At 72.4% G+C, this 44967-nt stretch carries 34 protein-coding genes and 1 tRNA gene; 18 read left to right on the top strand and 17 right to left on the bottom strand.

Translation table 11 applies throughout. The features are described from left to right. The coding region (locus BCD48_RS09695; protein ID WP_116271467.1) for an SDR family NAD(P)-dependent oxidoreductase at window positions 1-239 on the bottom strand (239 nt) is incomplete at its 3' end. A 149-nt stretch (window positions 240-388) separates the two neighbouring features. Between BCD48_RS09695 and BCD48_RS56455 the strand changes: the two genes are divergently transcribed. Further along, entirely contained in the window at window positions 389-739 is a 351-nt protein-coding gene (locus tag BCD48_RS56455; protein ID WP_083418399.1) for a helix-turn-helix domain-containing protein, read from the top strand. 506 nt (window positions 740-1245) lie between these two features. Here the strand turns inward: BCD48_RS56455 and BCD48_RS09690 are convergent. Further along, window positions 1246-2460, bottom strand: a complete 1215-nt coding sequence (locus BCD48_RS09690) for an acyl-CoA dehydrogenase family protein (RefSeq protein ID WP_071048012.1) — start codon at window positions 2458-2460, stop codon at window positions 1246-1248. A 237-nt stretch (window positions 2461-2697) separates the two neighbouring features. Between BCD48_RS09690 and BCD48_RS09685 the strand changes: the two genes are divergently transcribed. Further along, window positions 2698-3216 carry a TIGR03668 family PPOX class F420-dependent oxidoreductase gene (locus BCD48_RS09685; RefSeq protein WP_071048011.1) on the top strand — a complete coding sequence of 173 codons (519 nt, stop codon included), beginning with the start codon at window positions 2698-2700 and terminating at the stop codon, window positions 3214-3216. 149 nt (window positions 3217-3365) lie between these two features. On the opposite strand, the gene BCD48_RS09680 is transcribed toward BCD48_RS09685, so the two are convergent. The 7 genes from BCD48_RS09680 to BCD48_RS09650 all read right to left on the bottom strand — a co-directional run bounded on the left by BCD48_RS09680 (window position 3366) and on the right by BCD48_RS09650 (window position 12816). After that, entirely contained in the window at window positions 3366-4400 is a 1035-nt protein-coding gene (locus BCD48_RS09680; RefSeq protein WP_071048010.1) for an ABC-2 membrane transporter-related protein, read from the bottom strand. Then, window positions 4397-5287, bottom strand: coding sequence for an ABC transporter ATP-binding protein (locus tag BCD48_RS09675; protein WP_071048009.1), 891 nt, complete (start codon window positions 5285-5287; stop codon window positions 4397-4399). Before BCD48_RS09675 ends, BCD48_RS09680 begins: the two co-directional genes overlap by 4 nt. Beyond that, a complete protein-coding gene (locus BCD48_RS09670) occupies window positions 5284-5676 on the bottom strand; it encodes a GntR family transcriptional regulator (RefSeq protein WP_071048008.1) in 393 nt (130 codons plus the stop codon). Before BCD48_RS09670 ends, BCD48_RS09675 begins: the two co-directional genes overlap by 4 nt. A 447-nt stretch (window positions 5677-6123) precedes the next feature. Next, the gene (locus tag BCD48_RS09665) at window positions 6124-6345 is read right to left on the bottom strand and encodes a hypothetical protein (RefSeq protein ID WP_071048007.1); all 222 of its coding nucleotides are present in this window, start codon (window positions 6343-6345) and stop codon (window positions 6124-6126) included. A gap of 54 nt (window positions 6346-6399) precedes the next feature. After that, window positions 6400-7482 carry an Acg family FMN-binding oxidoreductase gene (locus BCD48_RS09660; RefSeq protein WP_071048017.1) on the bottom strand — a complete coding sequence of 361 codons (1083 nt, stop codon included), beginning with the start codon at window positions 7480-7482 and terminating at the stop codon, window positions 6400-6402. Between the two features lie 418 nt (window positions 7483-7900). Further along, window positions 7901-10072: a serine/threonine-protein kinase gene (locus tag BCD48_RS54795; RefSeq protein WP_131803877.1), complete on the bottom strand. Its 2172-nt coding sequence runs from the start codon at window positions 10070-10072 to the stop codon at window positions 7901-7903. A gap of 221 nt (window positions 10073-10293) precedes the next feature. After that, the gene (locus BCD48_RS09650; RefSeq protein ID WP_083418398.1) at window positions 10294-12816 is read right to left on the bottom strand and encodes a serine/threonine protein kinase; all 2523 of its coding nucleotides are present in this window, start codon (window positions 12814-12816) and stop codon (window positions 10294-10296) included. A gap of 119 nt (window positions 12817-12935) precedes the next feature. Here BCD48_RS09650 and BCD48_RS09645 point away from each other — a divergent pair, with 119 nt between their 5' ends. The 10 genes from BCD48_RS09645 (at window position 12936) to BCD48_RS09600 (ending at window position 29329) form a co-directional block, all read left to right on the top strand. Beyond that, window positions 12936-13577, top strand: a complete 642-nt coding sequence (locus BCD48_RS09645; RefSeq protein WP_083418397.1) for an HhH-GDP family DNA glycosylase — start codon at window positions 12936-12938, stop codon at window positions 13575-13577. A 359-nt stretch (window positions 13578-13936) separates the two neighbouring features. Next, on the top strand, window positions 13937-16360 hold the full coding sequence (locus BCD48_RS09640; RefSeq protein WP_071048002.1) for a HelD family protein: 2424 nt from the start codon (window positions 13937-13939) through the stop codon (window positions 16358-16360). A 372-nt stretch (window positions 16361-16732) separates the two neighbouring features. Next, complete coding sequence (locus BCD48_RS09635) at window positions 16733-18604, top strand: GmrSD restriction endonuclease domain-containing protein (protein WP_241841619.1); 1872 nt, start codon at window positions 16733-16735, stop codon at window positions 18602-18604. Between the two features lie 13 nt (window positions 18605-18617). Continuing rightward, window positions 18618-20108, top strand: a complete 1491-nt coding sequence (locus BCD48_RS50560; RefSeq protein WP_071048000.1) for a CBS domain-containing protein — start codon at window positions 18618-18620, stop codon at window positions 20106-20108. Window positions 20109-20266: 158 nt separating this feature from the next. Next, window positions 20267-21196, top strand: coding sequence for a DUF459 domain-containing protein (locus BCD48_RS09625; RefSeq protein WP_083418396.1), 930 nt, complete (start codon window positions 20267-20269; stop codon window positions 21194-21196). Between the two features lie 1129 nt (window positions 21197-22325). Then, entirely contained in the window at window positions 22326-23018 is a 693-nt protein-coding gene (locus tag BCD48_RS09620; RefSeq protein ID WP_071047999.1) for an alpha/beta hydrolase, read from the top strand. Between the two features lie 379 nt (window positions 23019-23397). After that, on the top strand, window positions 23398-24666 hold the full coding sequence (locus BCD48_RS09615) for an acetyl-CoA C-acyltransferase (protein ID WP_241841618.1): 1269 nt from the start codon (window positions 23398-23400) through the stop codon (window positions 24664-24666). A gap of 403 nt (window positions 24667-25069) precedes the next feature. Further along, complete coding sequence (locus tag BCD48_RS09610; protein ID WP_241841617.1) at window positions 25070-26920, top strand: enoyl-CoA hydratase-related protein; 1851 nt, start codon at window positions 25070-25072, stop codon at window positions 26918-26920. A gap of 289 nt (window positions 26921-27209) precedes the next feature. Next, window positions 27210-28385, top strand: a complete 1176-nt coding sequence (locus BCD48_RS09605) for a CaiB/BaiF CoA transferase family protein (protein ID WP_083418394.1) — start codon at window positions 27210-27212, stop codon at window positions 28383-28385. A gap of 179 nt (window positions 28386-28564) precedes the next feature. Beyond that, window positions 28565-29329: a 3-hydroxyacyl-CoA dehydrogenase gene (locus tag BCD48_RS09600; RefSeq protein WP_071047996.1), complete on the top strand. Its 765-nt coding sequence runs from the start codon at window positions 28565-28567 to the stop codon at window positions 29327-29329. A gap of 97 nt (window positions 29330-29426) precedes the next feature. Here the strand turns inward: BCD48_RS09600 and BCD48_RS09595 are convergent, their stop codons facing one another. Beyond that, complete coding sequence (locus tag BCD48_RS09595; protein WP_083418393.1) at window positions 29427-31163, bottom strand: DHA2 family efflux MFS transporter permease subunit; 1737 nt, start codon at window positions 31161-31163, stop codon at window positions 29427-29429. 630 nt (window positions 31164-31793) lie between these two features. Between BCD48_RS09595 and BCD48_RS09590 the strand changes: the two genes are divergently transcribed. Continuing rightward, entirely contained in the window at window positions 31794-32678 is an 885-nt protein-coding gene (locus BCD48_RS09590) for a TetR/AcrR family transcriptional regulator C-terminal domain-containing protein (protein WP_071047994.1), read from the top strand. 93 nt (window positions 32679-32771) lie between these two features. Here the strand turns inward: BCD48_RS09590 and BCD48_RS56450 are convergent, their stop codons facing one another. The 3 genes from BCD48_RS56450 to BCD48_RS56445 form a co-directional block, all read right to left on the bottom strand. Continuing rightward, window positions 32772-34088, bottom strand: coding sequence for a glycerophosphodiester phosphodiesterase family protein (locus BCD48_RS56450; RefSeq protein ID WP_071047992.1), 1317 nt, complete (start codon window positions 34086-34088; stop codon window positions 32772-32774). Window positions 34089-34192: 104 nt separating this feature from the next. Next, window positions 34193-34906 (bottom strand): Clp protease N-terminal domain-containing protein, encoded by a 714-nt coding sequence (locus BCD48_RS09580; protein ID WP_071047991.1) that lies wholly within the window; start codon window positions 34904-34906, stop codon window positions 34193-34195. Between the two features lie 9 nt (window positions 34907-34915). Beyond that, on the bottom strand, window positions 34916-34984 hold the full coding sequence (locus BCD48_RS56445) for a hypothetical protein (protein WP_491677125.1): 69 nt from the start codon (window positions 34982-34984) through the stop codon (window positions 34916-34918). A gap of 541 nt (window positions 34985-35525) precedes the next feature. Here BCD48_RS56445 and BCD48_RS09570 point away from each other — a divergent pair. Beyond that, window positions 35526-35598: transfer RNA gene (locus tag BCD48_RS09570), tRNA-Lys, on the top strand. Window positions 35599-35610: 12 nt separating this feature from the next. Here BCD48_RS09570 and BCD48_RS45800 read toward each other — a convergent pair. Continuing rightward, window positions 35611-35895, bottom strand: a complete 285-nt coding sequence (locus tag BCD48_RS45800; RefSeq protein ID WP_241841616.1) for a tyrosine-type recombinase/integrase — start codon at window positions 35893-35895, stop codon at window positions 35611-35613. Between the two features lie 156 nt (window positions 35896-36051). Here BCD48_RS45800 and BCD48_RS09560 point away from each other — a divergent pair, with 156 nt between their 5' ends. The 3 genes from BCD48_RS09560 to BCD48_RS09550 are packed head-to-tail and all read left to right on the top strand — an operon-like array spanning window position 36052 to window position 39193. Next, the gene (locus BCD48_RS09560) at window positions 36052-37278 is read left to right on the top strand and encodes a site-specific integrase (RefSeq protein WP_083418389.1); all 1227 of its coding nucleotides are present in this window, start codon (window positions 36052-36054) and stop codon (window positions 37276-37278) included. After that, entirely contained in the window at window positions 37275-38207 is a 933-nt protein-coding gene (locus tag BCD48_RS09555; RefSeq protein WP_071047986.1) for a tyrosine-type recombinase/integrase, read from the top strand. Before BCD48_RS09560 ends, BCD48_RS09555 begins: the two co-directional genes overlap by 4 nt. After that, complete coding sequence (locus tag BCD48_RS09550) at window positions 38204-39193, top strand: tyrosine-type recombinase/integrase (protein ID WP_071047985.1); 990 nt, start codon at window positions 38204-38206, stop codon at window positions 39191-39193. The genes BCD48_RS09555 and BCD48_RS09550 overlap by 4 nt, the downstream gene beginning before the upstream one ends. On the opposite strand, the gene BCD48_RS09545 is transcribed toward BCD48_RS09550, so the two are convergent. Continuing rightward, entirely contained in the window at window positions 39194-40573 is a 1380-nt protein-coding gene (locus BCD48_RS09545; protein WP_071047983.1) for a site-specific integrase, read from the bottom strand. 485 nt (window positions 40574-41058) lie between these two features. After that, the gene (locus BCD48_RS09540; protein ID WP_131803875.1) at window positions 41059-42900 is read right to left on the bottom strand and encodes a hypothetical protein; all 1842 of its coding nucleotides are present in this window, start codon (window positions 42898-42900) and stop codon (window positions 41059-41061) included. 515 nt (window positions 42901-43415) lie between these two features. Here BCD48_RS09540 and BCD48_RS09535 point away from each other — a divergent pair. After that, window positions 43416-44141, top strand: coding sequence for a hypothetical protein (locus tag BCD48_RS09535; RefSeq protein WP_071047981.1), 726 nt, complete (start codon window positions 43416-43418; stop codon window positions 44139-44141). A 7-nt stretch (window positions 44142-44148) separates the two neighbouring features. On the opposite strand, the gene BCD48_RS09530 is transcribed toward BCD48_RS09535, so the two are convergent. Continuing rightward, entirely contained in the window at window positions 44149-44871 is a 723-nt protein-coding gene (locus tag BCD48_RS09530) for a hypothetical protein (protein WP_071047980.1), read from the bottom strand. Between the last annotated feature and the right edge of the window lie 96 nt (window positions 44872-44967).

Here is a 44967-nt window from a genome sequence, read left to right as displayed (position 1 = left end):
ACGTCGATCGTGCCGAAGGCGGCGAATGCCGCGTCGACGACCGTGCGAATCTTGGGGGTGTCTGTGACGTCCAGGTGGGCGGACCAGAAGCGGTCGCCGTACTTGTCGGTGAGGTCGCGCACCGAGTCGAGGTTGCGGACCGTTCCGGCTACCCGGTCGCCACACTCGAGTAGCTGTTCGGTCATCTCGCGGCCGAATCCGCTGTTGACGCCCGTGATGAACCATGCGCGCTGTGCCATGAGTTGTCTCCYTGYCGAATGGAGGCGCGTTCGCCTTCTCATCCGGCAGCATCGGCCTGGTTCAGCGGGGGTAGCCATACTCCCGCCGAGGGGTGCCCCGCTGGGGGCAGGCTAGGACGTGCGCGCGGGCCTACCGTGGTGGTGTGAGCGTGAACAGCATCGGTGAGTACCTGCGGGCCCGCCGGGAACTGGTCCGACCGGACGAGGTCGGTATCCCCGACAGCGGGCGGCGCCGCGTTGCCGGCCTCCGGCGTGACGAACTCGCTCTGCTCGCCGGCATCAGCACCGAGTACTACACCCGACTGGAACAGGGCACCGATCACCACCCGTCCGCGCAGGTCCTCGACGCGATCGCCCGCGCGCTGCGAGACCGGGCTGGGACAACCGTCGTATGGGTGCGGGTCATCGGCGTGCCCCGGTCTCGCCAGCCAGGAGCGCGAGGTCGAAAACCTCACATGGACCGATCATGTAGGAATGGGTTGAATCCCCCCGGGCTTTGAGGCACCTGCTTGGGTTGCAACGCGACTGTCTCGCCAATGGCGAGACACCTCGCCCGGCACCGCAACCGACATCGTCAGCGACATCGGGGGTCCGGTACCGGACGTACTGGCCGCGAGTGCCCGCGCGAGGGCCGCCACGTCGTCGGCGAGGGTGTCCACGCGGCGCAGGGTCGGGCACGCGGCTCCGGGGAAGCCTCGACATGCCCGGGTGATCATCCCGCCGGTTGGTGACCGGCGACTCGGGCAGCCCTGAATGAGGCGGTCGAGCATGCGGGGGATCGGACTCTTGACCTCGTAGGCGGTACGGCACACGCCCGCCGCCGAGCAGCAGCGACCTTCGCGTGATGCGGGCTCGAAGGCCGACGGCCGTTCGGCGCTGTTGGCCACGGGATCCGCGGCTGCCCTCTGTCGGATCATGCCCGCAGACCGTTCAAGATCCTCGTGCACAATGTGTGCACAGGATCTTGAACTGGTCGTCGCCGCGGCGAGTGCCCGCTAACCGCGGCTCAGCGAATGTGCACGCCAGAGATGGCGCGGGCGATCACCAGACGCTGGATCTCACTCGTCCCCTCGAAGATCGTATAAATCTTGGAGTCGCGGTACATGCGCTCTACGGGGTGGTCGCGGCTGTAGCCGGCGCCGCCGAGGATCTGGACGGCCTTCTCGGTGACCGCGACGGCGACCTCGCCGGCCTTGAGCTTCGACATCGAACCCTCGCCGGCCTCGAACGTCCTGCCCTGCTTTCCCATCCAGGCGGCCCGCCAGATCAGCAGCCGGGCGGCGTCAATCTCCATGCGCATGTCGGCCAGGGCGAAGGCGATCGCCTGGTTCTCGATGATCGGGCGGCCGAACGCCTCCCGGGTCTTGGCGTAGTCCAGGGCGTACTCGTAGGCGGCGCGGGCGATGCCGATCGCCTGGGCGCCGACGGTCGGCCTGGTCCGCTCGAACGTCGCCATCGCGGCCTGGCCCTTGGAGCTGGTGCCCTCCCGAGCCCCGGCGAGCCGGGCGTCGAGCTTCTCCTTGCCGCCGAGCAGGCAGCTGCCGGGGACCCGCACGTCGTCGAGGAAGACGTCTGCGGTGTGCGAGGCGCGCAGGCCGAGCTTCTTGATCTTCTTGTTGGCCTCGAGGCCGGGGGTGTTCGGTGGGATGACGAAGGTGGCCTGGCCGCGGGCCTTCAGTGCCGGGTCGACGGAGGCGACGACGACGTGGATGTTCGCGATGCCGCCGTTGGTGATCCAGGCCTTCTGGCCGTTGATCACCCACTCGTCCGTGGCCTCGTCGTAGCGGGCGCGGGTGCGCAGCGAGGAGACATCGGAGCCCGCGGCCGGCTCCGAGACGCAGAACGCGCCGAGCTTCGGGTCGGCGGCGTCGCCGTAGCACTGCGGCGCCCATTCGAGCAACTGCTCCAGGGAACCGGTCGACGAGATGGCGGCGGCGGCGAGACCGGTGCCCATCAACGCCATGCCGATCCCGGCATCGCCCCAGAACAGCTCCTCGCAGACCACCGGCAACGACAGGCCGGTCTCGTCGGCGAACATCGTCGCGGTCGACTCGAAGCCGTAGAGGCCGATCTTGGCGGCCTCCTGGATGACGGGCCAGGGGGTTTCCTCGCGTTCGTCCCATTCGGACGCTGCCGGCCGTACCACGTCCGCGGCGAATCCGCGCACCCAGTCGCGCAGCTCGCGCTGCTCGTCGGAGAGGTCGAGGCTGAAGCCAGTCATCTCGATCGATCCCCCAGCCGGTTTCGGTCGGTCGGAACTGATACCGCCCGGTAAGTATACCGACCGGTAACTTTTGGCGAAAGCCGCCCGCGTAGCGCCTGTTGGGTGCCGATCGCCGTTTTAGCCCTGCGCTGGCGCCGACGGGGCCGGATCGCGGCCACGGGAGGGCACAGACGGCGATCAACGCTCGGTGGGGGCGCGATCGCCGAGCAGGTGGAATGGCGAGGACGTGTGAAGATGGCGTCGGTTCTGGCCGAGGATGAGCGGGGGAGGGTCGTGAACCTCTCCGAGGACGAGGCGTGGGCACGGTTCGCCGCGGCCAGAGTCGCCCGGCTGGCCACCATCGCCGCCGACGGCACCCCCCGACTCGTCCCGGTGACGTTCGCCGTGCTTGCCAGGCCGCCGACAGGTGACGGTTCCGCCGCGCCTGACCTCCGTTCCGTGGCGGGTGGCCTCGGGACGGTCGTCACCGCCGTCGACCACAAGCCGAAGCGGACAACCCGGCTACGCCGGCTGGACGACATCGCCCGCGACGGGCGCGTCAGCCTGCTCGCCGACGAGTACGACGACGACTGGAGCCGGCTGTGGTGGGCACGCGCCGACGGGGTGGCCCGCGTCGCCGAACCGCCCGATCCCGCGCACGAGGTGGCGGCCCGCGCGCTCGCCGAGCGTTACCACCAGTACCGCGATCACCCGCCCGCGGGCCCGGCCATCGTGGTCACCGTGACCCGCTGGACCGGCTGGTCGTACTGCTAACGCCACTCCAGCGAATGCTCACCGTCGCTGGCACCGTCCAAATCAAGATCAGTCAGACGTTGTGGCTACGTGATGCACTGTGCACGCTGCCTGTACCGTCGTGTCCTGACTTGGCTCAAATTAGTGCGCACCTCTGCGGTTCGGGTCGGTCAGGACAGGCGGCGCCGGATCCACCAGAAGCAGAAGCCTGCGAGGCCGAGGGCGAGGGCGGTGTAGATCCCGGTCTCGTACCACTGGAAGGGCCAGAAACGGCTGGCGGGCTGGTAGGTCACCTGCTGCCGGTAACCGAGCTGCTTCATCTCGGCGAAGCACGCCGTAAGCCCATCCTCGGGGCGACCTTGCCGGGGCGGCGCGCAGGCCCCTGAGGAGGACAGGAGGATCTCGCGGACGGTTTGCCCCGAGGCGTCGACGCCCCGACTGGACAGCACCCAGGCACCCGGGAGCTCCGGCGTCTGCAGGACCGCCCGTATCGGTCCGCCGTCCCGCGGTGCCGAAATTCCGTCCAGGTTCGAGTCTGTGATCTCGAGGGTGGAGCGGGTCGGGGGGAGCAGGTGCGGCCGGACCACCAGCGGCATGGCGATCTGGACGGCGACGAAGACGGCCAGGGTGATGGCCATGGCGGGAAGGGTGCGGCGGACCAGCATCCCGACAGTCACGCCGAGGGCGAAGGCGAAGGCCGAGTAGCCGATGGGGACGATGCCTCGTGCGTCGAACAGCACCGGCCCCGGCCGCGGGAATTCAAAGGCGGCGGCCTTGTCGATAGGGCTGGACCACCAGGTCACCGCAAGGCTGGCCAGTCCCGCGGCGGTCACGGCGGCCAGGCCGGTGAGCCCGAGTTTGACGGCCAGCCAGCGGGTGCGGGTGATCGTCTGGTTCCACACCAGCCGGTGCGTGCCGGCCTCGAGCTCACGGGCGATCAGCGGCGCTCCCCAGAAGAGCCCGACAACGGCGGGCAGGAGCAGCACGACGGCGGTGAGACCGAGGAAGAAGCCCTGGTTGTCGTGGCGGAACTGCTGGACGAAGTTCGAGCAGCCGCCGCTCTGGGTGGCGCAGGCCGCGATCCCGGTGGAGTAGTCATCGGCCAGACCCGGGCCGGTCAGGGCAAGGATGAGGGCGAGCACGGCGAGCGCGGCGGACATCATCGCGGCCCCGGCACGGAACTGACGCCAGGTCAGCCACATCATCGCTGTACCTCCAGGGCGGGTCGGCGGCCGGCCGCCGCGGGCTGGCTCATATAGGCCAGGACGAGGTCTTCCAGGCCGAGCTGGCTGACGGTCCAGGCGGGGTCGTGGATCGGGGTGTCGGTGCGGATGATGAGCGTGGTCTGCCGGTCGGTGTGGCTTGCGGAGATGACCTGCTGGTCCGCGGGGAGCCGGTCGGGGTCGCGTCGCGGGCCGGTGAGCCGGTGGTGGGTGGCCAGCAGGTGGTCGACCTCTCCCGACAAGCGGACGCGGGAGTCGACGAGCACGATCAGGTAGTCGCAGACCCGTTCCAGGTCGGAGACCAGGTGGGAGGACAGCACCACGCTGAGCTCGTGCTCGGCGGCGGCCTCCATCAGGCCCTGCAGGAACTCGCGGCGGGCGAGCGGGTCGAGTGCGGCGACCGGCTCGTCCAGGATCAGCAGCTCGGGCCGTTTGGCGATGCCCAGGGTGAGGGCGAGCTGGGCGCGCTGCCCGCCCGACAGCTTTCCCGCCCGCCTGGCGGGATCAAGACCGAGCCGACTGATCCGTTCCCGCGCCAGCGCATCGTCCCACCCGGGGTTGAGCCGGGCGCCCAGCTTCAGGTGGTCGGCGATGCTCAGCCCGGCGTAGGTCGGGGTGTCCTGGGCGACGTAGCCGACCGTGGCCAGCTGCGCCGGGCTGGCTGGGGGGCGGCCGCCGAGCACCGTGATGCTGCCCGAGGTCGGTGCGATCTGGCCGCTGGCCAGGTTGAGCAGCGTGGTCTTGCCAGCTCCGTTGGGGCCGACCAGTCCCACGACGTGCCCGGCCGGGATGTCGAGGGTGCAGTCGGTCAACGCCCAGCGCCGGCCGTACCGCTTGCCCAGGTCCTGGGCCTGCAAAACGGCGGTCACGCTATTTCCTCCTGAGCGGCGGTCCGAAAGGTCGTCATGAACAGTGCCTCGATGCTCTCGTCGTCGAGACCGGCTCTGCGGGCCTTGGCCAGCCACCGTCGCAGCTCCTGACGCAGCGGGCCGTGCGCGGCGAGCGAGGCGTCGGCGAGCGTCGCGGTCACGAACGTCCCCACCCCCGGCCGGGCGGCGACCAGGCCCTCGTGCTCGAGCTCCCGGTAGGCCTTGAGCACCGTGTTGGGGTTGATCGCCAGCCCCGCCACCACCTCCTTGACCGTCGGGAGCTGGTCACCCTCGCGCAGCAGGCCCAGCCGCAGGGCCTGCCGCACCTGGCGGACCAGCTGCAGGTACGGCGAGACCCCGGATCGGTCGTCCAGGTGGAACTCGATCATCCCGAGTTGCTCCATTCATCTATGTGCCTAGCACTTTAAGATGCTAGCTAGATGGACTGTCAACCGGGACCAAATACCGCCTTCCGCGGCAAGACCTCCGCGCTCCCCGCGGCCGCGGCGCAACCGGCCATCGGCTTGCCCGACCACCCCGCCGGCTCGCCTCCGCACTATGGCCGCCGCTGGACCGGGTGTGGCCCGAACCCGCCCCTGGCCACACCCGGCCCGCCAGGCGCCGGTGCTCACATGGACCGGAAGCCGCCGCTTGACCGTCGCTTTTGCGAGCGATCCGCTTGCAAAATCCAGCACTGTGGCTACGTGATGCGCTGTGCACGCTGCCTGTGCCGTCGTGTCCCCTGCCGCATGTGGGACGCGGGGCCGAGCCCGAGACACGGCGACGGCCGGCAGCCCCCGCGCGAGGGCTGCCGGCCGCCGTGGGACCGGGAGGCGTCAGGTCCGGCAGGAGCAGCGCGCCGGCCGCCGCACCCGCGGCATGTCCGCCAGGTGCATGACTTCCTCGGGCCGTAGCCGCATCACCAGGCCGACCATCCGGGCACCCGCCGCGCCGTCACCGGCCGCCGTGATGACCTCCCACACCGCGAGCTGATACGGGGTCAGCCCAGGATGGGAGCTGGCGTCCGGGCCACCGACAGCCGCCCCCGCGAGATCCACAGGAAATGCTTTGGAGGCCGCGGGCCGCCGCGGCGGCCGTCATGGGCCCAGCTCTCAGGTGCCGGAGAGGTGCTCGAGGACGTCTGACACGGGGCGGCGTCTGGTCGGCGTGTGCGGGGGAGCGGATGTGTCGGGGTAGCCGACGCGCATGATCATCTGGGTGTGGCCGGTGCCGCCGGTCGCCGAGCGGACCAGCGCGCGGGTCGCCTCGATGTCGACGGCCTGGCCGAGGGGGGACGTCGCGAGGCCTTCCGCGGTGGCTGTCAGGAGCACCCGGCCGAGGGCGCGGCCGGCGCGCAGCCGGTCCGCCGGGCCGTCCGCGTCGGTACCGAGCACCAGCACGCCGGGGTGCTCGACCCGGGCGGTCCGTACTCGTTCCCCGGCCTCGTCGGCGCTGGCAAGCTCGCCACCGGTGCCGTCGGCGTCGCGTGACTCGTCGATGACGCCGATTTCGCCCGTGCCGCCGGTGAAGTCGCGCGTCGTGAACTCGGTGGGCCGCTGCTCGGCGCTCGACAGCGCCGCCGGGCGTGGGATGCCGTCGGTGGCCTCGGCGTCGTCGCGGACCCAGGAGGCGAGCTCGGCCTGGTAGTCCGGGTCGTTGCGCTCGATCCAGTCGGCCCTGGCCAGCAGCACCGACAGCTCGAGGCGGGCGTCCTCGCCGGTCAGCGACGCGAGCCAGCAGCCCTCCGCCTCGGCCGCCCGGCGCAGCTTGCGCATCTCGTCGGCGGGCAGCGCCGCCGGGGTGAACGGGCGGCGGTCGGTGTGCCGGCGGGAGATGGCCTCGGCGAGCCGGGACTCGTCCTCGGTCGGCGGGCGGTGACCGATGATCATCAGTGTGGCCAGCCGCCCGGTGCTGAGATCGGGGCCGTCGGGGAACTCACCTACCTCGACGTCCAGGCCAGCGGCTCGCAGCGCGAGCCAGCCGTTCAGCAGCGCCGCGCCACAGCTGACCAGCAGCTGGCGGTGGTCCGGGTCGACGACCGGCACGGCCCGGGAGAGGTCGGCGGACAGCGCCAGCGTCTCGTCGCGGAACCGCCACCTCCAGGGCTGGGTGTTGTGGATCGACGGCGCCAGGCCCGCGGCCTCGACGGCCGCGTGCACCTGCTCGACCGAGAACGTCGTGCTTTGCGTGACCATGGTCGTCTCCTCGTCCCGCCGCCGCCAACCGAAACACGCCCCCGGCCCGGACCGGAGCAGCGCCGCCATCGACACGGACCCAGGCCTCACGGACCCAGGCCTCCCAGGTTTCGGCGTTCCCGGGGTTGCCGGCGCGGATCGGCGGGCCCGATCCGCGAGGCCTGCCGGGAGCTCCAGGCCTGGCGCGAAGCTTCCGGCGACGGCATACCGTGTTCCGTCCCCATCCTTCCGGCCCTCTACCCCGCCTCGGCCCGGTAGTTCCGATCAAGGGCCGAAGTCACCGTGACGGTCACTCCGACTGGCCTGCCGACCTGGGCCAACACGCCACTCCCCAGAGCCGGGTGGCGAGACGCGACCATCAGACAAGGCGCGCGGCCGGGTGGCTGAGCGGCTGGGTGGCGAGGCGGGTTCCGGGCGGTCAGCAGGCGGGGGCCGGGGACCCGGAGGTGCCGCTGTAGACGTAGGCATGCTGGATCCAGCCGCCGGAGACCAGCTGGTCCCAGACCTCGCCCGTGTCCGCCGCGCGGGCCTGGCAGCGCAGCACGACGAGGTCGCCGCCGAGCAGCCTGCCGACCGGGTCGGCCTGGCCCAGCAGCGCCCCGGTCAGACCGGACACCAGCTGCCCGACGACCCCCAGCACAGACACCTCCTGGGTGAGCGGGAAAGGCCCGGTGTCCGGCTGCGGGGCGCCCGACCCCAGCTTGGGCGAGCTGACCGTCCCGACGCAGGCCGGCGGGCTGACGGGCTCGGCGCTGCCGGTCTGGATGTAGCCGGCCGGGATCCAGCCGGAGTCGGTGTAGACCCACAGCCGCGAGGTGCTCGTGGTCCCGCTGACCTGCTGGGCGTACAGGCCGCAGTAGACGTCGACGGGCGAGCCGCTGGGCACGGTGCCGCGCTGGCCGCCGAACAGCCCGCCCGTCGACGGGCCCCGGTAGGCCGGCACCGCGGCGCCGTCGGCGCCCAGAACCGTGGTCCTGCTGGCCGCGGCCTCGTCGAGCGGTCGCCCGCTGGTGGTGGCGCGCGGCAACGTCGTCGCGGCGGGGCCGGCCGACGGCCCGGCCGTCGCGGGAACGGCCGAGCCGGAGACGGTGACGCCCGGCCCTGCCGAGGCGGACGGCCCCCCGGTCTGGTTGCCGGCCCCAGCTCCCGCCCCCTTCCCGGCCCCGGGCATCGCGCCAGCGCCAGCGCCGTCGGTCGCCTGGCCCTCGTCGTCCCCGGCGCGGGCGTCGGCGCCAGCCGGGTGGGACGAGCCGCCCGCGGTGTCGCCCCGGTCGGTGCCGCGCAGCAGGGAGTGGACGAGTGCGGCGCCGGCCAGCAGCAGGACCACGAGCAGCGCCATCAGGACCAGCAGCCGTCGCCGGCGGCGGGGCCGGTGGCGCCCGGTGGCGCCCGGCCCGACGGCGCCCGGCCCGTCCTCGGTCGGGCCGTTCAGCGGGACGAGGTCGTGCTCGCCGCCCCGCCCAGCCGCCGCCGGCTCGCCGGCCGGCCGGCGAGGGCCAGGGGCCTCGTCGTCCCTGTCCGCGACTGCGACCAGCGCGGCCGTGCCGACGTCGGCCGTGCCGACGTCCGCCGTGCTCATGGCCCTCGCGACCGGCGCGGTTGACCCGCCGGAGACCGCCGTACCAGCCGTACCGCCGGTACCAGCCGCCCGGCCAGCACCAGTGGCGCTGGCAGCGTCCGCCGCATCGGCGGGGCCGGCCTGCGCGCTCCCCGTCGGCACCGCGACTGGAGAGACCCGGCCCGCGGCCGGCCGCCGGGGCCCGCCCGCCCCGGCCGGGCTGGCATGTGGCTGGTCGGTGATGGTGGCGAGGAGCCTGATGGCGCCGGGCCGTCGGCCGGGGCCGCGTTCCAGGGCGGCAGTGACCATCGGCAGCAGGTCGGCCGGCACGCCGTCCAGGCCCGGCTGGGTGGACAGGATCCGCATCGCGGTGGCGGCCGGGGTCTGCGCCTCGAACGGGTGGCGGCCGCGGGCGGCGAACGCGACGCACATGCCCCAGTTGAAGATGTCGGTCGCGGTCGTGGCCGCGTCGCCGTTGAGCTGCTCGGGCGCCATCCACGCCACGGTGCCGATCACGCTGTCGCCGCTGGTGTTGGCGGTGAGGTCGTCGGCCCTGGCGAGCCCGAAGTCGATGATCTTCGGGCCTTCCCAGGTGAGCAGGATGTTCGCCGGCTTGAGGTCGCGGTGCACGACGCCGGCCGCGTGCACGGCGACCAGGCCCTCGGCGAGCCCGGTGGCCAGCGCGGTCAGGTTCGCCCCGCGCAGCGGGCCGTGCCGGCCTACCGCGGCGAGCAGGCTGACGCCCTCGACGTACTCGGTGGCCATCCACGGCTCGTCCGCATCCGGATCGGCGTCGAGTACCTGGGCGACGCGGGTGCCGCGGACCCGCCGGGCGGCCGTGACCTCCCGGCGGAAGCGTTCGCGGAACTGCGGCTCGTCGAGCAGGTCGGACCGGATGACCTTCACCGCGGCCGGCTGGCCGTCGTCGTCTACACCCAGGAAGACGGTCCCCATCCCACCGGTGCCCAGCCGACCGCGGAGCCTGTAGTTGCCCACCGCGCGGCGGTCCGTCGGGCCCAACGGAGTCAGCACGCCGGTCCCACCCGTGATCAACCCTCTCTTACCACCGAACCCCCGGACTTTCGACTGTCACGGTAGGGCCCATCGTCCCGTTGAATCCTCCCAGAGAGGCCCAAGTGCGCTAATAGTGGCCTACCGTGGTGGGTGTATCGCGGCCCAGGTCGGCGCGCTGCTATACGAGGCTGTCTGGCCAAGGCCGTAGGCCCGGTGGTGAGGCTGGCTCGTCGGGCCGGTCAGCAGGCGGGGGCGGGGGAGCCTGAGGTGCCGCTGTAGACGTGGGTGTGCTGGATCCAGCCGCCGGAGGTCAACTGGTCCCAGACCTCGCCCGTGTCCTTCACGCTCGCCTGGCAGCGCAGTACGACGAGGTCGCCACCGTGCAACTGGCCGATCGGCTCGGCTTTGCGCAGCCGCCCGCTGGTCAGGCTGGAGTCGGCCTTCCCGGCGACCCGGAGTATGGACACGTCTTGGGTGAGTGGGAATGGGCCGGTGTCCGGTTGGGGGGCGTTCGACCCCAGCGTCGGTGAGCTGACCGTCCCGACGCAGGCCGGTGGGCTGACGGGCTCGGCGCTGCCGGTCTGGATGTAGCCGGCCGGGATCCAGCCGGAGCCGGTGTAGACCCACAGCCGCGAGGTGCTCGTGGTCCCGCTGACCTGCTGGGCGTACAGGCCGCAGTAGACATCGACGGGCGAGCCGCTGGGCACGGTGCCGAGCTGGCCGCCGAACAGCCCGCCCGTCGACGGGCCCCGGTAGGCGGGTATGGCGGCGCCGTCGTTGCCTAGGACGGTGGTCCTGCTGGCCGCGGTCTCGTCGAGCGGCCGCCCGGTGGTGGCGGCGCGTGGCAATGTCGCCGGGTCGACGCCGGCCGCCGGGCCGGCCGTCCCGGCAAGGGGCGAGGCGGAGCCGGTAGCGCCCGGCGCGGCTGATGCGGTCGGCCCGCCTGGCCCGTCGCTGGCCCCCGGCGCGGGGGCGGAGCGGACCGCGCTCGCCAGGCCCGTGTCGGGCGCGGCGCCGGCAGCGCTGCCCGCGCCGGCGCCGGCGGCGCGAGGTGAGCCCCCCGCGGTTTCGTCCCGGTGGTCGTCGCGTAACAGCGAATGGCTGAGCGCGGTGCTGGCCAGCAGCAGGACCGCCAGCAGCGCGAGCAGGAGCGGCAGCCGCCGTCGACGGGGCCGGTGGCGCGCGGTGGCGCTAGGCGCGCCCGCTGTGGGGCCGTTGGGTGGAGCGAGGTCGTGCGCGTCGTCCTGGCTGGCGGCCGCGGGTTCTCCGGCAGGCTGGCGAAGGGCTGGGGCCGCGTCGTCCCAGTCGGCGACTGGCACGGCCGCGTCGGCTTCCGCCACGGACCGCGGCCAGGCGCCACGACGCGGCGCCGTGGTGTCGCGGGATCGGTAGGACGCAGGGGCGGCGTGGCCGGAGCCGGAGTCGGAGTCGCCGTGGTCGGCGTCGGAGCCGCCGCCGTCGGGAGCGTCCAGACCAGCGGCGCCTGGGGCAGGGGCGGCATGGTCGGAGGCGGCATGGTCGGAGGAGGCATGGTCGGAGGCGGAGCACGGGTCCGTCTGGTCACGCGCCACCGAAGGCGGCGTGACCGCCGCGCCGGCCGCCGTGGAGACGGCCGATGCCGCCGCGACGGCCGGGCCGCCGGCGTCGTCCTCGGCGTCCGCGACGGCGACGGCCGTGGCCGCGGCGAGCGGTGTCTGCTTGAAACCAGCCGCCTGGGCGCCGCCGTCCCTCGTGTCCGAGGCCATCGCGACCGGTGCGGCCGACCCGCGGGAGGCCGGCGCGCTGGCCGGGTCCCCGGGCGCGCCTCGCGGCGGCATCGCGGCCGGAGGGATCCAGTCCGCGAGCGGTGGGCGGGCCGCGCCCGCCTCTGTGGGGCTGGCCCGCCGTGGGGTGGCGAGAGCGGTGAGAAGTCCGATGGCGCCGGGTCTGCGGCCTGGGTCGCGGTCGAGGGCGGCGGTGACCATCGGCAGCAGGTCGGCCGGCATGCCGTCCAGGCCCGGCTGGGTGGACAGGATCCGCATAGCGGTCGCGGCGGGCGTCTGCCCTTCGAACGGGTGGTGGGCGCGGGCGGCGAACGCGACGCACATGCCCCAGTTGAAGATGTCGGTCGCGGTCGTGGCCGGGTCGCCGTTGAGCTGCTCGGGCGCCATCCACGCGACGGTGCCGATGACGCTTCCGCTGCTGGTGTTGGCGGTGAGGTCGTCGGCCCTGGCGAGCCCGAAGTCGATGATCTTCGGGCCTTCCCGGGCGAGCAGGATGTTCGCCGGCTTGAGGTCGCGGTGCACGACGCCGGCGGCGTGGACGGCGACCAGGCCCTCGGCGAGCCCGGTGGCCAGCGCGGTCAGGTTCGCTCCGCGCAGCGGGCCGTGCTGGGTGACCGCGGTGAGCAGGTTGGTGCCCTCGACGTACTCGGTGGCCATCCAGGGCTCGTCGGCGTCCGGGTCGGCGTCGAGCACATGGGCGACGCGACAGATGCGGACCCGCCGCGCGGCCGTGACCTCCCGGCGGAAGCGGTCGCGGAACTGCGGCTCGTCGAGCAGGTCGGACCGGATGACCTTCACCGCGGCCGGCTGGCCGTCGTCGTCTACACCCAGGAAAACGGTCCCCATCCCACCGGTGCCCAGCCGACCGCGGAGCCTGTAGTTGCCCACCGCGCGGCGGTCCGTCGGGCCCAACGGAGTCAGCACGCCGGTCCCACCCGTGATCAACCCTCTCTTACCACCGAACCCCCCGGACTTTCGACTTGTCACGGTGGGGAACATCGTCCTGCGAAATCCTTGCAGAGCGGGCCACGTGCGCCGGTAGCGGCTCACCGTGGTGCGTGTGCTGAGTGACTCGGCGTGGTCGTGGGTAGTTCGTGGAAATGGCTGGAGCCGATCCGATGGACGTCCTGGCCGAGCTGATGACCCGGCACGGCCGAACCTTCGCCGAGGACATCGAGGCCGACGTCGCCGCCGACACCGCCGAGGCGATGTTCCGGCTGCTCGTCTTCGCGACGCTGGCCAGCGCGCGGATCCGGTCATCGGCGGCGCTGGATGCGTCGAAGGCGCTGTTCGCGGAAGGGTGGACGAGCCCCGCGGTGCTGGCCGACACCGCCTGGGAGCAGCGGGTCCGCGTGCTCAACGAGCACGGCTACGCGCGATACGACGAGAGCACTGCCCGCGTCCTCGGCGACGCGTGTCACTACCTGCTCGACACCTACGATGGTGACGTCCGGGGCGTGCGTGACGCGGCCGACTACCACGGCGGCCGGGAACACACGCTGCTCATGCAGATCAAGGGGATCGGGCCGGTCGGCGCCGACATCTTCCTGCGCGAGGCGCAGGCCGGCTGGGACGAGCTCGTCCCCTATGTCGACGCCCGTACCCGCCAGACCGCCCGGGATCTCGGCCTGCCCGGCGACCCGCGCCGCCTGCTCGAGCTGGTCGAGCGGGAGGACTTCCCGCTGCTGGTCGCCGCGTTGGTCCGCGGCCGCCTGGAGCACGACATCGACCAGGTCATCGACGCCGCCGCGCACCGCTGACGTCGTTCGGCGGGAGGCGCTCATCGTGCCTGGCTGACGCGGGGCGAGTGCCTGGCCACGCCGGGCCGGGTGCGGCAGATCGCCGGGAAGATTACGGAGCCCGCTAGTCTTCTGTGTTCTGGTTGCAGCTGGGCCGGGGTCTCCCGAAGGTTCCAGCCGGATCGGCGAAGCCGACCCGGCTGGTCCGTGATCTGGCCGCCAAGCCGTGCCTGCGCCGAACGCGTGGATCCAGCGTCGAGCGAGGTGGGGCGGCGAGGTGGGGCAGGTCGGTGGGCAGGCCGTTTCCCGGTGGCCGGCCGGCAAGCACATCAGATCGTCTATGTACCCTTTTGTGCCGGTTCGTCTCGCGGAGGAGCGCAGTGTCCCCGACCCGTGACCCGCGGCTCGTCCGCGAGCAGGCCTACGTCGACCTGCTCTACACACGCCTCGACGAGGTCCGCGACCTGACCCGCGCCCAGCTGCGGCAGGTGCTGCTGGATGTGGGCACCGGAACGCCGCAGGCGGTCGTCGAGCGCGACGTGTTCGCCGCGACCCACGCCGAGCGGCTGGCCCGGCTGGAGGCCGCCGAGGGCCGGCTGTGCTTCGGCGCGATGGACCGCGCTGACGGGACGCGCACCTACATCGGCCGGATCGGCCTCTCCGACGTCGAGCAGGAGCCGATCCTGGTCGACTGGCGGGCACCCGTCGCGACCGCCTTCTACCAGGCGACGCTCGCCGAGCCGCGCGGCCTGGTCCGCCGCCGCCACCTGCGCAGCAAGGGCCGAGAGGTGACCGGCGTCGCCGACGACCTGCTGTCCGTCGGTCCCGCGGGCGCGGCGCCCGCCGTGACCGACGGTGCCGCGGAGGCCGACAGGCCGACCGGCGACACGATGCTGCTGGAGGCGCTGTCCGCGCCGCGGACCGGCCGGATGGGCGACATCATCGCCACGCTGCAGGCCGAGCAGGACCGCATCATCCGGGCGGACGCCCGCTCGGTGCTGGTCGTCGACGGCGGCCCGGGCACCGGCAAGACCGCGGTGGCGCTGCACCGGGCGGCCTACCTGCTCTACTCCGAGCGTGCCCGGCTGGAGCGCTCCGGCGTCCTGGTCGTCGGCCCGAGCCCGGTGTTCCTGCGTTACATCGACCAGGTGCTGCCCTCGCTCGGTGAGACCGGGGTGGTGTTCGCGACCCCCGGCCGGCTCTTCCCCGGCGTCGCGGCGACCGCGACCGACCCGGTGGCGCTCGGGAGCGTCAAGGGCGACGAGCGGATGGCGGCCGTGCTCGCCGCCGCGGTGCGCGAGCACCAGCGGCTGCCGCGGCGGACGATCGAGATCGTCCACGACGACGACCGGACGCTGCGCCTCGACCGGGATACCGTCGCCCGCGCGCGGACCAGAGCACGGCGAAGCCGGCGCCCGCACAACGGCGCCCGCTGGGTGTTCCTGCGAGAGCTGCTCGACGAGCTGACCGGCCAGGTAGTGCGCCAGATCTCCGGCGGGCTGCTCGACGACGACGAACGTCGCGACGTCCGCGACGGACTGTGGGCAGACCCGGCCGTGCGGCGGGCGCTCAACGAGCTGTGGCCCCGGCTCAGCTCCTTCCAGCTGCTCGAGCGTCTCTACACCGACGCCGACCTGCTCGCCAGGGCCGCCGCGCGGATCCTGACCCCGGCCGAGCGGGATCTGCTGCAGGGCACCCGTCGGCCGGGCGCCGCCGGTCACGACGACCTGTTCAGTGCCCTCGACGGGGACGAAGCCCTCACGCCCGACGGCGCGACGGGCACGGGCCGCGAGCGCGGCGCCGGTCGCGCCGATCGCGGCGCGCGGGCCTGGACGGTCGCCGACGTGGCGCTGCTCGACGAGGCCGCCGAGCTGCTCGGTGACCCGGACGAGAGCAGCCGGGAGGCGGCCGAGGCACGCGCGGCCAGGGAACGGGCGGCCGAGCGCCGCTACGCCGAGGACGTCCTGGAGATGCTGGGACTCGCCGGCGAGCTCGACGCCGAGACCGTCGCCGACCGGTGGCGCGGCCCGCGCCGGCGGACGACGGCGGCCGAGCAGGGCGCGACGGACCGCGAGTGGGCGTTCGGCCACCTCATCGTCGACGAGGCGCAGGAGGTCTCGCCGATGCTGTGGCGGCTGCTGTGGCGGCGCTGCCCGGCGCGCAGCGCGACCCTGGTCGGCGACCTCGCCCAGGCGGCGCGTCCCGGCGCGCCCGCGACGTGGGCGCGGATCCTCACCCCGCACGTCGGCGACCGGTTCCGGGTCGAGCGGCTGACGGTGAACTACCGCACCCCGCGGGAGATCATGGACGTCGCCGCGGACGTGCTGGCCGCGAGCGGGTCGGCGTCCGCGGCGCCCGAGTCGGTCCGCTCGACCGGTGAGCAGCCGCTGGCCGTGCGGGTGCCCTCGCCCGGCGGTCTCCCGGACGCCGTGGCCGCCGAGACCGTCCGGACGGCCGGGATCATCGGCGAGGGCCGGCTCGCGGTGATCTGCCCGCCGGAGACGGCCGGCCCGGTGCGCGCCGCGCTGTGCCGGCTCGCGCCCGAGCTCCTCGGCGCCGCCGGGCCCGGTGTGGGTGCCGGCGACGGCGCGGAGGTCCTGGACGCGCGGGTGGCGGTGCTGACCGTCGCCGACAGCAAGGGGCTGGAGTTCGACGCCGTCCTGCTAGTCGAGCCGTCGGCGCTGCTCGCCGGGCCGACCCGGGGGCTCGCCGACCTGTACGTCGCCCTGACGCGCGCCACCCGCTCGCTCACGGTCCTGCACACCGGCGCCCTCCCACCCGTCCTGGCCCGCCTCACCTCCTGACAGCGCCTCACCTCCTGACAGCGCCTCACCTCCTGACGGCGCCGCGCCAACCGGCCGGAGACGAGGCCGTCGAGCTGGGCACGCACGACGAGCCGCTCGCCCGCGGCGGCGCCTTTGCCTACCTCCGCGCCAGCCAGCCCGCCGACGGCCACTGCGCCGACGGCCACTGCGCCGACGGTCACTCCGCGTTGGGCTGAGCCACGGCTCGCGCGACCACGTGCCGAGACGAACCAAACGGCCCGGGAATCGACCCGTCCGTTCCGCTTCGTTCCGCTTCGATATGGTTGGCGCATTCCTCGTCGATGCGGCGCGCCGTTGTTCGGCCTGCCGTCGACGTCGGGAGGCAGGGGCGCGGCGGGGTGACGCGGGCGGGTGCGGACAGGGGGGGACGTGGCGCTCGACAACATCAGGCTCGGTGAGCTCTTGACTCTCGTCGCCGAGGGCAAGGTGCAGCTTCCGGAGTTCCAGCGATCCTGGAAGTGGGACGACGACCGGATCCGCTCACTTCTGGCCACCGTGACGCTGGACTACCCGCTCGGCGTGGTGATGACGCTGGAGACCGGCGGGGTGACCAGGTTCCGCACCCGGGCCCTGCACGGCACACCGCCCGCCACGCCCGCCGTCGAGCCCGAGCAGCTGCTGCTCGACGGCCAGCAGCGGCTGACCTCGCTCTACCAGGCGCTGCTGGCCGACCGGCCGGTCGACACCGAGGACTCCCGGCGCAAGCCGGTCCAGCGCTGGTACTACGTCGACCTCGACAGGGCGATCGACCCGGCGGCGGACCGGGAGGAGGCGATCCTGTCGATACCGGCGACGAAGATCCTCACGGAGGACTTCGGCCGCAGGATCAGGCTCGACCTCACCACGACCGAGGCCGAGTGCGCGGCCGGCCTGTTCCCGCTGAACATCATCTTCGACAACGACAAGGTCGTGGCCTGGCAGCGGAGCTTCGTGCGATCCCGGCCCGGCGACGAGAACTGGGACCGCTGGTCGGAGTTCGAGAAGCGGGTCCTGCACCGGATCACGGGTTTCCAGGTGCCGATGATCAAGCTTCCGAAGACGACGGACAAGGTCGCGGTGTGCGCGGTCTTCGAAAAGGTGAACACCGGCGGCGTCGTCCTCAACGTCTTTGAGCTGCTCACCGCGATGTACGCCGGCGACATCGGCTACTTCCAGGAGACCGGCGAGGACTTCCATCTCGCCTCCGACTGGGAGCGGATTCGCACTGAGCTGGTCGAGAAGCACGAGATGCTCTCCGACCTGGAGAACATTGACTTCCTGCAGTCCGTCGCCCTTGTCGTCACCTACCTGCGTAAACGCGAATGGCTCGCACGCCGCGCGGCCGGCGCGGTGGCGCCGGGCACCGCGCCGGCGGTCGGCTGCAAGCGGCGCGACCTGCTCGACCTGCCGCTGCCCGACTACCGGGAATGGGCCGACCGGGTCGTCGACGCGTTCGACTGGACCGGCGTCTTCCTGCGCGAGCAGTGCGTGTTCCAGTCGAAGTTCCTGCCGTACCGCACACAGCTCATCCCCCTCGCCGCGATCCGGGTGATCCTCGGCGAGGAGGCCGACAGGCCGCCGGTACGGGAGCGGCTGGCCCGCTGGTACTGGTGCGGCGTGCTCGGCGAGCTGTACAGCGGCACGTTCGAGAGCCGCTTCCCGCGCGACGTCGAGCAGGTGGTCGCCTGGATCACCGCCGACGGTTCCGAGCCGGACACCATCGTCGAGGCGACCTTCCATGAGCAGCGGCTGACCACCCTCACAACCCGCAACAGCGCCGCCTACAAGGGCCTGTACGCGCTGCTGGTCAAGCAGGGCGCCTACGACTGGTACTTCACCGAGGCGCCGATCGACGGCGACAGCGCCGTCGGCCGCGACGTCGACATCCGGCTGATCTTCCCGAAGTCCTGGTTCCAGCGGGCCGGGCGCCGGGATGCCCGGATGGGCAGCATCGTCAACAAGACCGCGCTGTCCTACCAGGCCGGCCAGCGGATGGGCACCCGCGCGCCGACCGCGTACCTGGACGTCCTCGCCAGGGAGGCGGGTGCCCCGGCCGACTGGCTCGACGACCGGGTCGCCACCCACCTGATCGACCCGGCGCTGCTGCGCGCCGCCGACTTCGACGCCTTCTACGCCGACCGGACCGCCCGGCTGCTGGACCTGGTCGACGACGCGATGGGCAAGCACGCGGTGCGCACCTCGGCGGCGGGCCTGGCCGGCGGCCCGGTCCCGACCGGCGTCTGAGGCGGAGCTCGCGGTGGACACCGACGACATCCGCGCGCTGCGGGACGTCTCGCTGACGATCGGCCAGCTCCTGGCGAAGTGGGGCCAGCGGGTCCGCGACGACATCGCGGTGCCCCGGATCAGCCGGGACCTCGCGGCCGTCGGGCTGACGACCCAGCCGGGATTCGCCCGCGGGCCGTTGAGCACGCTCGTGCGCGTCGTCCCGCTGCCGGAACCCGGCCCGAGCGCCCAGGAGAAGCCCGGCTCCGGCTCCGGCTCGCCCGACGAGAAGCCTGACTCCGGCTCCGGCTCGCCCGACGAGAAGCCCGGCTCCGGCTCCGGCTCGCCCGACGAGAAGCCTGACTCCGGCTCGCCCGAGGAGAAGTCCGACCTGGGCTCTGGCCTGCCCGATGACGAGCCGGACTCCGGCTCTGGCCCGTCTGACGGGCCCCCGGACGCGGGTGTTGACGACCGTGGCGGGGCCGGCGTGGCCCCGGACGGGAGCTCGCGGAGCGACCCCGCCGCCGCCGGTGACGGTGACGGCTGCGCGCTGGCCGTCGGGGACGGCGGTGCCGCGCCCGCCCAGGGCGCCGACGAGACGGCCCGGAGCCCGGTGGACGCCTCGGCGAAGCCGGGGCAGCCCGATGTGGCGCGGTCCGATGTGGCGCGGTCCGATGGGACGGCGCCCGATGGGACGGCGCCCGATGGGGCGCCGTCCGACGGGGCGCCGGCGGGCGCCGGACGTAGACGCAACCGCCGGCGCAAGAAAGGCGGTGCGCCCGGGCAGCCGCGGGCCGACGCGGATGACGCCCCGCCATGGGTCGCGATGAAGGTCGGCCACCTGCCGAGCGCGACGGGTGGCGTGCGCAGCGTCCCCTCGGGCACGCCGCTGCCCAAGGCGACCACGCTCATGCTGAAGCTGGGCTATTCCCAGGTGCCCGTCCTGGACGGAACGTCGAACCTGCGCGGCGCCGTGACCTGGCGCTCGATCGCGACGTTGCAGGGCTCACACAGGCAGCAGACTCTCGAGAACGCGACGGACCCGGACGTGGAGAGCGTCCAGGTGACCGACGACCTGCTGGCGACCCTGCCCAGGGTGACCGAGCGCGGGTTCGTCGTCGTCTGGCGCGACGGCCGGGTCTGCGGCATCGTCACGACCGCTGATCTCGCGAACGCCTACGACCGGCTCGCGCACCCCTACTTCCTGATCGGTGAGATCGAGCGGCGGCTGCGCCGATGCCTGGGGCTGAGGTTCGGCCTTGAGGACCTGCGAGCCGTCAATCCGGACGCGACGAGCATCAGCAACCTGATGTTCGGGGAGTACCTCAAGCTGCTGCGCCCGCCCGACCAGTGGGCAAAGCTCAGCTGGGCGACGGTCGATCACCAGCAGTTTCTCCGCGACCTCGACGAGGTCCGGCGGATCCGTAACGAGATCATGCATTTCGACCCGCGGCCGCTCACCGACCGGCAGAAGGAACATCTGCGTCAGTTCTGCGGCGTGCTCAAGGGCGTTGATCCATATTGACCCCTTGCCGGTCTTGATCGCGGGCCTCCGGTCGACCGCCCCCTGAGGACCTGTGGCACCCGCGTGTCATCAAGAGGCCACCGCCAGCTTTCAACCTTTCCCTGGGCGCGGTGCGTCCATAAGGGAGACAAAGCACTTCCTTACGGACAAGGAGCGCCGTGTCCACCGCGCAGTCCGAACGATCTCCGCGAATTCCGCCGTCGCCACCATCCGGCCCGTCGGCCTCCACGGGCACGCCCTCGGGGCCCGGCGCGTTCGAGCGGCGCGCCGACCCGGTCGGGCGGCGCGAGGCCGGAGCGCCGGGAGAGCGACGAGAGCCGTCGCACCGGCACGGCGAGCCGGCCGGGCGTGTACGCGGCGGACCCCGGCCCTGGTCCTGGTCCTGGCAGGTCGTCGCACTGCTCGCGGTGGCCGTTACCGGGCTCGCGGGCGCGGTCGTCCTGCGTGGCTACCTGCCGGCGAACCCGCGGATCGTCGTGTACGGCGACTCGCTGATGGTCGAGGCGCAGGATGACTTCCGGGCGGCGGCGACCCAGGCCGGCGCGCACGCCATCCTGATGAAGATGTGGAGTGGCACCGCGCCGTGCAACTGGCTCGACGACGTGTCGGGCACGATCCGGGACTTCCAGCCGACGATCGCGGTGATCGCCTTCTCCGGTAACCGGCCGCCCTGCATGAGCGGGCGCGACCTCATCGCCGCCTACCGCGCGGACGTGACGGCGATGACCGAGAAGCTGGCCGCAAGCGGCGTCGAGGTGCGCCTCGTCGAGACGCCGCCGCGGCGCGGGGAGGCCGTCGACGCCGACGGGCGCACCGAGCTCGACCGGCTCTGGGCGCAGATCGCGAGCACCACGCCGCACACGAGGGTGATCCGCGCCGGGCAGTCCATCTCCGACCACGGCCGGTTCACCACCACCCTGCCCTGTGCCCCCGAGGACTCCTGCGGCCCCGACGGCCGGGTCGTGGTGCGGGCTCCTGACGGCATACACTTCTGCCCGCGTCCCACCGAACCGGCCGGCGTCTGCCCGGTGTACTCCGGCGGGGCCCGCCGCTACGGCCTCGCGGTCGCGCGCGGCGTGCTCGGCTGACCGGTGCCCCACCGCGTCGCGCGGCGTGCCGCTCGTACCTCTCATGACGCGCCCGGTACGCGCGTGACGCGGCGCGTGGCTACCGGTGCGCGCCGCGCTCATGCCGTTCTCGCGGTGCGTCACCGGGCTGTCGCCAGCTGGCTGCCCAGTGCGCTTGGATGGTCGTCGCCGTGCCACTATGTATCCAAGATGTTTCGCTTCCGCGTCGACGAGGTCTCCGGCGGCGCTCCGATCGTTGACATTCTCTACTGATCCAGTGAACATAGAGTCATGTTCTCCGAACACGCCCGACTGTTGTCTGGCCGCCACGCGGCCCCCATCACGCCGTCGCGGCCGTGTCCATCCCGCTTTCCGGCGAACGGCCCGGTACGGCGATCCGCCTGACCCGCGTCAGCCGGCCGGCCGGCGTACTCTCGCCCCGGTGCCGCTGACCTGCGCGTTCCCGACTGGTCGCCTGCCCGCCCCGCCATCGCGCCGGCGGGCTCCCGCCGTCCCGCGTTCGCCGCGGCCCCATGCGGGCATCGGACTCGTCCAGAACCGCGCTCGGACCCGCTCACGGGCCGGCGGGACCGCCGCGGCACTTGTCCGCCTCTTCGCCCGGAGTTCGTCCCAGCGCCACTCCGCTGTGTCGTCGGCCAGGTTTCGGAAGCGCAACGTGAACACGTGCCCCCGCGGCGTCCGACCGCGACGGGCGCGGTACTGTCCGCCGTCGTCTGAATCGCGAGACCACCCGTGGGCGCTGCCCCGCCCCCGCCGCATACCACGGGATGCCACTGGTCTCGGTCGGTGTGGCCGCCGGGCCAGCGGCGGACGACACCCCTGGGCGGCACCCGCCGGCCGGGGGACGACCCCCGCCCACCGAATCGCCGACCTCCCAGCAGACCTCCCGGATCGCGGACCTGCCGGCAGACCTCCCAGATCGGCTCCCAGACCTCCCCGATCGCTTACCTCCCAGATCGCTCCGCGATCCGGCAGGAACCCTGTCGCCAATCGGGCAGGGACCCCGGGTCCGGCGGGAGCCCGGGTGGCGCCCGGCGCCGGCATCCGCCGGTGGGCACCGACGGCCGGCGACCGCCGACCGGCAGCACAACGGCTGGCAGCGGTGCCGGCCAGAAACCAGGAGTGTTCGATGACCCCAACGCTCATTCCGGCCGTGCCGTCGGCCCGGCCGCCCGAGGCGCGAGCGCGGACCGACGCCGCGTCACCGGGGACTCGGCAGAACGATGCGCACCGCCGGGACACCCGGTCCTGGCCGAGCGCCGAGCCGGAACGAGACCCACGCGGCGCCGTCGTCGTGCTCCCGGGTCGCGGCGAGTCCGCCGAGCTCTTCGAGCCGCTGGCGTTCCGCCTCGCGCTGGACGGCTACGAGGTGACCTATCTCGGCATGGGGGAGGACAGCACGCTCGCCCTTGGCGAGTGCAGGGTCCCGGGGCGGCCGTTCGCGCTGGTCGGCTCGGACACCGGCGCGCTGCGAGCGCTCGCCGTCGCCGGCTCGCCGGCGCTGCGCACCGACGCGCTCGTGCTGCTCGGCCTGCCGCTGCTCTACCGCCCGGTCGCGGGCGAGATCCCGTCCGAGCCGCCGCCGCGGGCGCTGCCCGACCTGCCGATCCTGCTCGTGCATGGCGTCGGCGACGAGGTCAGCCCCCTGCAGGTGGTCCGGATGACGACCCGCACCGCCTCACGCGCCCGCCTGGTCGCCGTCCCCGGCGGCCACCAGGTCCTCACCGAGACGAGCTGGCGCGCCACCGCGGCCCACACCATCGCCTTCCTCGAGGACGTCGCCACCGCCCCCGCCCACTGGGTTCCCGCCGGATCGGCCTAGCCGGGGTCCCTCCCGGATCGGCGACAGGGTCCCTGCCGGATCCGGGGTCCCTGCCCGATTGGCGACAGGGTTCCTGCCGGATCGCGAAGCGATCTGGGAGGTCTGCTGGGAGGTCTGCTGGGAGGTAAGCGATCGGGGAGGTCTGGAAGCCGATCTGGGAGGTCGGCGATCTGGATGTCCGCGATCTGGGGGTCTGCCGGCAGATCTGCTGGCCGGCGGGCAGCCCGTCCGGTCCGGTCCCGGCCCACCGCGTCCCATCCCGCCCGTTCTGTCCGAGCGTCGCCGCATCCGTCCGGGTGGCCACCCTGCTGTAAGCCTGGTGTGGGCTGCTGGGATACAGGGGTGACCATGGCGGAGTGGACGGGTTGACCAGGGTGGGGTGGCGGGCTTGGCTGGCACGGTGACGGGCGAGGCCTTCCTCTATGACGCGGTCCGCACGCCCTGGGGACGCGGGCGCGTCGACGGAGCGCTGCGCGGGGTGAAGCCGGTCTCGCTGGTGGCTGGTCTGGTCGACGAGCTGCGCAAGCGGAACCCGACGCTGGACGTCGGCCGCCTGGGCGATCTGGTGCTCGGTGTCGCCAGCCCGGCCCGTGACCAGGCCGGTGACCTGGCCAGGGCCGCGGCGCTGGTCGCGGGCCTGCCGGACACCGTCTGCGGGGCCGTAGTCAGCCGGCTCGGCGCGTCGGGACTCGACGCGGTCGCGCTGGCCGCGGCGCGGGTGCGCGCGGGCTGGGACGATCTCCTGCTCGCCGGCGGCGTCGAGTCGATGTCACGGGTGCCGGCGGGCGCGGACGCCGGGCCGCTGGCGAGCGACCCGGCGACCAACTACCAGACCGGCTTCGTCCCCGCCGGCGTCGCGGCCGACCTGCTGGCCACGCTGACGGGCCTCACCCGCGCGGACCTCGACGCCTACGCGCTGCGGTCGCGCCGGCTGGCCGCGGACGCCTGGGCCGACGGCCTTCTCGCTCGCTCGGTCGTCGCCGTCCATGACCACGGCCTGCTCGTCCTCGACCACGACGAGCGGATCGGACCGGTCGGGGCCGGCGTCCTGGTCGAACAGTCCCGGCTGGACGCCGCCGCCGGCCACCTGGCGGGGCTGCCGGCGGCGTTCGCCCAGGCCGGCGAACAGGCGGGCTTCGACGTGGTGGCGACCCGGGCCTACCACTGGCTCGAACGCGTCGACCACGCGCACACGGCGGGGAGCTCGGCGGGGCCGGCGGACGGCGCGGCGCTCGTCCTCCTCGGCGGTGAGCGGGCCGGCGAGGAACTGGGGCTGACGCCGAGGGCACGGGTCGTGGACGTCGTGCCAGCGGGGTCCGACCCGACGCTCGCGCTGGGCGGCGCGTCGGCGGCGACCCGCGCGCTGCTCGCCCGCGCCGGGCTTGGCGTCGACGATGTCGACCTGTTCGAGACGGACGAGTCCTATGCGGCCGTCGCGCTCGCCTACCAGAAGGACCTGGCCATCCCCGACGAGAAGCTCAACGTCAACGGCGGCGCGCTTGCCCTGGGCCACCCACTGGGCGCCACGGGTGCGAGGCTCGTCATCGCCGCGGTCGACGAGCTCGAGCGGCGCGCCGCCCGCCGGGCGATCGTCAGCGTCAGCGCGGGCGCCGGAATGGGGGTGGCGACGCTGCTGGAGCGGGTCTGACGGTCTCCTGGACCGGGGCCGGTGGCGACGCGCCGCATCTCCCCGTTCATCCTTTCTTCGTCCCCCTTGTCCGCTCGCCGGTACCAGTCGCCTCCGATGCCCCACCTCCGTTGCCCACCCCGCCGCCGCCCGCGGCCTTCCCGACCCGGAGACGACGCCGATGCCCGAGCCGTCGCCAGCGTCGTCGACCGCGCTGACGTCCGAGGCGGAGCTGACGTCCGAAGCGGTACCGACGTCCGAAGCGGAGCCGACGTCCGAAGCGGAGCCGACGTCCGAAGCAACGTCGACCTCCGAGGCGGTATCGACGTCCGAAGCAACGTCGACCTCCGAGGCGTCGCCAACCTCCGAGGCGTCGCGGGCGCCCGCGACGCCATCCACGGCCTCGACGGTGGCGGCCTCGACGGTGACCACGACAGCCGCGACCACGACGGCCGCGGCGACGACGGCGCCCGCGGTGACCCGGCCGCCAGTACCGCCGCCGTCCGAGCTCGCGGCCGGCGAGCGGGGGAGCGGCGAGCCGGGAAGCGGCGAGCCGGGCAATGAGGCCGAACGGATCGGGGTGATCCGGTGGGAGCGGGGCGCGGACGGGATCGTCGTGCTGACGCTCGATGACTCCGGACAGCCCGCGAACACCACCAACGCGGCCTTCCGGAGTTCGCTGGGCGCCGTCATCGAGCGGCTGGAGCGCGAGCGCGCGTCGCTCACCGGCGTGGTGGTGACGTCGGCGAAGCCGACCTTCGCCACCGGAGCCGATCTGCGTGAGCTGGCCGAGCTGGCCGACCCGCGGGCCGCGTTCGAGCTGGCCACCGTAGGCAGGGACCATCTGCGCCGGCTGGAGACGCTCGGCCGGCCGGTGGTCGCGGCGCTCGGAGGCGCCGCGCTCGGCGGCGGGCTGGAGATCGCGCTCGCCTGCCACCACCGGGTCGCCCTGGACGCGCCCGGCACACAGCTCGGCCTGCCCGAGGCGACGCTTGGCCTGATGCCGTCGGGCGGCGGGGTGGTCCGGGTGGTCCGCCTGCTCGGGGTGCTGAACGCGCTGGTCAACGCCCTGCTGCAGGGCCAGCGGTACAGCGCGGCGCGAGCGCGCGCCCTGGGGCTCGTCGACGGGCTGGTCGCCACGCGGGACGAACTGGTGCCGGCGGCGAAGGCCTGGATCCGGGCGAACCCGGCACCGGTGGCGCGCTGGGACATCCCGGGCTACCAGATTCCCGGTGGCGGCCCGTCGAGTCCCGCGCTCGCCGCCGCGCTCGCGTCGCTGCCCGCGGGCCTGCGCCGCCAGCCCGCCGGGGCGGCCCAGGTCGCGGGGCCCGCGATCCTTGCCGCCGCGGTCGAGGGTGCCCAGCTCGACGTCGACACCGCGGGCGTCGTCGAGTCGCGTTACTTCGCCGAGCTGGTGACCAGCCAGGCGTCGAAGAACCTCGTCCAGGCGTTCTTCGTGGACATGGGCCGGGTCGTCGCCGAAGGCGCGGCCTCGGCGGATGGTCCGGGCGGCCGGGCACGGTTCGAGGCGCCGAAGGCGTTCGTCGACCGCCTGCTCGGCGCGTACCTCGCCGAGGCGGCCGCGATGGTGGGCGAGGGCGTGCCCGCGCCGTCCGTCGAGCAGGCCGGCATGCAGGCCGGCTTCCGCTCATCGCCGCTGCGGCTGTGTGACGAGCTCACGCTCGCCACCGTCCAGGCGGCGGCGGCGGTCGCCGTGGCCGTGGCCGTGGCCGAGGCGCCGGCGGGCGGAGGGGCCGTCGCCACGGGACAGGACCACGGGGCGCTCGCGGTGCTCGACCGGATGGTCGAGGAGTTCGGCCGGTCCGGCCGTGCTTCTGGCGCCGGGTTCTATGAATACGCCGACGGCCGGCGCGCGGGCCTGTGGAAGGGGCTGCGGGAGCTCTTCGGCAAGGACGGCGACGGCGATGGCGGCGGGGACGGCGGCGGGGACGGCGCCGGGGACCCTGTCGGGGAGCCGGCCGGGATCGCGTTCGAGGAGCTGAAGGAGCGGCTGCTGTTCGCCGTGGCGCTGCGGACCGTCGGCTGCCTCGACGAGGGCGTGATCGGCTCGGTGGCGGCGGCGAACGTCGCCTCGCTGACCGGAGCCGGTTTCCCGGCCTGGACAGGCGGGGCCCTTCGGTACGTCAACGGCTATCCCGGCGGGGTGGCCGGCTTCGTGGCCCGGGCGCGCGCGCTCGCGGCCCGCCACGGCGCCCGCTTCGCCCCGCCCGCGCCGCTGGTGGCGCGAGCCGAGCGCGGCGAGCCGTACGCCTGACAGCCTGCCCGCCCGTTCGCCGTCGTCACCGTGCCGTGACCGATCGGTGGACGCGGCGGGGTCACGGCGGTAAACCAGTCTGCGGTCGCCGAAATGGGTTCTAGGCCTACGCCCGGAGCGGTCTTGGAGAGGTCTGGAGCGGTTCAGCGCCAAGGACCCATCACCCGGCGAGAGTCAGCACGTCGACGCATGCCGGCGGGGCCGGCGGACGGGCGCGGCCGCGGCCGCGGCCCGCGGCCGGCGCGCGCCGTCCGCACAGCGAACTGTTCGGAGAGGGAGTGACGAGCCGATGGAGCCAGGCGCTGGAGCGTCGACGTCCGGCGATGCCGCAACGGGGGCCGGGGCGTCGACGGGGCCGTTGGCCGGCCTGCGGGTGGTGGAGCTCGCCGGGATCGGGCCGGGACCGCATGCGGCGATGGTGCTCGCCGATCTCGGCGCCGACGTGGTCCGGGTGGACCGGCCCAGCGGCGGCGGTGTGCAGGGCGCTCCGAAGACCGGTGACCAGCTGCTGCGCGGCCGGCGCTCGGTCGTCCTCGACCTCAAGGACCCCGCGGGCACGGAACGACTGCTCGCGCTCGTCGAGCGGGCCGACGTACTCATCGAGGTCTATCGGCCCGGCGTGGCCGAGCGACTCGGAATCGGCCCCGACGTGTGCCTGGAGCGCAACCCGCGCCTGGTCTACGGCAGGATGACCGGCTGGGGCCAGGAGGGCCCATGGGCGCACACGGCCGGCCACGACCTGAACTACATTTCCATCACCGGCGTCCTGCACGCGATCGGCCCGAGGGACGGCAAGCCGACGGTGCCGCTCAACCTCGTCGGCGACTTCGGCGGCGGCTCGATGTTCCTGCTCACCGGCATCCTCGCCGCGCTCTGGGAGCGGGAGCGGTCCGGTGCCGGCCAGGTCGTGGACGCGGCGATGGTCGACGGCGCGAGCGTGCTGGCCCAGATGATGTGGGGCTGGCGCGGCGACGGGTTCTGGTCGGACGAGCGCGGGGTCAACGTCCTCGACGGCGGTGCGCCGTACTACGACACGTATGTCTGCGCGGACGGCCGCTATGTCGCGGTCGGCGCGATCGAGTCACAGTTCTACGCCGCGCTGCTCGCCGGCCTCGGGCTCGCTGACGCCGGCCTGCCCGGCCAGAACGAGCGTGCGGGCTGGCCGGAGCTGCGCGCCCGATTTACCGGGGCCTTCCTGTCGAAGACCAGGGATGAGTGGGCGGCCGTCTTTGACGGCACAGATGCCTGCGTTACCCCGGTGCTGACCTGGGCCGAGGCGGGATCCCATCCACACCTAGCCGCCCGCGGCACGCTGCTCACCATGGACGGCATCGAGCAGCCAGCGCCGGCGCCGCGGTTCTCGCGCACCGTTCCCGGCACCCCGACCTCGCCGCCGTCTAAGGGCGCCGACACGGACGAGGTCTTCGCCGACTGGCTTGGTGAGCAGCCAGCGGCCCAGGCCTAAGCCGACGCCCGGGCCGCTGCCTAGGCCGAGGCGCCGGCACGGGCATAGGCCGGAGCTCCGGCACGGCGTGAGTCGGGAGCGCTTATGAGTGAGTGCTCATTATGATGGACTGTGCGTGTGCGACGGCGAACCAGGATGGCGACGCACCAGGAGAGCATGAACATGAAGGGGCAGGACACGTGGAGATAGCGGGTGCGGTAGCCGTCGTCACCGGCGGCGCCTCGGGCCTCGGGCTCGCGACGGCCCGTCGGATGACCAAGGCCGGGGCGAGCGTGGTGCTGCTCGACCTGCCGACCAGCGCGGGTGAGCAGGCCGCCGCGGAACTCGGCGAGCGAGCCCGGTTCGCCGCGGCCGACGTCACCGACGAGGGCGCGGTCGCCGCGGCCCTGGACCTGGCCGAACAGCTGGGAGCGCTGCGCCTGGTGGTGAACTGCGCGGGCATCGGCCCGCCGGCCCGGGTGCTCGGCCGGGCGGGTGTCCACCCGCTGGACCTGTTCGCCAAGGTCGTCGGCGTCAACCTGATCGGCACGTTCAACGTGCTGCGCCTCGGCGCGGAGCGGATCGCGCGCACCGAGCCGCTGCCCGGTGGCGAGCGGGGCGTCATCGTCAATACGGCGTCGGTCGCGGCGTTCGACGGCCAGATCGGCCAGGCGGCGTACTCGGCATCCAAGGGCGGCATCGCCGGCATGACGCTGCCGATCGCCCGTGACCTCGCCGACAAGCTGATCCGCGTCGTCACTATCGCGCCCGGCCTGTTCGCGACGCCGCTGCTCGCGAGCCTGCCGAAGGAGGCGCAGGAGTCCCTGGGCAGGCAGACTCCGCATCCCAGCCGGCTCGGCGACCCGGACGAGTACGCCGCGCTGGTCGAGCACATCGTCGCCAACCCGATGCTCAACGGCGAGGTCATCCGCCTCGACGGCGCCATCCGCATGGCCCCGCGCTAGCCGGCTCTCGCCATCGGGCCGATGACGAGATGTGGGGGTGAGGGGCGCGTCGGCGACCCTCACCCCCGCGAAAGGCGGGACTGGGTGTCGGCGCCGCTCAGTCGGGCACGGCGGTCGGAGACGCGTGCTCGGGGGCCGACCGTGGGGCCGGGGGCGGCGACGACGGCTCCTGCCCGTTCGCGTTCGCCTCGATCGCGACGGCCTCCGTCGCGCCCGCCGTCACGCTGGGCGCGGCTGTCACGATCTCGACGCCGTCCGTGGATACGGACACGGCCGCGCCGACGCCGGCGGGCTCGGTCGTCGCCGCGGGCCCGGCCACGGCGGCCTCGGCGCCGGCAAGGCGCCTGGGCAGGAGGAAGGCCGCCGGTACCGAGACGACCGTGAAGATCACCGGCAGCCAGAACGTCGTCCCGAACGCGTCGGCGACCCAGCTGGGGATCGGCCCATCCCCCGAGCCACCCGCCACCGCGATCGAGGCGCCAGCGCCGGCGTGCCCGCGGATCTGGGTCGCGAGGACGACGGCGAGCACCGCGGTGCCGATCGAGCCGCCGATCTGCTGCAGGATCCGCGACGCCGTGGTCGCCCGCGGGATCTGGTCGTGGCGCAGCCCGTGGTAGGTCGCGGTCATCACCGGGATCATCGTCACGGCCATGCCGACGCCCCGCACGGCCAGCGAGAACCCGAGCAGCCACTCGCTCGGGCCGCGGCCGGCCTGGGTATAGGCGATCGAGCCGAGCACGGTCAGAGCGAGGCCGAAGATCACCATTACGCGCGGGGAGATCCTGTTCGCCCGTGGGGCGACCAAGATCATCCCGATTCCCAGGCCGAGGCCCTGCGGCGCGAGCAGCAGCCCGGCGCCGGTCGCGTCCCGACCGCGGGCAATCTGCTCGAAAAGGGGCGTCAGGAACATCGCGCCGAACAGCGACATGCCGAACAGGAACATCAGGGTCGTCGAACCGAGGAACGCCGGGTTGCGCAACAGCCGCAGGTCGATGATCGGCTCGACCTTGGTGCGCAGCGCGTGCACGGCGAAGGCGGCGAGCAGCGCAAGCCCGATCAGCATCGGGACCAGCACATGCGCGTTGGCGAAGTTGCCCTTGCTGCCAGCCTCCGAGAAGCCGTAGACGGCAACGGCCAGGCCGGGGGAGAGCAGCGCCAGGCCCACGACGTCGAGCGGATGGCGTTCGCTTGCCCGGGTGGCCGGCAGGACGCGCTGGGCAAGGAAGATCGCGATGAGGCAGACCGGGATGTTGATGAAGAAGATCCAGCGCCAGCTGATGTTGTCGACGATCACGCCGCCGAGGACCGGACCGAGTACCGGGGTCACGACCGCCGGGAGGGAGACCGCCGCCATCACCTTCGGCAACTGAGCCGGGCCGGCTGCCTGCGCCAAGATCGTTTGCATCAGCGGTAGCAGTAGACCACCGCCCAGGCCTTGCAGCACCCGGAACCCGATCAGGCTGCTCGCCGACCAGGCGACGCCGCACAGCGCCGAGCCGACCAGGAACATGCCCAGCGACAGAATCCACATCCGCTTGCCGCCGAACCGCTCGACCGACCAGCCGGTCAGCGGGATCACCATCGCCAGTGCCAGCAGGTAGCCGGTGGAGACCCACTGGATCGTCGAGACGCCGACGTCGAACTCTTTGCCGAGGGTCTGGATGGCGACGGAGGTGATCGTCGCATCCAGCTGCACGGCGACGACGCCGACCAGGATGACAAGCGCGAGCCGGACCAGCGCCGGGTCGAGCTTCTCGCCCTTCGCGCTGGTGCCGGCGCCGGCCGGGGAGGTCTGCCGGGCGGTCCGGGGCGCCGCGGGGGATGACGAGCTCATCGGCCTCTCCGTTGGGGCGATGGGTGCCCTGGGTCTTCGACGGAGGGCCCCGCACGGGTGGTGGTCGTCGTTGCCAGTTGCCAGTGTCGTCGGCGCGCCGCCGGCGGCCCGCCTTCGGCCCGGCGGTTCGCGCCGGGCCAGGGCACGGCGGTGGCGAGTTTCCGGCGGCGGCGGAGCGTGGAGCGCGTCGTGATGCCAGCCTTGGGATGGCGACCATGGCTGACCGATACAGTGTATCGCCTTCGATACGGCGTATCGAGCGCGGGCTTCCGGCGCGTTCCGCCCTCTGACGCGTGGCGCGGCCTGCCGGTGGCCTGATGATCTCAGATTCCGGACAGGGTCCAATCAGCTCCGTATCCTTGGGCGATGCGAGGCCACGCGGACACGCCCCGCACGCCGAACGTCGCCGCCACCGGGTCCGGCCCACCTGGCGGCCCGTACTCGTCCGGGTCCGGGTCCAGCGACCCCGGGCACGTCACGCCCTCCGGTCACCCAGGGGCTGTGGGGCCCGCCGGCCCCCTGGAAGGGCGACGCGCGAGCACGGGGGATGCCTTCGGCCTGCTGGGCTGGCGAGGCCGCCCCCGCCGTGGGACAACAACCCCAGATGCCCCGGCCTATCCGACCGGACCGGTGGCTCCGCCGGGATCGGACCGTTCGGATCCGGCGTCCGCTGACGATCCCGAAGCGCTGGAGGCGCTGTGGCTGCGTCCCCGGCGCGCCGAACGGTCGTCGGCGCTGACCAGGGAGGCGATCGTCGCCGCCGCCATGGCGATCGCGGACGCCGAGGGCATCGACGCGGTGTCCATCCGGCGGGTGGCCGGAGCGCTTCGGGCCCGGCCGATGAGCCTGTACTCGCATTTCTCCCGCAAACAGGACCTGATCGACCTAATGGTCAACGAGGCGGCGGGGGCGTCCCTGGTTCCGGGCCAGTTGCCGGCGGACTGGCGGGAGGCGCTGCGGATGATCGCTCATCACACCCGCGCCGCGGCGCGGCGATATCCATGGATGCTGTCGGTGGTCCCGAAGCGCGCCGCGATCGGTCCGAACGCGCTGCGCCACTTCGACCAGTCGCTCGCCGCCCTCTCCAGGCTGGACGTCGGCAGGGAACAAAAGATCGCGATCATGGTCGCTGTGGACACCTACACGGTCGGCCAGGTTGTCCGCGAGCTGGCCGGTCTGCCGACGTCCCATGGCGACGAGACGGGCGACGACGCGGGGACGGCCGGCGGCGTCGGAGCTGAGCACGTCTCGCGGCTCCGGGCGGCCGAGGGCTACCTGCGCCGGCTGGTCGAGACCGGCGAGTACCCGCACATCGCCGACTTCGGGATCGATTCGGTGATCCACGCCCACGAGGCCGAGACCGCCGCCGCCGACCGTCGTTTCACCGACGGCCTGACCTGGCTCATCGACGGCATCGCGGCCTCCCTCGCCACCGAACGGAACGGCGGCGACGACGGTGACGGTGACGGCGGTGACGGCGCTCGCCCGGCTGACGGTGACCCGACTGGCGTGTGACGCCGCCACCTGGTGGACGGACGTCCCAGCCTCCCGGTGAACGGGCGTCCCAGCGCGGGACGGCACCGACGAGTCCCGTGCGCCGATGTCAGGTCAGGCGGTCGACCACAGGTTGTGGCGGCGCAGAACGTCGCGCAGCAGCTCCGGCCGGTCGGTGATGATTCCGTCGACGCCGAGTTCGAGCAGCATGGACATCGACGCCTCGTCGTTGACCGTCCAGACGTGGACCGGCAGACCGAGCGTGTTCATGTAGCGCACGAACCGTGCGTCGCACACCGGGAGCGCCCGGAACGCCACCGGCACCTGCACGACGTCGCGCCCGATCAGACCGCGAGGCCGCCGTGGCTGCCTGTTCGCCGCCCCAGTGGCCTGGGCCGGCACCAGGGCCGCGTCACCGTTCGATGCATCGCGGTTGGACATGTCGCCGCGCTGACCGGCGGCGGCGCAGGCAAGATCTTCCGATCTCACGACCGCGGGCCGGGCATCGTCGCGCGTCTCGGCGTCCAACACGCTGTTCGCCCGCGGTCCTGCCTGGCTCACACCATGACCATGACCATGGGCGTCGCCGTTGTCGCCGTTGTCGCCGTTGTCGCCGCGGTCGCCGTTCAGGCGAAGGCTGCCGCTGCCGCCCGCGGGCCGTCGCCAGCCTCGTCTGGCGAGGCTCAGCCATGGGGGGAGGACGCTGCACAGGCGGGCGACGGCGATCGCGGACAGCCCCGCTCCGACACACAGCCCCGGCCCGGCCAGCCGGCGCGCCTCGCGGGCGACCGCGTCGTCGAACGAGGTGACGCAGACGCGGTCCAGTGCGTTCGCCCGGCGCAGCGCCGCGAGCATCGGCTCGAGCGCGGCCGGCTCCTTGACGTCGAGGTTCAACCGAACCTCCGGCCAGCGGTCCAGCAACTCGTCCAGCCGTGGGATCGGTTCCCCTTCGTCCGAACCCGCCCAGGCGCTCTTCGAACGAACCTCGGCGCCGCCGATGCGGTCGGCGCCCGGGTTGTCAGTCGGGTTGCCGGCCGGGCCGCCAGCCTGGGCGCGGTCGACCGCCGAACCGCCGGAGGGGGAAGCAGAGGAGAGGTGGGGAACGGCCTGGCCGGGCGCCGACGGCGACGAGAACGGCGTTTCCGAGGTTGTGGGCGTTATGGACGGACGGCGCAGGCGGACGCGGCTGGCCTCGGCCAGGGGCAGGTCGGCGAGCCGGCCGGGCCGGTCCGCCACCCGTTCCAGGGTCGAGTCGTGCAGGACCATGGCCGTCCCGTCACGGGTCACGCGGACGTCGGTCTCCAGATAGCGGTACCCGAGCGCGACGGCGTTCTCGAACGCCGGCCATGAGTTCTCCGGCCACGGCCCAGCCCCGCCCCGGTGCGCCAACGGGATCGGCCCGGGGTGGTCAAGGAAGCGGTGGCGGCTCATCGTCCTCCGTGGTTCCGCGGTCGTCGGCTGTGCCCTCACCATTCTCCGCGGTGAGACCCCGGTGGCCGAGTCCGCCGCGCGTGAGCCGGCGCCCGGTGGCAAGGTCAGGCGTCGATGAGCACGGCGACGGTGCCGCCCGCCGTGGCCGTACGTCCCGTGGTGCGCTCATATCTCCGGATGAGGTCATGGCCGCGGGTTCGGCGCCCGAGCTGGCGTTCGGCGCGGAACAGGGCGTTGCGGCGCGGCGGAGGGAAGGTGGCTGCCAGGTCGGCGACAAGGGCGTGCCTGTCGATGCCCGCACTCGCGAGCACCCACGCGGCACCGGGGTCCAGCGCGCCGAGCGCGAGGGCCAGGTGCTCGGGCCGGTGCGCGCGTTCGCGGCGGGCGAGTGCCAGGCGGAGCGACGCCTCGTAGGCTGCCTGCGCGTCGAGGCCCAGCGGCGGGCTCATCCGGGCGCAGCGCCGCCTTGCCGCGGCCGCGCCCAACGGAAGCAGCGGCTCGCGTAGGGGCGGTCGATCCAGCGACCGCACCCCCGTCCCCGCAAGGCGAAGCAGACCGTCGACATCCACGCCGAGCGTGGCCAGGGTGTCCCGATCAGCTGCCACTCCAGCCCCGGCGGGCGCGGCCACCAGGACGACTTCCCGTAGCACGGCCGCCGACGCGCCGTGCCTGACCAGCACGGCGGAAACGGCATCGTCGCCCGTCGCGAGCACGAGCAGCAGGTGCTCGCTGCCCACGCGGGCATGCCCAAGGCCACGGGCCAGTGCCATGGCCCGGCCCACCGCTCGGCTCAGTTCCGGATGGTCGCCGCTGAACATCGGCCCCCCTCAGCTTTCGTCAGTCCGGTGGTACTTGCGGTGCACGGTCTGTTTCGTGACGCCGAGCCGGACAGCGATCTCTCGCCACGACCAGCCCGCCCGCCGAGCGGCCGCGACCTGCTCGGCTTCCAACTGCTCCACGAGCCGACGGAGACGGGCTACGGCCCGCAGCCCGGTATCGGGGTCCACCGCTCGCACGGCATCACCGAGACCGGCATCGAGCTCAGCGTCAAGATCGGCGGTTGGCATTTCGTCAGCATATGCTGACGAAAAATCGTCGTCAACATATGCTGACGATCGCGCTGTCTGTGTTGATCGCCCCAGGGCTGCGGCCCTATGAGGCCGCGGCGGTGGCCGCCTTCATGGTCGAGCGCGGGTCGGCGCCGGGGGCGGGACGCCGCGAGCCTGACGGACGGTCAGGTGCGGATTGGCCTGGGTTGGCCCGAGGTTGTGGAGGTGGTGATGGGCAGGACTTACCGGCGCAGATCGACGATGGGCCTTGCTCGATGAGAGGGCCCCGGCCCACCCGTCCGTCCTGCGAGCTGGTACAGTCGTCCACGTCGACGCGGAGGCGCGCCTGACGGCAAGGCCAGCAGCAAGAAGTAAGACCGAGGAACATGCGCCGCTAGCTCAATTGGCAGAGCAGCGGACTCTTAATCCGCGGGTTCGGGGTTCAAGTCCCTGGCGGCGCACCCGTAAAGTTGTTACGTACCAGCAGGTTCAGACCGGCCCTCGGGCCGGTCTTTTGCTTTGTTGATCGTTGTGGGTGTCGTGTGGGTGTGATCTTGTATGCGTCGTGGGATCGCCCTTTCCAGGGTCTCCGCAGCGCGCTGTCCGGTGGACCGGAGCAGGTGGGTGTAGAGCGTGCCGGTGATCGTGGTGGACGAGTGGCCGAGCCGCTTGGACACGAGGGTCAGGTCGATGCCCTGGTCGAGCTGGATCGACGCCGACGAGTGGCGGAGGTCGTGGTTGCGCCGACGTCGGCGCAAGCACGATTGTGCCGACCTTCGCGTTGTGCCGACGGGGTCGAGCATGTCGCTGGCAGCGTGATGACTCGCTCGTGCTATGTCGGCACAACGATTCCCCGATGATGGTTGTTTGATCATAGTTTCCCCGTGTCCTGACATCGAGTTCAGGGAGGGGAGATGGCTGGTCCTGGGAGTCGGGTGAGCCGGGTGCTGATGCGGGGGTCACTGGTACCGCACGCCGAGGAGTTCAGGGGCGAGTTGCTGGGGCGGGGCTACACGCCGCTGACGGCGGTGAACCAGTTACGGCAGGTCGGACGGTTGAGCTGCTGGCTCGAGGAACGCGCGCTCGAGGCGTGCGACCTCGACGAGGAGCGCATCGGCCAGTTCCTGGCGTTCCAGCGGGACGCCGGGCGGCATAGGGCGGGGTGGTCCCGTCCTGGCCTGATGTGCCTGCTGGAGATGCTGCGCCGCACCGGGGTGACGCCGCCCGCGGGGCCGGCGGCGCGGCCGGCCTCGGCGACGGATGTGCTGGTCGCCTCGTTCGAGGGATACCTCGCCAGCGAGCGGGGGCTGGCCGCCGGCACGATCGAGGGTTATGGCGGGCACGCGCGCCGGTTCCTGGAGGCGTTCACGCCCCCGGGCGGCCTCGCGGCGCTCAGCGCGCGGCAGGTGACGGCCGCGGTGCTCACGGAGTCCGCCCGGGTGGGAGCGAGCGCGACGCGGTTCTACCTCGTCGGCCTGCGGTCGTTCCTGCGTTTCTGCTTCGCCGAGGGGCTGGTGCCGGTCGATCTGTCGGCCGCCGCGCTGGCGATGACCGGGCGGCGCCGCGCGCTGCTGCCCCGCGGGATCACCCAGGACGCGGCTGCGGCGCTGCTGGAGGGCTGCGACCGGTCGGCTCCGCTCGGCCTGCGCGACCACGCCATCGTGATCACCTTGCTGCGTCTCGGCCTGCGCGCCGGCGAGGTGGCCGCCCTGAGACTCGACGACCTCGACTGGCGGGATGGGCAGATCACCGTGACGAGCAAGGGCGGCCGGTGCGACCTGCTTCCGTTGCCGGCCGACGTCGGCGCGGCACTCGCCTCCTACCTGCGGCACGGCCGGCCAGCGAGCACCAGCCGGGCGGTGTTCCTGACGGCGCGGGCGCCCTACGCCCCGATCGCGCCGGGCACCGTGGCCTCGACGGTGCGCCGCGCCTGCCGGCGCGCGGGGATCGACGAGATCGGGCCGCACCGGCTGCGCCACACCGTGGCCTGCGAGATGGTCCTCGCCGGTGTTCCCTTGGTGGCCACCGCGCAGGTGCTGCGCCACCGATCTCTGCAAACCACCGCTCTCTACGCCCGCGCCGACGTCGGACAACTGCGTGCTCTGGCGCTTGCCTGGCCCGGGGCGGAGGCGGACCGGTGACCGCGCTGGCCGGCCAGGTCGAGGACTACCTACGGCTGCGCCGGGCCCTCGGCTACCGGCTCGAGCGCGAGGAACGGTGGCTTACCGACTTCTGCTCCTATCTTCAGGTGGCGGGCACGACGACCATCGGCAGCCGCCTCGCGATCGAGTGGGCGAAGCTGCCCGCCGGGGCGTCACCGGCGCACTGGGCCCAGCGCCTGGGCGTGGTCCACCGGTTCGCGATCTGGCTGCACACCCTCGACCCGGCAACCGAGATCCCGCCGACCGGCGTGTTCCCCGCCCGGCGCCACCGCGCCACCCCCTACCTGTTCACCGACGACCAGATCCGCGACCTGCTGGCGCGGGCTCGGGCGCTGCACCCGCCGCTGCGGGCCGCGAGCCTGCACACCCTGCTTGGACTGCTCGCGGTCTCGGGCATGCGCATCGGCGAAGCGGTCACGCTGCGACGTGACGACCTCGACCTGGACACCGGGCTGATCACGATCCGTCTGGCCAAGCACGACCGCGAGCGGCTCGTGCCGCTGCACCCGACTGCCACCGCGGCGCTGCGCCGCTACGCGGCCGAACGCGACCGGCTCTGTCCCCGGCCACGCGCCGAGACGTTCTTCCTGTCGAGCACCGGCGGCAGGCTCGACCGCAGCGACGTGGGCAGGGCGTTCCGAAGGATCACCACCGAGGCCGGCATTCGCGATGAAACAACACATCCGCGCATACATGACCTCAGACATGGTTTTGCCCTCCAGACCCTGATCCGCTGGACCCGGGCCGGGCTGAGTGTCGACGCGAACATTGCCGTGCTGTCGACCTACCTCGGCCACGTCGCCCCGTCCGACACCTACTGGTACCTGTCGGCAGCGCCGGAACTGATGGAACTCGCCGCCCAGCGGCTCGCCACCCGACCGCGCCACACCGCAGGAGGGGCACAGTGACCACGCTCGCACCGGCCCTCCAGGGCTTCTTCACCGAACGGCTCATCGCGCAGCGCGCCGCCAGCCCGAACACGATCGCCAACTACCGGCAGACGTTCCGCCTCCTGCTGACCTTCGCCTCCACCCGCCGCGCCACGACGCCCAGCCAACTGGCCGTCACCGACCTCGATGCGCCCATGGTCTCGGCGTTCCTGTCCCACCTTGAACGCGACCGCGGCAACAGCCCGGCGACTCGCAACAACCGGCTCGCCGCGATCCACTCGCTGTTCGGCTACATCGCCCTGACCCAGCCCGAGCATGCCGCGACCGCCCAGCGGGTCCTCGCGATCCCGACAAAACAGGCCGAGCGGACCATCGTCACCTACCTCACCGAACATGAAGCGAACGCCCTACTGGCCGCCTGCGACCAGCGCACCTGGACCAGCCGGCGCGACCACGCCATGTTCGCGCTCGCCATGCAGGCAGGGCTGCGGATCTCCGAGCTCGCCGCACTGACCCGCCAGGACATCACCCTGACCACCGGCGCCAACGTCCACACCATCGGCAAAGGACGCAAGGAACGCCGCACCCCGCTCGTCCCCGTCACGAAGGCCGTGCTCAAGGCCTGGCTCGCCGAACGGCCAGGTGCCCCCGGTGACCCGCTGTTCCCGACCACCACCGGCAGACACCTCAGCCGTGACGCGATCGAACGCCGCCTCGCCCGCGCCGTCACCACCGCCGCCACGACCTGCCCGTCGCTGCGCACGAAGCACGTCACCATGCACACGCTGCGGCACACCGCCGCCATGCGACTGCTCGAAGCCGGCAACGACATCACCGTCATCGCGTTGTGGCTGGGACACGAGCAGCTCGCCACGACGAACATCTACCTGCACGCCGACATGGCGCTCAAACAGCAGGCGATCGACAAGGCCAACCCACCCGCCGCCACGCCCGGCCGTTACCAGCCGCCCGACCCGCTGCTCGCTTTCCTCGAGGCCCTCTGATTACACCGACACGACGCGGGCCCGCGACCCCCTGACCATCGGGACGCGCGCCTGCGTCGGCACAACGCGAAGGTCGGCACAATCGTGCAGCCGGCGGCGGGACAGCAGGTCCTCGCCGAGCTCGTCGCCCTTGCGCAGGTCGAAGGGGAGCCGGCCGTGGATCGTGAGCCGTGCGCCGCATCCGCGCCGTCGCATGGAGCGGGTCACGGTGACTTCGCCGATCGGTTCGCGGTCGCGGTAGACGGTCCAGGTCCGCTCGGGTGCTTCGTGGCGCTGGCCGACGTCGACGGTGAGTGATCCGGCGGCGGAGTCGTGGGAGACGACGCAGCAGAGACCGACGCGGCGGGCGATGACCTGCATGTGGTGGGAGACGTACTGCGGGTCGAGATAGCGGCCGTTGGGCTGGGTGAACATCAGGTTCGTGAGGTGGACGGGTTTGCCGTGCTGGTTGGTCAGGGTGCCGTTGTCCCAGCTGGTGCCGGTCTTCTCGCGGTGGGTGTCCTGGGCGAGTCGGTGGAGCGCGAGGGTGCCTAGCAGGGTTGGGCCGAGGTCGACCTTGCGCTTGCCTGACTTTGTCTTGGGTGGCCATGCGCCCCACCTGCCGCCGAACTCGACGATCTGCTGGCGGATGACCAGGACGCCGTTGTCCTCGTCCAGGCCGTCCCAGGTGGCGCCGCAGGTCTCGCCGCGGCGCAGGCCGGTAAGTGCCATCAGCTCGTACATCGGGGCGAGTCGGTCGCCAGTGGCCTCGTCGAGGAACCGGCCGATCTCGTGGGCCTCCCATGGCTCGATCTCCGGTGGCTCGTGCTCGGGCAGTTCGACGCCGGCGGCCGGGTTGAAGTCGATGCGGCGGTGGTCGACCGCGTCGTTGAGGGCGGCTCGCAGGGTCGCGTGGACGCGGGCGATGGTCGCCGGCCCGGGCGGGCGGGCTTTGCTCTGGCCGTCGGTTTCGATGCGTCGGTAGGCGGCGTCGATGTGGGTCTTGTCGAGTGCGGCGAGCGGTACCTGGCCGAGCAGTGGCTTGAGGTAGAGCCGGATGTGGCTGCTGTAGGACCGGTGGGTGCTCGGCCGGATCCGCCGTTTGCCCTCCAGCCACTGGTCGAGGTAGTCGCTGGTGCTCAAAGTGCCGAGGTGCTGCCGGCCGGCGTGGATCTTCGGCAGTTGCCCCTCGGCGTCTCGGGTGGCCTCCTTCTCGGTCGCGAAGCCCGAGCCGCGCAGAACCTTCCGGCCGACCAGCGGAATGAGTTCGTCGGGCACATCGATGCGCCACGACCACCTGCCGTGTGGCTTTCGCCCCTTGAGCTTCGGGCAGCGCTTACCGAGCTGCTTGTCGGTCTCGGGGTCACGGCAGCCGCAACGCTTTTCGGTCTGAATCTCCACGTGAACGCTCCCGCAGCCACCCGGTGTGGGAGTAGCCGCTGTTCGAGAAGGAATGTGGAACTGCGATTGACTGGCTCGTCTGGACCGCGCGGTGCGCGGCCGCACTGGATGCGCTGGTGCGTCTCGTTGCGGCTGGTGAGGAGCCTGTCGATCGCGATGATATGCGCCGATCCGTGCCGCTTCTGGGAGGCGCATCATCTGCGGGCGCGAGTCCTGTATTGGAGCTGTGTATTACGTCGCCTCTGGACTCAGGGCCGTCGCTAGCGCCTTTCTCGGGGTATCCGGACAATAACTGCGGCGAGGTGGCGCTGTAGCCGCGCTGGCGCGGTGCGTCGGGTCTTTGTTCGCGATTCGATAGGAAGTCGCCACTGCGGCCACTGGAGCGTGATATCTCGCCGAACGGCGGCCTTGGGCTCCCAACCCGTAGATGCACGAGCATCCGGCCGAGTTTTGGCCGCTCCCGTTGGTGCGAACAGAGCCGTCACTCAGGGGCCGTCGCAGGTGGGAACCGGGGAGTCACCGATGCTGCTTGCCCCTGGCGGGTTGTCGGGCGAGGACACGGCTGGTCGGGCGGCATCCTCGATGCCACGATCGCCGAGGGTCGAGGTCGTCGAGGTCGGTGATGGTTGGCCGAGGTGGACGAAGGCGGTCAGGACGTCGAGCGGGGTGTGCATCGCGGCGAGGGCTGCGACGGTTTCGAGGGGCGGGTTGGCGGGAGATAGCCACGGGCGACGGGCGAGGAGATTCCCAAGGCGGTCGGGGCTGAGCGCGAGCGCCTGTTGGTATTCGACTTCGTGGACCGCGAGGTCACCGTGGATCGGGTCGCGGACGAGCCGGGTCGTGCCGACGAGTTGGGAGGTCGCGGTGGGTGCGGGCCCGGAGAGCACGGCAAGCAAGGTGGGAACCTCGTCGGGGACGGTGACGGGTGCGACCCCTCGAGTGGGGTCGGCTGGGCCCGGCGGCCTCGGGCGGACGTCGTGGAGCCGGAGTCTGTGAGGGCTGTCGGTGACGCGTGCGGTCTCGGTCGTGGTGGCGAGGACCTCGCCGGGGATCAGATCCAGGCCTGCCTCGGCGCGGGCGGTCAGCAGCCGGTCGAGCGAGGGCCAGACGCTGGATCGGAGCGGAAGGACCGCATCAGCGGGTAGGAGAACGGGACGCATCGGGGCGTCGTGGGGTTGGACCTCGTACATCGGCGAGCCGGTGCGGTACTGCAAGGCGCGCAGCACGGTGCCGACGGTGAATCGGGGGTCGTCGACGGTGCGGATGACCGCGCCGGTCGCGAGTGGCAGTTCGGGCTGGTCGTCGATCGTCGGGTGGGTGCCGAGAATGTCGGCCAGGTGGAGCTCGGTGGTTTCCAGAGCCCAGGCGGGGTGGTGTTGCCAGGGATGGCCGGGCTGGTTGGCGACGTCGGGGCGCCACCGGTAGATCGTGCCTCCGCCGTGGCGCGGGACGGACGCGTAGAGGGTGCCATCGGCGTCCTGTCCATCGGGCAGGGCGACCCGGACACGGGTGCCAGGTGGGTAGGGCCGGCCCGGGATGGCGGCGAACTGGTCGAACAGGTTCGCGTAGCGGTCGACGAACCAGGCCTGGCCAGCGGTCAAACGGATGGAGGCGCGGCGCAGACCTGCGGGCAGGCCGAGAAGGCCGCGGAGCGCTTCGGAGGGCTCGGTGGTGAGGTCCAGCAGTCCGGGCACGTCGGCGTCGGCGAAGAAGATCCGTTCACCGTCGTAGATCCGCCAGTAGGCCAGGTCGTCGTCCGTACCGGTGGGTGGTGGGTCGGAGAGCAGATCGAGGCGGGCGGTGCCATAGCTCCAGGTGGCGATGACTGTCTCGGTGGCCAGTAGCCGGCCGTAGGTCGTCGAGAGGCCGCCGGCCTGGACTGTGCTCGCGCGCGAGGGCCGGTAGATCGCTGACTCTGCCGGGTCGGCCGCCGTCGAGGGCCGGTTCGCCCCGGGAGACGTCCGAGGCGCGGTGCCCGCTGATCGGGCGGACAGTGACGCCAGGATCAGGAACTGGCGGGCGGGTAGCGGGATCGGCCAGCCGAGGGCTGCCTCCAGCTGGCTGAGGGTGGTCGTGCGCGCCGTGTGGATGACCTGCGGGCTGTCGCGGCCGGCGACGGGTACGGCCAACTCGGCGACGTAGCCCGGGTTGGACTTGTGGAGACCGGTCGACGGGGCCAGCCGCCACCAGCCGGCGGGGACCTGGACACGTACCTCCGGCCTGGCGCGGCCGGCCGCCGCCAGCCGGCTGATGGGAATCCGCGGGCCGTGGCCGGTCCAGACCTCCGCCCTCGTGTGCGTGTCCGAGTCTTCTGGATGCTCTGTCATGGACCTGACGGTCCGCTGGCCAGTCACCGCGACAGTCACCGCGAAGGACATCGCCGATGCTGGTCGACAGGTCTTGACGTGAATCCGCTCACCGCCTCCTGTGTCGAGACCTGCTTCACGGCCAAATCGCGGGACGGCCTTCTGCCGACCGACTGGGTGGCTGGATGGGGGTAGCGATGTTTATCGCGAAGACGTAAATAGCCACCATGTCCCCTGGGGTGGGTGCGGCGATGACCTGAGGGATGACGGAGGAGACTGAGAACGCGGTCCCGGCTGGCATATGCATCCTGCCCGCCACCCGATCGGGCTCAGATACGGGCGTCCGCGGCCGTCTTCTGTCCACAATTAGGTCTACAACACGTTGTGGACCGAACGAATCGGGATGATCGACCATGGAACCTGGTGAGATGTGGGGCTACCGGGCCCGCCGTGTCGACCGGATTATCCCAGTACGGGTGGTCCGCCATGGCACCAAAAGGCCTGCGCGAGTCCTGGTCCGGTTCGAGGATTCTGCCATGGAGGGCAAGGAGGACTGGGTTTCGCCTGCCCGTTTGAAGGTCCCGTGGGATGCGGTGGAGGCCTTCGAGACGCGTGAGGCGGCCTGGGACGCGCTCTACGTGCTCTCGCCCGACGACGACGTGGCCGAGACATGGGCCGCCAACGACGTGTTCGACACGACCCTGAGCGGTGAGGAGATCGCGTCGCTTCACTGGAAGTACTTCTACCTAGAGATCAGCGACCTGCCCGCGTTGGCCGCGAAGTCCGGCCTTTCTGCCGAGGATTTCACCGGCGACCCGGTCGGATTCGAGGATGACGGCAAATTGGTCGTCTCCTGGCCGGTGGCGCTGCGGGCCGCGCAGGCGCTCGCGCGCCGAGATCCGCGCAGCATTCTGGCTCTGGTCGACAAAGAAGAGCGCGAGTACCAGCACGGGGCCATCCACGGCTACTACAGCTCCGGCAGCCGGCCGGTCTGGTTCGAGCCGGAGTGGGTTCGCGAGAGCGACAGCGAGAGTTACCACCGGCCGAAACGCGAGCTCCTGCGGGTCTGGTGCGGCGCCACAGCGAGTGCACGGTGGGACGAGCTTGAGGAGCTGCGTAAGGAGATCAAGAGGGTCGGCGACGTCGCCGAGCGCGCGATCGAGACGCTGCGCGCGGCCGGGCAGAAGTCGGTGGCCGACCGGCTCGCCCGCGAACTCGGCCAGACGGTCGAGATGCTCCGCGCCGACCCATCGAACCGGTAGGAGGAGCTCACCAGCGGCGCTGGCTGTCAAGCGGGGAGTAGGCGGACATGCCCTCGGGCATGAATGGGCCCAGCTTCGCTGGGGGCACCTCGTCCGGCGTCAGGTAGCTCAGCTGCCCGGCCACGAGGAGGGGATCGAGGCGGTCGGCTTCCTGTCGGATCCATCCGGCCCAGTCGAGCGCGGCCCTACGCTCGGCCTCGATGTCCAAGGTCGTAGCCCGGGCGGTGATGGCGTCGGCGTAGGCGCGTAGGTCCCGAGCATGTGCTTGAGCCTGGAGCTGGTCGGCGAGCCGACCGCGGTTGAGCTCCACGACGTACGCCTCGCGTGCCTCCTGGACCGCCTGTTCCCACCGTTCGCGGCGTTCGATCCGTACCCGTTCGGCGTGGGCGCGGGCCGCGATACGCCCGTCGGCGATCGACTCGGCGGTCATGAGCAGCGACGACAACTGGCTGTCGAGGGTCCAGCGTTTCCGGTCGGCCCAGCGCCGCTCACTGGGCAGCGTCATGACGAGGCGGCCTGACCAGCCGAGCACTGTGGTGGGGCTGGCACGTTGCCAGTCGTACTTCAACTGGGCGAGATCCTCATCAGAGATCCGGGCGGCTTTGTCCTTCTCCTCGTTGACCGTGACCTCGATCGTCTCGCTGCGGATCACCAGCTCGAAACTCGGCCCGTCGTCTCGCGGCCGGGTCTCATGGCCACGGCGGGCGCATTCCCCGACGAGCGCCTGCACTAGCGCTGGTTGGTCAGGTTAGGGAAGGTGGACGTACGGTTGTGGTGTCTGGCTGGGCCGTTCCGGTGGGAGGTGCCCGATGGCCACATCTCGCAA

The organism is Pseudofrankia coriaricola, from assembly GCF_001854805.1.
In the GTDB taxonomy this organism is placed as follows: Bacteria; Actinomycetota; Actinomycetes; order Frankiales; family Frankiaceae; genus Pseudofrankia.
This window is presented reverse-complemented; position numbering and strand designations above follow the sequence as displayed.

Excerpts from the sequence above, each read along its gene's own strand:
- BCD48_RS09690 (WP_071048012.1), bottom strand. The coding sequence starts at position 2,460 with ATGACTGGCTTCAGCCTCGACCTCTCCGACGAGCAGCGCGAGCTGCGC.
- BCD48_RS09685 (WP_071048011.1), top strand. The coding sequence starts at position 2,698 with ATGGCGTCGGTTCTGGCCGAGGATGAGCGGGGGAGGGTCGTGAACCTC.
- BCD48_RS09680 (WP_071048010.1), bottom strand. The coding sequence starts at position 4,400 with ATGATGTGGCTGACCTGGCGTCAGTTCCGTGCCGGGGCCGCGATGATG.
- BCD48_RS09670 (WP_071048008.1), bottom strand. The coding sequence starts at position 5,676 with ATGATCGAGTTCCACCTGGACGACCGATCCGGGGTCTCGCCGTACCTG.
- BCD48_RS09660 (WP_071048017.1), bottom strand. The coding sequence starts at position 7,482 with ATGGTCACGCAAAGCACGACGTTCTCGGTCGAGCAGGTGCACGCGGCC.
- BCD48_RS09650 (WP_083418398.1), bottom strand. The coding sequence starts at position 12,816 with ATGTTCCCCACCGTGACAAGTCGAAAGTCCGGGGGGTTCGGTGGTAAG.
- BCD48_RS09645 (WP_083418397.1), top strand. The coding sequence starts at position 12,936 with ATGGACGTCCTGGCCGAGCTGATGACCCGGCACGGCCGAACCTTCGCC.
- BCD48_RS09620 (WP_071047999.1), top strand. The coding sequence starts at position 22,326 with ATGACCCCAACGCTCATTCCGGCCGTGCCGTCGGCCCGGCCGCCCGAG.
- BCD48_RS09605 (WP_083418394.1), top strand. The coding sequence starts at position 27,210 with ATGGAGCCAGGCGCTGGAGCGTCGACGTCCGGCGATGCCGCAACGGGG.
- BCD48_RS09595 (WP_083418393.1), bottom strand. The coding sequence starts at position 31,163 with ATGAGCTCGTCATCCCCCGCGGCGCCCCGGACCGCCCGGCAGACCTCC.
- BCD48_RS56450 (WP_071047992.1), bottom strand. The coding sequence starts at position 34,088 with ATGAGCCGCCACCGCTTCCTTGACCACCCCGGGCCGATCCCGTTGGCG.
- BCD48_RS09580 (WP_071047991.1), bottom strand. The coding sequence starts at position 34,906 with ATGTTCAGCGGCGACCATCCGGAACTGAGCCGAGCGGTGGGCCGGGCC.
- BCD48_RS09560 (WP_083418389.1), top strand. The coding sequence starts at position 36,052 with ATGGCTGGTCCTGGGAGTCGGGTGAGCCGGGTGCTGATGCGGGGGTCA.
- BCD48_RS09540 (WP_131803875.1), bottom strand. The coding sequence starts at position 42,900 with ATGACAGAGCATCCAGAAGACTCGGACACGCACACGAGGGCGGAGGTC.
- BCD48_RS09535 (WP_071047981.1), top strand. The coding sequence starts at position 43,416 with ATGGAGGGCAAGGAGGACTGGGTTTCGCCTGCCCGTTTGAAGGTCCCG.